Raw genomic sequence first — 54,779 nt, 5'->3', positions numbered from 1 at the left:
GGCGCGCGTCACCGCCTAAAATCGCGGGATGAGCGCATCCACCTCCCCGGGCCAAGAGGCCGTCGCGGCCACGCCCGCCCCCAAGATCGGCTTCGTCAGCCTCGGCTGCCCCAAGGCCCTGACCGACTCCGAACTCATCCTCACCCAGCTGCGGGCCGAGGGCTATGACACCTCCAAGACCTTTGCCGGGGCGGACCTGGTGATCGTCAACACCTGCGGCTTCATCGACGATGCCGTCAAGGAAAGCCTGGACACCATCGGCGAGGCCCTGGCCGAGAACGGCAAGGTGATCGTCACCGGCTGCCTGGGCGCCAAGAGCGGGGCCAACACCGACAACCTGGTGCGCGAGGTGCACCCCAGCGTGCTGGCCGTCACCGGCCCGCACGCCACGCAGGAGGTGATGGACGCCGTGCACCAGCACGTGCCCAAGCCCCACGATCCCTTCGTGGACCTGGTGCCGGCCCAGGGCATCAAGCTCACGCCCAAGCACTACGCCTACCTGAAGATCAGCGAGGGCTGCAACCACCGCTGCTCCTTCTGCATCATCCCCAGCATGCGCGGCGACCTGGTCTCGCGCCCCATCGGCGACGTGCTCAACGAGGCCCGCGCCCTGTTCGAGGCCGGCGTCAAGGAGCTGCTGGTCATCAGTCAGGACACCAGCGCCTATGGCGTGGACGTCAAGTACCGCACCGGCTTCTGGGACGGCAAGCCCGTCAAGACCCGCATGTTCGACCTGGTCGCGCAGCTGGGTGAGCTGGCGAAGCAGCATGGCGCCTGGGTGCGCCTGCACTACGTCTACCCCTATCCGCATGTGGACGAGGTGCTGCCGCTGATGGCCGAAGGCCTGATCCTGCCCTACCTCGACGTGCCGATGCAGCACGCTCACCCGGACGTGCTCAAGCGCATGAAGCGCCCGGCCAATGGCGAGCGCAACCTGGAGCGCATCCAGGCCTGGCGCGCCGTGTGCCCGGACATCGTCATCCGCTCCACCTTCATCGCCGGCTTCCCCGGCGAGACGGAAGCCGAGTTCCAGTACCTGCTGGACTTCATGAAGGAAGCCCGCATTGACCGCGCCGGCTGCTTCGCCTACTCGCCCGTGTCCGGCGCCTCGGCCAACGAGCTGCCGGGTGCGCTGCCCGACGAGGTGCGCAACGAGCGCCAGGCGCGCTTCATGGAGGTGGCCGAGGCCGTGTCCATTGACAAGCTGCGCAGCCGTATCGGTGCGACCATGCAGGTGCTGGTCGACTCCGCCCCGGCCCTGGGCCGCAAGGGCGGCGTGGGCCGCAGCTACGCCGACGCGCCCGAGATCGACGGCACCGTGCGCCTGCTGCCGCCCGAGAAGGCCAGCAAGACGCTCAAGGTGGGCGAGTTCACCCGCGCCCGCATCGTGGCCGCCGAAGGCCATGACTTGATCGGCCTGCCGATCTGAACCCGACGCCCTGACCGGTGCCGGCCCGCGGCCGGCACCTCTCACCAGGGCCGGCGCCCGGCACATCCGGGCGGGCCCGCCACCCACGCCTCCCGCCCATGAAGCCCAAGCGCGCCATCGCCACCGAGCAGATCCACCATCCCTACCAGCCGCCCGAAGGCTGGGCCGCCATGCCGGTGGGCGTCTTCAAGGCCTCCACCGTGCTGTTCAAGGACACGGCGGACCTGCACACCTACCGCCCCCGCGACGGCAAGAGCTACCGCTACGGTCTGCACGGCACGCCCACCTCCTACACGCTGGCCGCGCGCCTGGCCACGCTTGAGGGGGCCGAGCACTGCCTGCTGACGCCCAGCGGCCTGTCCGCCATCACCGTGGTGAGCCTGGGCCTGCTGCAGCCGGGCGACGAAGTGCTGATCCCCGACAACGTCTACGGACAGAACCGCCATCTCTGCACGGGGTTCCTGCCGCGTCTGGGTGTCACGCACAAGGTCTACGACCCGCTGGATGTGCCGGCCTTCGAGGCCCTGCTGAGCGAGAAGACGCGCCTCGTGTGGCTGGAGGCCGCCGGCTCCATCACGCTGGAGTTCCCTGATCTCATCGGCCTGATCCGCGCCTGCAAGGCCCGCGGGATCACCACCGCGCTGGACAACACCTGGGGCGCTGGCGTCGCCTTCAAGCCCTTCGACCTGCTGCCGGAGCGCGAGCCGGGCTTCGGCGTGGACATCTCCATGCAGGCCCTGACCAAGTACCCCTCCGGCGGTGCCGACGTGCTGATGGGCGCGGTCTACACCCGCGACCAGGCCCTGCACGACCGCCTCAACGACTGCCACGAGCACCTGGGCTACGGCCTCGGCCAGAACGATGTGGAGCTGGTGCTGCGTGGCCTGCCGACGCTGGAGCTGCGCTACCGCGCCCAGGATGCCAGCACCCGCCAGCTGGCCCGCTGGATGCAGGCCCAGCCGCAGGTGGCACGCGTGCTGCACCCGGCGCTGCCGGGGTCGCCCGGCCATGCGCACTGGTGCGAGCTGAGCGCCGGCGGCGCGGCCTGCCTGTTCTCGGCCGTGTTCCAGCCGCAGTACAGCGCCGCCCAGGTGGATGCCTTCGTGGACGCGCTGGAGCTCTTCGGCATCGGCTACTCCTGGGCCGGCCCGATGAGCCTGGCCGTGCCCTACAACATGAGCCGCAGCCGATCGCTGGCGCTGCCCTACGAGGCCGGGCACATCGTCCGCTTCGCCCTCGGCCTGGAGGCGGCGGACGATCTGCAGGCCGACCTGGCGCAGGCGCTCAGGCGTCTGGGCTGAGGTCCGCGGGGGCGTCCGGGTCAAAGCCCGGATCGAAGCCGGCCGCGGCGAAATCCCGTGCGAGCCGGGCGCGCCAGGCGATCTTGTCGGTATCCGGCGCGAAGCTGGCCGCCAGGCTGTTGTCCAGCAGGCGGTGCCATTCGGCCAGGCCCAGCTGCGGCATCGCGCGGGCGCAGGCCTCGATGTTGTCCATCAGGTAGCCGCCGAAGTAGGCGGGGTCGTCCGCATTGATCATCGCGCACAGGCCCTCGGCCAGCAGCTGCGGCAGGGCATGGTCCTCCAGGCGCTGCACCACGCGCAGCCTGACGTTGGACAGCGGGCAGACGGTCAGCGGCGTGCCGGCCTGGCGCAGATGGGCCACCAGCGCGGCGTCCTCCAGGCAGCGAACGCCGTGGTCGATGCGCTCGGCATGCAGGCTGCGCAGGGCATCCCAGATGTAGGCGGGCGGGCCTTCCTCGCCGGCATGGGCCACGCGGTGCAGGCCCAGGGCGCCCGCGGCGGCGAAGACCATGGCGAACTGCTCGGGTGGATGGCCCAGCTCGCTGCTGTCCAGGCCGACGCCCAGCAGGTCCTCGCGGTAGGGCTTGAGGGCTTCCAGCGTGTCCAGGGCGGCCTCCTCGCTGAGGTGGCGCAGGAAGCAGGGAATGAGCCCGACGCTGAGCCCCAGCTCGCGCCGGGCGCGCGCGATGGCGGTGTTGAGGCCCTGCATCACGAGGGCCAACGGCACGCCGCGGTCGGTGTGGGTCTGCGGGTCGAAGAAGATCTCGCAGCGCACGCAGCCATCGGCCCGGGCGCGCTGGAAATAGGCCCAGGCCAGGTCCTCGAAGTCGCGGGCCTGCAGCAGCACGCTGGCCCCGGCGTAGTAGAGGTCCAGGAAGCTTTGCAGGTTCTGGAAGTCGTAGGCCCGGCGCAGCGTGGCGACGTCGGGGTAGGGCAGGGTGATGCCGTTGCGCTGCGCCAGCGCGAACATCATCTCGGGCTCCAGGGTGCCTTCGATGTGCAGGTGCAGCTCGGCCTTGGGCGCATGACGCAGCAGGGCCAGCAGGGTGTCCGTGGGGAGGCTGGGGTGGGGCATGGCTGTCCTCCAGGAGGGATGGGGACAGTATGGGCCGGATGCGGCGCCGCGGGTGTGTCCGTTGGCTTCAGTCCTTGGCGGGGCCGCCGACCTTGTGGCGCATCAGGCGGCCCTTTTCACGCTCCCAGTCCCGCTTCTTCTCGGTCTCGCGCTTGTCATGCTGGGCCTTGCCCTTGGCCAGCGCGATCTCGACCTTCACCCGCCCGTCCTTGTAGTGCAGGTTCAGCGGCACGATGGTGAAGCCGCGCTGTTCCACCTTGCCGATGAGGCGGCGGATCTGCTCCTTCTTCATCAGCAGCTTGCGCGTGCGGTCGGCCAGCGGGTTGACGTGGGTGGAGGCGGTGCGCAGCGGGTTGATGCGGCAGCCGATGAGGTAGAGCTCGCCGTCCTTGATCACCACGTAGCCATCGGGCAACTGCACCTGGCCTTCGCGGATGGCCTTGACCTCCCAGCCCTCCAGCACGATGCCGGCTTCGTACTGCTCTTCGATGTGGTACTCAAATCGGGCGCGGCGGTTTTCAGCGATGGACATGGAGGCTCATTCGGGCCGCGTGCGGCCAATACAATCCCGGCATTGTATGAAGCATGTGAAGAAGTCCGTTCTGCTCTGGTACACGCCCCAGGAAATGCATGACCTGGTGACGGCCATTCCCCGCTATCCCGAGTTCCTGCCCTGGTGCGACCGTGCCGAGGTGCTGGAGACGCACGAGGACGGCGTCACGGCGCGCGTGGGCCTGTCCATCGCCGGGGTGCGCCAGTCCTTCTCGACGCGCAACACCCACGAGGGGCATGAGCGCGTGGCCATGCGGCTGGTCGATGGCCCCTTCTCCACGCTGGAGGGGGACTGGACCTTCCTCCCGCTGAGCGCCGGGCCGGGTCAGGCCCCGCAGGCCTGCAAGGTCGAGTTCGAACTGCACTACGCCTTCTCCAGCGCAGCCCTCGAGGCGGTGGTGAGCCCGGTCTTCGACCGCATCGCTGCGACCTTCGTGGATTCCTTCGTCAAGCGGGCCGAGGTGGTCTATGGCCCCCGCTGAGTCGGCAGCGATCCGCATCGAGCTGGTCTGGAGCCCGCGGCCGGGCTGCGTGCAGGCTGAGCCGCTGCTGCTCGCGGCTGGCAGCACGGTGTCGCAGGCTCTGTCGGCCTCGCCACGCTTCGCGCAGGACCGCGCGGGCCTGGAGGCGGGCGGGCCGCTCTGCGTGGGGGTGTGGGGCCGTCAGCAGACCCTGGAGACGGTGCTGAGGGACCGCGACCGGGTGGAGGTCTACCGGCCGCTCAGCGTGGACCCCAAAGAGGCCCGGCGCCTGCGCTATCGGGCCACCGGCCGGCGGATCGTCTCGCGGCACCGGCCGCTGTCAGGGAAGACGGGCGGCTGAGGGGCGCCGCCGCGGCCTGCTCAGCGGCAGTCCTTGTTGACGATGGCCTGCACGCGCTCGCGTTCGGCGGCGCGCTGTTTGTCGTCCATGAAGACCGTTTCGCCGGCGGAGTTGAGGGTCGAGACCCGCAGGCCGGTGTCCAGCAGCACCAGGTTCTGGCGGGCGCGCTGGCAGTTCTCGGCGCGGGCGGCGGCGAGCTTCTTGGCTTCCTCGGCCTGACGAGCCTGTGCCTGCTCGGCCTCCTTCTTGGCCTGGCCTTGCTGGTCGGCGTCCTTCTTCGCGGCAGCCTGGGCTGCGGCGTTGGCGGAGGCTGCCGCGGCGGCGCTGGCTGCCGCTGCCTGGGCCGAGCCATAAGGCACGACGGTGGCCCGGGTGCCGGGGGGGCGCAGCAGGATGTCCTTGTCCGCCACGCTGGGGGGCGGGGGCATGTCGCTGTACTGGATCTTGCCGTTGGCGTCCTTCCATTTCCACTGGGCCTCGGCCGCGGGGCCGAACAGCAGCAATGCGCTCAAGGACAGCAGTTGAAGGCAGGGAGAGAGGCGCAACGACATGTCAGTTCTTTTCCGAGTCAATCCAGCAAAGTGTAGGGCGGCCCCGACGGCTTCAAGCCGGTGCCTGCGCCTGCAGTTGTCAGTGAATGTGAAACTGCCTTGACGCTAGTGTCCGCCTGTGCTGAAGCCAAGGCCATAGTTCACGACTTGCCCGGCTTCCCCCTTGCGCGCCGGGCCTGGCGACCGGTTTTCACAGCCGGCAGGGCAGGGCTCGCCCGACTTCCCTATAATGCCGCTTTGCGTCTGGAGCCACCCTCATGCGCCTTCTTGGAAAAGCGCTCACCTTCGACGATGTGTTGTTGGTGCCTGCGTTCTCCCAGGTGTTGCCCCGCGACACCAGCCTCGCCACCCAGCTGACCCGCAATATCCGGATCAACCTGCCCCTGGTGTCCGCCGCCATGGACACGGTCACGGAATCCCGCCTTGCCATCGCCATGGCACAGGAAGGCGGCATGGGCATCGTCCACAAGAACCTCACGCCGCAGCAGCAGGCCGCCGAAGTGGCCCGCGTCAAGCGCTATGAGTCCGGCGTGCTGCGCGACCCCATCACGATCACGCCCGACACGACGGTCCGCCAGGTCAAGGCGCTGTCCGAGCACCACGGCATCTCGGGCTTCCCGGTGCTGGAAGGCAGCAAGGTGGTCGGCATCGTGACCGGCCGCGACCTGCGCTTCGAGACCCGCATGGACGCCTCGGTGCGCGAGATCATGACCCCGGCCGAACGCCTGATCACGGTCAAGGAAGGCGCCTCGCTGGCCGAGGCCAAGGCGCTGATGCACACGCACAAGCTCGAGCGCGTGCTGGTCATCAACGATGCCTTCGAGCTGCGCGGCCTGATGACGGTCAAGGACATCACCAAGCAGACCAACTTCCCCAATGCCGCTCGCGATGCCCAGGGCAAGCTGCGCGTCGGCGCGGCGGTGGGCGTGGGTGAGGGCACGGAAGAGCGCGTCGAGCTGCTGGTGAAGGCCGGCGTCGATGCCATCGTGGTCGACACGGCCCACGGCCATAGCGCCGGCGTCATCGAGCGCGTGCGCTGGGTGAAGAAGAACTTCCCGCAGGTCGACGTCATCGGCGGCAACATCGCCACCGGTGCAGCGGCCCTGGCCCTGGTCGAGGCGGGTGCTGACGGCGTCAAGGTCGGCATCGGCCCCGGCTCCATCTGCACCACCCGCATCGTGGCCGGCGTGGGCGTGCCCCAGATCACCGCCATCGACTACGTCGCCACCGCGCTCAAGGGCACGGGCGTGCCGCTGATCGCCGACGGCGGCATCCGCTACTCGGGCGACATCGCCAAGGCCATCGCCGCCGGCGCCAGCGCCGTGATGATGGGCGGCATGTTCGCCGGTACCGAGGAAGCGCCGGGCGAGGTCATCCTCTTCCAGGGCCGCTCCTACAAGAGCTATCGCGGCATGGGCTCCATCGGCGCGATGAAGGCTGGTTCGGCCGACCGCTACTTCCAGGAAAACGACGAGACCACCAATCCCAACGCGGACAAGCTGGTGCCCGAGGGCATCGAAGGCCGCGTGCCCTACAAGGGGTCCATGGTCGCCATCGTCTTCCAGATGGCCGGTGGCGTGCGTGCCTCCATGGGCTACTGCGGTTGCGCCACCATCGCCGAGATGCACGAGCGCGCCGAGTTCGTCGAGATCACCGCCGCGGGCATTCGCGAAAGCCATGTCCACGATGTGCAGATCACCAAAGAGGCGCCGAACTACCGATCGGAGTAAGCCGGCAGGTGCAAAGCAGGGGCGACGCAGGTCGCCCCTGCTTTCATTCCGGCCCGCAGCAGCCATGAGCACAAGCAATGACCGTGTCTGAAAATCCGGCCCCCGCTCCCAAGACCGGGCGCCAGGCCGGGATGCTCTTCATCATGATTGCCGTGCTGATCGACATGATCAGCATCGGCCTCATCATCCCTGTGCTGCCACCGCTGGTAGGCACCTTCGCCCGCACGCCGGCCGAGCACAACCTGGCGTATCTGGCGGTGGCCTTTGCCTTTGGTATCGCCAACTTCTTCGGCTCGCCCATCCTGGGCTCCCTGTCCGACCGCTACGGCCGCCGGCCGGTGATGCTGATCGGCTTCTGCGGCCTGGCGCTGAGCTTCTTCGTCACCGCCACCGCCACCGCCTTGTGGATGCTGGTGGCCGTGCGCCTGGTCAGCGGTGCGATGCAGGCCAATGCCGCCGTCGCCAATGCCTACGTGGCCGACATCAGCGCGCCGGAAGAGCGCGCCAAGCGCTTCGGCATGCTGGGCGCGGCCTTCGGCATGGGCTTCATCCTCGGGCCGGCCATGGGCGGCATCCTGGGTGACATCAACCTGCACCTGCCCTTCTTCGTGGCCGGCTCGCTGGCTCTGGTGAACTGGCTGTACGGCTTCTTCGTGCTGCCCGAGTCCCTCAAGCCCGAGAACCGCCGCCCCTTCGAGTGGCGCAAGGCCAACCCGGTCAGCGCGCTCGGTCGCCTGGGCAAGCTCAAGGGCGTGGGCGGACTGGTCTTCGTGCTCGGGCTGAGCGGCCTGGCGCAGCTGATCCTGCACAGCAGCTGGGTGCTCTACACGGCGCACAAGTTCGGCTGGGGTCCCAAGGCCAACGGCCTGTCGCTGTTCGCGGTGGGCGTGATGTCGGTCATCGTGCAGGGCTTCCTGATGCCTCGCCTGCTGAAGGCCTTCGCGGCGCACAAGCTGGTGATGTGGGGCCTGGCGTCCTCGGTGCTCACCAATGCCTTCTGGGGGTGGGCGACCGAGGGCTGGATGATGTTCGTGCCCATCGTCGTCAACGTACTGGGCTTCGCCGCCGGCACGGCGCTGCAGAGCCTGATCTCCAACGCGGCGGACGCCCGCACCCAGGGCGAGACCATGGGCGCCGTCTCCTCGCTCAACAGCGTGATGGCCGTGCTGGCGCCGGTGATCGGCCCGGGCCTGATGTACCTCGTCTCGGATGTGCCGCCCACGAACTGGCTGGCCGGCGCGCCCTTCTACTTCTGTGCCCTGCTGCAGGCACTGTCCCTGTTCTTCGCCTGGCGCCATTTCGCGCGGGCCACCCCTTCGGCCAGCGCTGCCCCGGCGCCGGCCGGCCATTGAGTGAGCACCACCATGCATGACAAAGTCCTGATCCTCGACTTCGGCTCCCAGGTCACCCAGCTGATCGCCCGCCGTGTCCGTGAGGCCCATGTCTACTGCGAGATCCATCCGAACGATGTCTCGGACGACTTCATCCGCAGCTTCGCGCCCAAGGCCATCATTCTGTCCGGCAGCCATGCGTCGACTTACGAGGACCACGAGCTGCGCGCGCCGCAGGCCGTGTGGGATCTGGGCGTTCCCGTGCTGGGCATCTGCTACGGCATGTTCACGATGACCGTGCAGCTGGGCGGCCAGGTGGAGGCAAGCGAGCACCGCGAGTTCGGCTACGCCGAGGTCCGGGCCCACGGCCACACGAAGCTGCTGGACGGCCTGCAGGACTTCGCCACGCCGGAAGGCCACGGCATGCTCAAGGTCTGGATGAGCCACGGCGACAAGGTCACCGCGCTGCCCCCGGGCTTCACGCTGATGGCCTCCACGCCCAGCTGCCCCATCGCCGGCATGGCCAATGAAGCCAAGGGCTACTACGCCGTGCAGTTCCACCCGGAAGTGACCCACACCGTGCAGGGCCATGCGCTGCTGACGCGCTTCGTGCGGGACATCGCCGGCTGCAAGGGCGACTGGGTCATGGGCAACTACATCGAGGAAGCCGTGCAGAAGATCCGCGAGCAGGTGGGTGACGAGGAGGTGATCCTCGGCCTGTCCGGCGGCGTGGACTCCAGCGTGGCCGCGGCCCTGATCCACCGCGCCATCGGCGACCAGCTCACCTGCGTCTTCGTGGACCACGGCCTGCTGCGCCTCAACGAGGGCGACATGGTCATGGACATGTTCGAAGGCAAGCTGCACGCCCGCGTGATCCGCGTGGATGCCAGCGAGCTCTTCCTGGGCCAGCTGGCCGGCGTCACGGATCCGGAGAAGAAGCGCAAGATCATCGGCGGTCTCTTCGTGGATGTGTTCAAGGCCGAGGCCGAGAAGCTCAAGGCCAGCGGCCAGGGGCACAAGGGCGCGACCTTCCTGGCTCAGGGCACGATCTACCCCGACGTGGTGGAAAGCGGCGGCACCAAGACCAAGAAGGCCACCACCATCAAGAGCCACCACAACGTGGGCGGCCTGCCGGAGCAACTGGGCCTGAAGCTGCTGGAGCCGCTGCGCGAGCTGTTCAAGGACGAGGTTCGCGAGCTGGGCGTGGCACTGGGCCTGCCGCCCGAGATGGTCTACCGCCACCCCTTCCCGGGCCCGGGCCTGGGCGTGCGCATCCTGGGCGAGGTGAAGAAGGACTACGCTGACCTGCTGCGCCGTGCCGACGCGATCTTCATCGAGGAGCTGCGCCACTGGAAGGACGAGGCCACGGGCAAGACCTGGTACGACCTCACCAGCCAGGCCTTCACCGTCTTCCTGCCGGTGAAGAGCGTGGGCGTGATGGGAGACGGCCGCACCTACGACTACGTGGTGGCCCTGCGCGCCGTGCAGACCAGCGACTTCATGACCGCCGACTGGGCCGAGCTGCCCTACGGCCTGCTGAAGAAGGTGTCGGGGCGCATCATCAACGAGGTGCGCGGCATCAACCGCGTGACCTACGACGTCTCGAGCAAGCCGCCTGCGACCATTGAATGGGAGTAATGGGGACACACAACAGTCCTGAGGACTGTTGTGTGCCTCATTACTCCGAGGCGCTTGCAAGCGCCGAGGTGGGTGGAGGCAGTCAGCCGGACGATGTGCCGAATGACTCCGAGGCGCTTGCAAGCGCCGAGGTGGGTGGAGGCAGTCAGCCCGACGATGTGCCGAATGACTCCGAGGCGCTTGCAAGCGCCGAGGTCACGCGCAGCACCCCGCTGCAACGCAAAGGAGAGCTTCGGCTCTCCTTTTTTTTCGCGCTTTCCCCGGGTTCCTGCCTTGCCGCTGCGCCTGGCACGGACGCGCGGGCTTGTCAGCTGTCAACAGGCACAGCGCCGCCCGGCGCCGGCTTCACGCCTCGCTGCCCACAATGAGCCCGCGGGCTGTCAGGGGTAACTACCTAGGCTTCTTCAGTGGACATGGTTTTATTGAATTTATTATATTTATCATCATAAATTGACGCAGGAGGTCCTCCATGTGCTCACGCCGCGGCGGCAGGCCCAAGCCCTGCCCATGCACCTTGCTCGAGGGGTGCCGCCATGCTTGAGATCGTCCTGTTCACGCTCAGCCGCGGTGCGATCTACGCCCTGGTCGCCGTGGGCTTCGTGCTGGTGTTCTCGGTGGGTGGCGTGCTCAACCTGGCCCATGGCACGCTGTTCATGCTGGGGGGCTACTTCACCTACCTGTTCTACGGGCCGCTGTTCGGCGGACGCTGGCTGCTGCTGGCCATCGCGCTGGCGGTGCTGTCGACCTGCGTCGTGGCGGCCCTGCTCCACGCGGTGCTGCTGCGCAGGCGCCTGCAGTCGCCGTCCTATGTCATGGTCATGTCGCTGGCTGTGGCCCTGTTCGTCGAGCAATGCCTGCGGGCGGGCTTTGGCGCCACCAGCACCAGCGTTCCGGGCTTGCTGGCCGGCAGCCAGACGCTGATGGGCGTGAGGCTGCTCCAGCTGGAGTTGCTGCTGTTCCCGTTGGCGCTGGTGCTGCTGCTGGTGCTGTGGGCCTTTCTGCGGCATACGGCGCAAGGGCGCTCCGTCATCGCGGTAGCCCAGAATCGGCAGGGGGCCTTGCTGGTGGGCATGGATGCCTCGCGCATCGTGGCGGGCACCCTGGTGCTGTCTGCAGCCCTGGCCGCCCTGGCCGGTGCGCTGGTGGCGCCCACCATCACCCTGGTGCCGTCGATCTGGGCCTACTGGCTGGTGAAGGCCTTCGCGATCGCCATTCTGGGCGGCCTGGGCAGTCTGCCCGGTGCCGTGGTGGCGGCCTTCGTGCTGAGCTTCGCCGAGGTCGTGACCACCTTCACGCTGTCGGACCAGTTCGCCGACCTCGTGGCCCTGCTGGTGATCGTGCTGGTGCTCATCCTCCGCCCCACGGGCCTCTTCGCCACGAGAAGCCTATGAGCCCGCTCGATGTCCTTCGCAGCGTGCCGCCCCTGGGTGCCGTGCTGGTGCTGGCTGCCGCGGCGGCAGCCCTGCTCATCGATGCGCCCTATGTGCACGAGCTCCTCATCCTGGCCGTCGTCTATGCGCAGTTCGCCGCCAGCTGGGACCTGCTCTGCGGTCCCACCGGGCTCGACAACTTCGGGCATGCCGTGTTCATCGGCGGTGCGGGCTACGGTTCCGCCCTGCTGGGCCGGCACCTGGGGCTGGACCCCCTGTTCTCGGTGCCCCTGGCCGCGGTGGCGGCCGGCACGCTGGGGGCGCTGCTGGGGTCGCTGACGCTCCGACTGCGAGGCCCCTACTTTTCACTGGCCACCATCGCCGTGGCGGCCATGGGCTACAAGCTGAGCTTCATCCTCTCGCGCTACACCGGCGGGGAGGAGGGCCTGTCCGGCCTGCGGCCCTTCACCAGCAGCGTGGGGGCGGACCTGCTCGTGTGCCTGGCCCTGCTGTCCCTCTCCTGCCTGGCCATGCAGGCCTTCATGCGATCGCGTCTCGGCCTGGTGCTGCGTGCGAGCAGCCATCATGAGGACGCCGTGATGGCCAGCGGCTACGACACCGCCGCCTACAAAATCCTGGCCTTCACGCTCAGCGGCACCCTGGCCGGCCTGGGCGGCGCCATGTACGGCCACACGCAGATGCAGGTGAACCCGGACCTGCTCTCTGGCGGCCTGTCGGTGATGATCGTGCTGCTGGCCACCGTGGGTGGGCGCGGCCGGCCGTTCGGACCAGCGCTGGCCGCGGCGCTGCTGATCCTGCTGAGCGAGGGCCTGCGCGTGTTCGAGCAGTACCGCGCCGTGATCTTCACCGGCCTTCTGATCCTGCTGGTCTACCTCCATCCCGAGGGCCTGGCCGGCAGCGCCTGGGTCCGGCGCCGCTCTGCCAGGCGGCACCTGGCCGCGCCGCGGCAAGCCGGGGAGGGCCGTCCATGAAGCTGCTCGTCGTCTCCGGTCTGAGCAAGCACTTCGGCGGGCTGTGCGCCGTCAGGGATCTCGGCTTCGAGGTCGCCGCTGGCAGCATCCACGCCATCATCGGTCCCAACGGTGCAGGCAAGACCAGCCTGTTCAACCTGCTGACCGGCTTCCTGCCAGCTGACAGCGGCTCCGTGCGCCTGGCGGGCACCGAGCTGCTGGGCCGCCGTCCGCATGCGATCGCCCGCCTTGGCCTGGCGCGGAGCTTTCAGCTGGCTCGGCCCTTCGTCGGGCTGACGGCGCTGGAGTCGCTGATGCTGCCCCTGGGCCTGCCCGGCCGCTGCGCCGGTGTGGCGCAGCAGCGGGCGCGGGCCGGTGAGTGGCTGGACACCCTGGGCCTGTCCCACAAGGCCGATGCGCCGAGCGAATCCCTCAACCAGGGTGAGCTGCGCCTGCTGGACATCGGCCGGGCCCTGGCCGCGGCCCCCCGGCTTCTGCTGCTGGACGAGCCCTTCTCGGGGCTGGGGGCGCAGGCCGTGCGCCGCGTGGCCCAGTGCCTGCGTGATCGCCGCGAGGCAGGGCACACCACGCTGATCATCGAGCACCGCCTGCGTGAGCTGATGCCCCTGATCGACCGCGCCCTGGTGCTGAACTTCGGCGCCCGCCTGGCCGAAGGGACGCCCCAGGCCATCGCCGCCAATTTGCAGGTCATCGAGGCCTATCTCGGCCGGCAGGGGACGCTGGCATGAGCGAGCCCCTGCATCAGCGTCCCGCCAACGGCCAGCATGCCGCACGCGAATCACGCGAGGGTTGGCCCGATACCGAATGCGACAGCCGGTCGCTCGGCACCGGCGCGCCGGATGGCGAGGAGACCCCGGCATGTGGCAGCCAGTCGGCACCGGGGCGCGGCGCCCTGGTGGTCGAGCGGCTCAGTGCAGGCTATGGCGGCCTGGCCGTGCTCCATGAGGTCTCCCTGTGCGTGAAGCCCGGCGAGCTGGTGGCGCTGATCGGCCCCAACGGCGCCGGCAAGACCACGCTGCTGCGCGCGCTCTCGGGCCTGCTGCCCTGCACGGGCCGCATCCAGCTGGGTCAGCAGGCCCTGCAGGGGCGCTCGCCGCGCCAGATCGTGCAGGCGGGCGTGATCCATTGCCCCGAAGGCCGGCAGCTCTTCCCCGACCTCAGCGTCGAGGACAACCTCCGCCTGGGCGCGCATCTGCGCCGCGATCGAGAAGCGGTGGAGGCCGATGTCGAACTCGTCTGCGAGCTGTTCCCGGTGCTGAAGCTGCGTCTGCGCCAGCGCGCGGCATCGCTCAGCGGAGGCGAACAGCAGATGCTGGCCATCGCACGCTCCCTGATGGGGCGCCCGGCCGTGCTGCTGCTGGACGAGCCGTCCTTCGGCATTGCGCCCCTGATCGTGGGGCAGCTTTTCGACGTGCTTCGCGAGCTCAATGTCCAGGGGCTGACCGCCCTGGTGGTGGAGCAGAACGCGCAGCTCGCGCTGGCGGCCTCGCAACGCGCCTACGTGCTCGAGGAAGGCCGCATCGCCTTGCACGGGCCCAGCGCCGAGCTGGCGCACCACGAGGGCGTGCGCGCCGCCTATCTGGGCCTTTGAGGCCCGCACCACCGACCGCCATCCCCGCCATCAAGGAGACCCCCCGTGAACACCGTGCTGGACCCGCAGACCATTGCACCGCCCTACCGCCGTCGCTACTCGCATGCCTTCGTCGTGCCGCCCCAGTCGCGCCTGCTCTTCAGCTCGGGCACCGTGGGCGTGGACCCGGCCGGCGAGGTGCCGGCGGACTTCGGCCGCCAGGTCGAGCTGGTCATGGACAACCTGAGCGAGATCCTGCGAGAGGCCCGCATGAACTGGGACGACGTCGTCAAGTTCACCGGCTACCTGAAGCCCCAGTGCGACATGGCGACCTTCGCCGAGATCCGCCACCGCTACTTCGGCGCGCTCAAGCCGGCGATGACGCTGGTGTGGGTCTCCGGCCTGGTGGATGCCCGCTGGATGCTCGAGGTGGAGATCGTGGCGGCCCGCGCCGCCGATTGAGGGAGGGCCGGCAGCGCCCGGGCACACCGCCCTGCAAGCCTGCATGCATCGAAGGAGGATGGACATGAATTGCCTGAAGACCCTGACACCCGCCGCGCGCACGCGCTCTGGCGGCACACGGCGGCACTGGATGGGCAGCTGCGCGGCCCTCGCGCTGGCTGCCGGTGGTGTGCTGCCTGCCCATGCCGAAGACACCGTGAAGATCGGCGTGATCGCGCCCTTCAACACCCCGCCCGGCGACGGGCTGGTCAATGCAGCGCGCCTGGCGGCCGAGGACATCAACGCGGCCGGCGGCATCGGCGGCCGCAAGCTCGAGCTCGTGATTGCCAATGACGAATACAAGCCCGAGGGCGCGGTGAACGCCTACAAGAAGCTGGCGCTCTCCGACAAGGTCGTGGCCGTCGTCGGGACGGCCTCCAGCGGCGCGGCGATGGCCGTCCTGGACCAGATGGTGCGTTACAAGGTGCCCTTCGTCTCGACCGGCGCGGCCACGCTGCAGCTGTCCGAGCGCGTGTCGCAGGACTACGCGCGGCACAAGTACTGGTTTCGCGTCATGCACACGACTCAGGAGATGGCTGATGCGCTGAGCGACTTCGCCGTGCGCTGCCTGCTCAAGGAGAAGGGCTACGACCGCGCCGCCATCCTGGCCGAGAACGCGGTCTGGGCCAAGGGCCTGCTGCCGACCCTGAAGCAGAACCTGGTCCAGGCCGGCGTGAAGATCGTGGCCGACGAAGCCTTCGATGTCGACACCAAGGACTTCAAGCCCCTGCTGAGCAAGATCATGCGGGCCGAGCCGCAGTACATCATCGACCTCTCCTCGCACGTCGACGGCGCGATCTACGTCAAGCAATGGGGCGAGCTGCAGGGGCCGCCGATGTTCGGCGTCAACGCCTCGGGCGCTTCCACGCGCTTCTGGAAGGACACCGAGGGCCGCGCCGTCAGCCACATGAACCTGATGACCGGCAGCCAGCGCGTGGCCATCACGCCCAAGACCATCCCCTGGTACGACCGCTACGTCGCGCGCTACAAGGTCTCGCCCGACTACACCAGCGGCTACACATACGACGCCCTGTTCCTGCTCAAGCAGGCCATCGAGAAGGGCGGCACCGAGCCCGACAAGCTCGTGGCCGCGCTGGAGGGGGCCGATATGGTCGGGGTGGTCGCGCGCTGGGCCTTCGAGAAGCACCACAACGCCCGCTTCGGCACGGGCTTCCGTGCCATCGGCGTCAACCAGTGGCGGCCGGACGGCGAGCGCAGCGTGGTCTGGCCGGCCGAGATCCGTACCGAGCCGGTGGCCCCGCCACCCTGGAAGCGCTGAAGCGAGCAAGGAGTCTCCATGTATCTGGCCAAAGCCTTTGCAGCCCAGCGCCGCGGCGAGCCGCTGACCGCCTGGCAGGTGCAACGCCGGGCCCTGCGCCCCCGCGACGTGCTGATCGAGATCGACTTCTGCGGCGTCTGCCACTCCGACCTGCACCAGGCGCGCGGCGAGTGGGGGCGCCAGCTCTTCCCCATGGTGCCGGGGCATGAGATCGTGGGCCACGTGCAGCGCGTCGGGCCAGCCGTGAGCCGCCGGCAGGTGGGGGACCGGGTGGGCGTGGGCTGCTTCGTGGACTCTTGCCGGCGCTGCGCATCCTGCCTCGAAGGGCTGGAGCCCTACTGCGAGCAAGGCATGACGGCGACCTACAACAGCCTGGAGCGCGACGGCCTCACCCGCAGCTACGGTGGCTATGCGACGGCCATTGTCGTGGACGAGGCCTACACCGTGGCCATCCCCGAGGCGCTGCCATCAGACGCGGCGGCGCCGCTGCTGTGCGCCGGCATCACCGTGTACTCGCCCCTGCGGCACTGGCGGGCGGGGCCGGGCACGCGGGTGGCGGTGCTGGGGCTCGGCGGCCTGGGTCATGTGGCGGTGAAGATCGCGCGGGCCCTGGGCGCCGAGGTCAGCGTCCTGAGCCATTCCGCACGCAAGGAGCAGGACGCGTTCCGGCTGGGCGCCCACGCCTTCCACTGCGCCACCGACTTCGCCACCCAGACCCATCTGCGTGGCGCCTTCGACCTGATCCTCCACACGGTGTCCAGCCGCGTGGACCTGGACGCCCTGGCCGGTTTGCTGCGGCGCGATGGCACGCTGGTCATGCTGGGCATCTCGCCGGAGCCCCAGGGCATCCGCGCCTTCAGCCTGATCAGCCAGCGTCGCAGCCTGGCTGGTTCCACCATGGGCGGCATTGCCCAGACGCAGGAGATGCTGGACTTCTGTGCGCAGCATGGCATCTGCTGCGACATCGAACGCATCCGCATGCAGGACATCAACGAGGCCTTCGAGCGCCTGCAAGGCGGTGATGTGCGCTACCGCTTTGTGATCGACATGGCCTCGCTGCGCGCCTGAGCAGGTTTCCCGAGCCGCAGGTCCGCGGCCGGGCGCAGCGATTGCCGAGGGAGTCTCGTGAACATGCAGCCAGCCCATCCCTCCCAGAGGGTGCTCAAGCGCGGCGACCTGGTCGTGGAGCAGATCAAGCGCTGGATCACCGAGCGCAATCTGCGGCCTGGCGCCCGCCTGCCCAAGGAGGTCGAGCTGCAGGCGCATTTCGGGGTCAGCCGCGGCACCATGCGCGAGGCGCTCAAGGCCCTGGAGGTGCAGGGCCTGATCCGCCTGTCCACCGGGCCGGGGGGCGGCGCGACCATCGAGGCGGTCTCGCTGGACCGCACCTTCCAGTTCCTGCAGAACTACCTGTTCTTCCAGGACATCGACGTCCATGACATCTATGCCGTCCGGCGTCTCCTGGAGCCCGCGCTTGCCGCTGCGGCGGTGCCTCACCTGGGCGAGGAGCATTTCCAGGCCCTGGAACGCAGCATTGCGTGCTGCGAGCCTATGGCCGGCACCGCTGAGGCGCTGCGCCAGCGCACCGAGGACCTGCACTTCCACGACATCCTCGCCGAGGCCTGCCCCAATGCCTTCCTGCGCTTCCATTGCCGGCTGATCAATGCCCTGCTGCAGACCCTGGTCGTGGGCTCGGTCCATGTGTCCGAGGCCGCCTACCAGGCCCTGGGCTGTGCGGCCGTCGTGCATCACCGCAAGATCCTGGCCGCGGCCCGCAAGCAGGACGCCGCGCGCGTCGCGCGCCTGATGCTCGCCCACATCGCGGACACCGAGCAGCACCTCGAGGCCGTGCAGGCCGAGCTGCGCAGCAAGCTGCTGCTGGACTCCGAGATGAAGCTGCGCCCCGCCATGATCCTGCCGGCGCCGCCCGCGCCGTGAGGGGCAGGACGGCCCATGCGAAGATGCCCGTGGAGAGCATCCTCACCGTTCAAGGGAGTCCACCATGCGTGCTGCGTTCGGCCTTGTCGGCCTGCTTCTGGTGCTGGGCATCGTCCTGTTCAATGCCCGGCAGTCGGCGCGGCAGTTGCAGGCCGCGTCTCCGCCCTCCGCGGGGGCCGCGGACCGTGCCTCGAGCAGCCCGGACGCCGTCGGTCCCAGGGCGCGAACCGAAGCCGTGCGCGAGCAGATCCAGGGCGCGATGGACCAGGCCGCCCAGCGTGCCTCGGAGGCCGCGGCACCGTGATGCAGTCCGTGCTCAGCCTGGTGCCGGTTCGGGGCTGCCCACGATGGCCTGGGCCAGCGCCTCAGCCGAACGAGGGGCGCATCCCTCAGCGTGATTGCTGATGCCGACATAGACCGGCAGTCCCGCCGCCGCGGTGGCCCGGGCCACGCGGGCCAGCGCCGAGCGGGTGGCTGGATCGGGGGCCAGCAGCTGGGAGTAGTCGCCATAGCGCTTCTCGGCTTCTTCGTAGCCGAAGGGGCCGTGAGCGCGGTGCAGATTCCACCGGCACACCAGGGGCGAGGGCCAGAGGCGACGCAGGATCCACAGCTGCTCCTCGATCGGCGGAAGCTTGGGATGCAGGCCCAGGCAATACCTGACCCCATGCCGCCGCAGGATCTCGACGAAGGCCGGGGTCAGCCACTGGGCGTCGCGGACTTCGACGGCGAACTGCCCATCCGGGCTGCAGTCCTGCAGCGAGGGCAGGGCGGCCAGCAGGGCGTCCAGCTTCGCCAGGCAGTCTTCCATGCGGGGCAGCCATTGAGGTGGCAGGGGGCTCAGCTGGAAGACCAGGGCTCCCAGGCGGCGCCCCAGCCCCTCCATGGCGGGCTGCACGAACTCCTGCAGGGCCAGGCGCGGGTCGAGAAAGGCGGGGTTGATCTGGCGGCCTCGCCCGTCCTCGTCACGGACCTGGGCATCACAGACCAGGGCCGGGGCCTTCACGATGAAGCGGAAATCCTCTCCGACCTGCTGCGCCAGCTGCTCGTACTGGCTGGCGCTGAGCGAGCGGTAGAAGCTGCGGTCGACACAGACGCAGCGCAGCAGGGGATGGCGGCTGTAGGCCTGCAGCCCACGCCGGGCCAGCTGCGATTCGGAGTAGGGACGGTCCCAGACCAGGCCGGCCCAGCCCGGGTAGCTCCAGGTCGACCCTCCCAGCCGGACCTGGGGCGGCAGTGCCCGGGCCAGGGCGGCCAGCGAGGGGTCCGCAGGAGCGGGCATCACGCCGCGGCGGGAGGAGGCAGCCTCGGGTGCCTGGGGCGCCCGAGATGGGATCGCTGCGGCGGCCTGGGGCTCCCGGGCCGGCACATCCGGCGGGTCCTCCGGGAAGAGACGTTCCTGCATGACGTCAGCATAAGGGCAGGGCAGTGCCCCTGTGCGTCCGGGGGGTGCTTGCTACACTGTCGCGCTCCATGACCGATTCATCGCCCGTCCCGCCGTCTCCCGCCCTCGCCGCTGCCGGCCCGGTGGTGGCGCCGGCTTCGCCTGCCGATGAATACGCCATGCGCCTGGCCCTCGATCAGGCACACAACGCGTGGCTGGTGGGCGAGGTGCCGGTGGGGGCGGTGCTGATGCGCCAGGGCCAGGTGATTGCCACAGGCTACAACCGGCCCATCACCACGCACGACCCGACCGCCCATGCCGAGATCGTGGCCCTGCGCCATGCGGCTCAGCTGCTGGGCAACTACCGGCTGCCGGAGTGCGAGCTCTTCGTCACCCTGGAACCCTGCGCGATGTGCGCGATGGCCATGATGCATGCGCGGCTCAAGCGTGTGGTCTTTGCCGCCCCCGACCCCAAGACCGGCGTGGCGGGCTCCGTGCTGAACCTGTTTGGCGAGCGGCAGCTGAACCACCACACCTGCATCCAGGGCGGCGTCCTGGCCGAACCTGCCGCGCGGCTGCTGCGCCAGTTCTTCGCCGAGCGGCGCGAGGCCGCACGCCAGCGTCGCGAACAGCGGCGGGCCGCCGCAACGCGCCCCGACGAATCGAGCATCCCGGTGGGCGACGCCAGCCCGCTGGACTATTCACCCAAGGATTTCCCAAGCCTATGAGCAGCAGCCTGACCCTTTACACCCCCGCCGGCGTCCTGCCTGTGGCCCAGCCCCTGCGGCGCGCCGCCAAGCGCCTGGCTGCCCTGGGCTTCGAGGTCAGCATCGACGAGGCGGCCCTGGCCCGCTGTCAGCGCTTTGCCGGCGACGACGACACGCGCCTGGCCGCCCTGCATCGTGTGGCAAAGGCCGCACCTTCGGTGGCCATGGCCACGCGAGGGGGCTACGGCATGTCGCGGCTGCTGGACCGCATCGACTGGAAGCTGCTGGCACGCAGCGTCGAGAAGGGCACGCGCTGGGTGGGCCTGAGCGACCTCACCAGCCTGCACCTCGGCCTGCTGAGCCATGCCAAAGCGGTGACTTGGGCCGGCCCGATGGCCTGCGAGGACTTCGGCCGGACCGAAGAGGAGGGCGGTGTCGACGACGTCACCCAGGACTGCTTCCTGGAGGCCATGCATGGCGAACTCGAGGCCATCGGCTTCCGCACGGAGGCCGGTTTCGACGGCCTCGAAGCCCGCGGCACGCTGTGGGGCGGCAATCTGAGCATCGTCAATTCGCTGCTGGGCACCCCGCACTTCCCCAAGGTCAAGGGCGGCATCCTCTTCCTGGAAGACATCAACGAGCATCCCTACCGTGTCGAGCGCAACCTGCTGCAGCTGTTGCAGGCCGGGGTGCTGGACCAGCAGAAGGCGGTGATCCTGGGTGATTTCGGAGGCTGGAAGAAGTCCCCGCTGGACCGTGGCTACACCCTGCGCTCGGCAGTGGAGGCGCTGCGCCAGCGCACGCGGACGCCCATCCTGACGGGCCTGCCCTTTGGCCATGTTCCGACCAAGGTCTGCCTGCCGGTGGGGCACCGCGTGGATCTCGTGGTGCAGGGGCGGGACGTCATCGCCGCGTGGGGTCATTGACGCCTCAGTGCAAACCCTGAAGAAGCCGCCCTCCGGGGCGGTTTTTTGCATTCTGGCCCTTCAAAAGACGCCGGTGTGGCGCACTGATGACAAAAGTAACAGCCTGTCGCACTGCAATTTCGCGCCAAGTCAAGGGCTTCGACCCCAGTTTTTAGGCCAGCCGTTGCGGCCAAGCTTCGGGGGATGCCCCGCATTCATGTTCGAGCAACGCTTCTTGACAATGCCTTCGCTAGCGCCCTGAGCGTGAGTTTTGGCATCGGGCAAAAGCCACGTGCCGTTACCCGTTTCAATTCATCGATTGAAGGAGAGATTTCCAATGACGAACAAACAGTACCGTACCGTGGGGCGCCTGAGCCTCATGGCTCTGGCAGTCGGCATGGCCATGGGCACTGTCCAAGTGCACGCCCAATCGAACGCCAGCGGCCAAGTCTATGGTGAACTGAGCCAATACCAGGGCGCCACCGTTCTGCTCGAAAACCTCGCCACCGGTGCCAAGCGTACCCTGGTGCCGGGTTCTGATGGCCGCGTCGTCGCCACCAACCTGCCCGTCGGTACTTATCGTGCCACCCTGATCCAGGGCGGCAAGACCGTGTCCGTGCTGGACAACGTCGAAGTCCGTATCGGTCAAGGTACCGCTCTGGCCTTCGGTACCCGCATGGAAACCGTGACCGTGACCGGCAGCCGCAAGGTGGTTGACACCTCGACCGCCGACGTCGGTACCAGCTTCAATGCACAGCAGCTGGCTGCCCTGCCGGTTGCCCGCAACCTGAACTCCATCATCCTGCTGGCTCCTGGCACCGCCGAGGCCGACTCGCGCTACGCCGGTGGTATCAGCATCGGTGGCGGCGCCCCGTCTGAGAACGCCTTCTACATCAACGGCTTCCCCGCAACCAACCCCCTGACCCAGCTGGGCAGCGCTGAACTGCCTTTCGGCGCCATCGCTGACGCCCAGGTGCTGGCTGGTGGCTTCGGTGCCCAGTACGGCCGTTCGATCGGCGGCGTGATGAACATCATCACCAAGTCCGGTACCAACAACTGGGAAGCTGGCGCCACCTACTCGGTGATGCCCAACACCTTCCGCAACGCCGCCGTTGACCTGTACTACGAGAACACCGGCGCCAACCCCAGCACCGACGGCAAGCTGCGCCTGCGTCGCAGCACCAACGCCCGTACCGAGTACACCTATGGTGGCTATGTCGGCGGTCCCCTGATCAAGGACAAGCTGTTCATGTTCGCCGCTGTCGAAAAGCGCGAAATCCGCTCGGAGAACGTCAACGTCACGACGCAAGCCAGCCCTGACCTGGTCGGCTACGCCCGCAACCAGTCGTCCACGCTGCGTGCCCTGGGCAAGTTCGACTTCAACATCACCGACGAACACCGCGTCGACGTGACGCTGATCCGCGACAAGCCCGAGATCACCACCGACTTCTACAGCTACAACTACGGCACCGGCGCCGTCGGCGAGAAGAAGAACTTCTCGGCTGTCTACACCAACGTGGACAACCAGACCGCCCAGGGTGCCGACATGGGCATCATCCGCTACACCGGCGAGCTGACCAACGACCTGTCGGTGGTGGCCCTGATGGGTCAGAGCAAGACCAAGCACATCAACACCTTCGTGGGTGGTGGTACCGACGTCAAGGGCGTGGTCTTCAGCCCCAACAAGACGTCCGCAACGCCCTCCGGCCTCGTGATTCCCGAAATGAATCCGATCGCCAACCAGCAGGTGCTGAGCCCGAACTCGGAAGACACCGTCAAGAGCTTCCGCCTGGATCTGGAATACCGCTGGGGCAAGCACACCATCAAGGCTGGCGTCGACAACAACAAGCTGACCTCGAAGAACGCCGGTGTGCAGCTGGCTGCCGGTTCGACCATCCGCTACGTGAAGACCTCGGCCACCAACGCCAACAACAAGAACTTCCAGCCGCTGGGTGGTTCGTCCGACAAGATCTGGCTGGCTGATCCTTCGCACGGCCCGCTGGCCGCGCAGGGCTTCTACGGCCGTGAAGAAATCTTCACCACTGTCACCGACGCCTACTCCAACCAGTCGGCTCAGTACATCGAAGACACCTACCAGTTCAGCAAGGGCCTGTCGGCCACGCTGGGTCTGCGTCGCGAGTCCTACGAGAACCTGAACGGCGACAAGGAAAAGTTCCTGGAAATGAAGAACCAGACGAATCCTCGTCTGTCCATCGTCTGGGATCCGGTTGGTGATGCTTCGACCAAGGTCTACGGTAGCGCTGGCCGTTACTCGATCCAGATCCCGACGCACATCGCCGTGCGTGGCGCCAGCCGCTCGACCTTCACCCGTACGCTGTTCACGTACACCGGCGTGGATGCCAACGGCATGCCCACCGGCCGCATGGACATCGCTCGTCCCTACTCGGCCAACAACGAGTACGGCCAGGCGAAGGACAACAAGGTCGTGTCCGCCATCAACATGAAGCCGTCCTACCAGGACGAACTGACCCTGGGCTTCGAGAAGGCACTGGCCACCGACTACCGCGGCAGCGTGAAGTACACCCACCGCGAACTGAAGAGCACGATCGACGACACCTGCGATCCGCGTCCGTTCGACAAGTGGGCTGCTGACCACAAGGTTGATACCTCCAACTGGGGTGGCTTCGGCTGCGCATCGTTCAATCCGGGCGCGACGAACACCTTCCTGGTGGACTTCAACGACCACGATCCGGCCAAGGCTCGCCAGCAGTACACCGCTGTGACCCTGACCGCTGCGGACTTCAACCTGGACAAGCCCAAGCGTACCTATGACGCTCTGGACTTCACCCTGGAGCACCCGTTCCGCAATGGCTGGTATGGCCGCGTGACCTACACGCTGTCCAAGGCCAAGGGCAACACCGAAGGTCAGACCCTGTCCGACGTGGCTCAGACCGACGTGGCTGCCACCCAGACCTGGGATGCATGGGAGCTGATGAAGCTGGCTGATGGCTATCTGCCCAGCGATCGTCGCCACATGCTGCGTGCCAACGGCTACGTCCAGCTGAGCCCGTCTTGGGAAGTCGGCGCCACGGTGTCCATCCAGTCGGGCCGTCCCCGTAACTGCCTGGGCTACTACGGCGAAGGCGACGACACCGACCCGGTCGGCTACGGCTCTTCCTACCACTACTGCGATGGCAAGCCCTCGCCCCGTGGCACCGCTGGCCGCCTGCCCTGGAACCAGCGTCTGGACCTGCGCGTGACCCACAAGCCGCGTTGGGCTGAAGGCCTGGAGCTGTCCATGGACATCTTCAACGTGACCAACCAGCAAGTCACGCAGAACATCATCGAAACCTACAACGGTGCCGATGCGTCCACGAAGAGCCCGGACTACGGTCGTACCGTCAGCACGACCACGCCGCGTCGCTTCCAGTTCACGGCGACCTACAACAAGAAGTTCTGATCGACTTCTTGACTCCCATGACGGCCCGCGAGGGCCGTGCGTGAGCCGGCCCCCTGCCTGTCAGGGGGCCTTTTTTTTGCCTGGGCGATCAGCGAAGCGCACATGCCGCCTTTCTGGCTTGGGTGCTGTAAGTTTCATGTGGCATTTGTATCTGAATGCTAAATTTTCTGGCTTTATGAATCGCCGAATCCGGTGCCCTATTCAGAGACCAGTAAAATACCAGTCATGCTGTGACGGTAAGCAGATGTGGGAATTCGCCTAGCAGTGCACAGGCGCTTGCAAGCTCCGGGTAAGCCCGAACCAGCCTAGAGAGGGCTCTCGCGTATCATTTCGCCTCTTTCGCATGTCCGCGGCGCACTTTGCGCGCGTGTGCCGGGAGTTGCGGTAACCAGCTTGAGACATGGTCCGAGCTGCTTGCTGGTACATTGCCGGTCCTGCGTTGAGTGTGGCGGCAGGTGCTTTGGAGACTGGGTGCCTGCCGTTGGAGTGGGGGTCCGAAAGGGCTTTCCTGTGTGGCGTCGCTGAGCGGCGCGTGTTGCAGAGTGTTACGAAGTCTTTTGAAGGAGCGCGCATGAACTTTGCGCAGGAGAACAACAGTTCGTCTCGGCTGACGGGCTTCGGTGTCGTGGTGCTGATCCACGTGCTGATGGCCTATGCCTTGGCGAGCGGGTTGGCGAAGAAGGTGGTCCAGGCCATCGCGCCAATCGAGACCAAGGTCATTGAAGAGGTGAAGAAGCCGCCGCCTCCCGTCGAGAAGGTGGTTCCGCCGCCTCCTGACATGAAGGCTCCGCCGCCCCCGTTCATTCCGCCTCCTGAAGTCCAGGTGACGGCACCGGCCCCGGCCCCGACGATCTCGACCCAGTCGCAGACGCCCCCGCCCAAGACCGATGTGCACCCGGCTCCGCCGCCCGCCCCGGTCGCCGCTCCGGCTCCTGCGCCTCGCGTGGGCCCCAAGACGGCAGCCATGGTCTGCACCAAGATGGGCAAGCCGGAAGTGCCGTCCGTGAACTGGTCGGGCCGTGCCGAGTTCAAGGCCACCGCGACCGTCAAGGCCGGCCGCGTGGTCAGCGTCGAACTGGCCGTGATCCGTGGCGCCAGCGACCGCAAGGCGCAACGCGCCATGCAGAACGCCATCTCCCAGGCACTGGCAGATACCTACGAGTGCCCCGGCGATCACGTGTTCGAACAGGACTTCGTGTTCAACATCGAATGACGAACGCGGGTCATGCGCCCGGTTCTCGACACAAGAGGGGCTGGCACCTGGCCCCGATTTCTCAACTGAATATCAGTTTTCTTTGCGTAGGAGTTGACTCCATGATCTCTCGTATCTCCGCCATGATCGCGGCAATCGCAGTTGCTGCGACCCTGGCCGTGTCGCCGATGGTTGCCCGCGCCCAGGACCAGAAGCCTGCCGAGCAAACCGCAGCTCCTGCTGAAACCGCCGCTCCTGCTCCTGCCGCCGCTCCCGTGACTGAGAAGTCCACCGAGAACCCCTACAGCCTGGGCAACATCGTCGCCCACGGCAACGTGGTGGACCAGATGGTCCTGGCCATCCTGGCCGTGATGTCCATGGGTTCCTGGTACATCCTCTTCACCAAGCTGTGGGACACCACCAAGCTGGCGAAGGAAGCCAAGGAAGCCCGCGCCACCTTCTTCAAGAAGGCCAGCCTGCAAGACGGCATCAAGACCCTGAGCGAAACCGGCGCCATGCGCTACATCGCCCAGAGCGCCGTGGAAGCCTCTGATCACCACGAAGGTGCCCTGACCGAGAACATCGATCACAACACCTGGGTGACCATGAACGTCGACCGCGCTGTTGGCGAAGTCAACACCCGTCTGCAAGGCGGCCTGGGCTTCCTGGCCACCGTGGGCTCGACCTCTCCCTTCATCGGCCTGTTCGGTACCGTGTGGGGCATTCTGCAAGCCCTGACCCAGATCGGCGTGGCTGGCCAGGCTTCGATCGACAAGGTCGCCGGCCCCGTGGGCGCCGCACTGATCATGACCGCCATCGGTCTGGCCGTCGCTGTGCCTGCTGTGCTGGGCTACAACTGGCTGGTGAACCGCAACAAGGCCGTGATGGCCCAAGTGCGCGCCTTCGCTGCCGACCTGCATGGCGTCCTGATGGGCAGCCGTCAAGTCAAGCGCTAATCCAATTCATCCCGGAGTTCCATCATGGGAATGAACGTCGGATCCTCTTCCGGCGATGATGAAGTTGTCTCGACCATCAACACCACGCCCCTCGTGGACGTGATGTTGGTGCTCTTGATCATCTTTCTGATCACCGTTCCGGTGGTGACGCAATCGGTCAATCTTTCCTTGCCCAAGGAAACGAACCTGGTCCGCGTCACCAAGCCGGAGAATATCGAGATTGCGATCACCAAGGATGGCGACATCTACTGGGCGACCGCCAACGTGCCCGACACGGACGCGCTGTTTGATCGCCTGAAGAAGGTGGCCGTGCTGAATCCTCAGCCTGAGGTGCACATCCGTGGCGACGAAAAAGCGCGCTACGAGTCCGTCGGCAAGGTGATCTACACCTGCCAGCGTGCCGGCATCCTGAAGATCAGCTTCATCACCGAGCCGCCTGCGCGCGGTGGTTGAGGCAGGAGCACAGCATGGGAATGAATGTTGGTAGTTCGTCCGGTGGGGACGAAGCCGATGTGATGATGGATGTCAACACCACGCCTCTGATTGACGTGATGTTGGTGCTGCTGGTGATGCTGATCATCACCATCCCTATCCAGTTGCACTCGGTGAACATGAACATGCCGAACGGCGCACCGCCTCCGACCGAGGTGAAGGAGCCGGTGGTTGTCGAGATCTTCATCGACTTCGACGGCACGGTGCTGTGGAACAACGAGCAGGTCGACAAGAACCAGCTGGAGGCCCGATTGATCGAAGCCGCCAAGCCGGGTCCCGACCAGCCCGAAGTCCATATCAAGCCGAACAAGCTGGTGGACTATGGCCGCGTAGCCATGGTGCTGGCAGCCGCTCAACGCCTCGGTGTGACCAAGATGGGCATCGTCGGCAACGAGCAGTTCGTCAAGTAAAACTTGCGTAGACTTCATGGACGCGCTGTCCGCAAGGGCCGCGCGTCTTTTCACGTCAGGAGATGAAACAATGAAAATCAAGGCACTGGCCACGGCCGCCGTCGGCGCCATGGCACTGGTTCTGGGTGCCGGCCCCCAGGGAGAGATCGGTTTCTCGCAAGCGAGCGCGCAGTCCGAGGGTGTTCGTCCTGAGATCGGCAAGCACCTGAAGGATGCGGGCGCGCTGATCAAGGCCGGCAAGTACAAGGAAGCGCTGGCCAAGGTGAAGGATGCCGAAGGCGTCGCTGGCCGCACCGCCAATGAAAACTACCAGCTGGAATACATGCGCGTGGCTGCCGCCTCGGGCGCCTCGGACACCGATTCCATGGTCAAGGGCTTCGAAGCCCTGAAGGCCAGCGGCAAGCTCGGCGCCCAGGATCAGCTGCGCATGATCGAATCGATCGCCGGCACCTACCTGCGCAACCGCGACCATGCCAAGGCACTGACCTGGGCCCAGCGCTACTTCAAGGAAGGCGGCAACAGTGCCACGATGAAGGAAGTGCTGTCGCAGGCGCAGTACCTGTCTGGCGACATGGCCTCCATCATCAAGGAGACCAGCGAGGAAGTCGCAGCGGACGAAAAGGCCGGCCGCACGCCTTCGCAGAACAAGCTGAACCTGCTGCTGAACGCCGCCATGAAGGCCAAGGACAGCAACACCGAGGCCTCGGCCCTGGAAAAGCTGCTGACCTACTATCCCCGCAAGGAGCTGTGGGCTGACGTCCTGAGCCGTGTGCAGCAGAAGCCCAGCTTCTCCGACCGCTTCTCCCTGGACATCTACCGCCTGAAGCTGGCCACCGGCAACTTCAAGGATGCCACCGACTATATGGAGTCCGCGCAGCTGGCCGTGCAGGCCGGTTTCCCCGACGAAGGCAAGCTGATCGTCGACAAGGGCTTCGCCGCCGGCGTGCTGGGTCAAGGCGCCGACGGTGCGCGTCACAAGCGTCTGCAGGACCTGATCGTCAAGAAGGTGGCCGAGGCCAAGGCGGCGGCCGCGACGGCCGAGAAGGACGCGCAGGACGCCAAGGACGGCAACGCCCTGGTGACCCTGGGCCTGGCCTATGCCTTCCGTGGCGAAGCTGCCAAGGGTGCCAAGCTGGTCGAGCAGGGCATCGCCAAGGGGGGCCTGAAGCGCCCCGAGGACGCCAAGCTGTATCAGGGCCTGGCCTACTTCCAGGGTGGCGAAATGAGCAAGGCGCAAGCCGCCTGGCGCTCTGTGAAGGGCACGGACGGCGTGCAGGACATGGCGCGTCTGTGGAGCGTCTACGCTCGCAGCGCCAAGCGCTGATCCCAGGGCATTGACCCCTAAGACAAAGCGGCCCCTTGGGGCCGCTTTTTTTTGTCCGCCTGAGGCGCTCCGAGGGGCGAGATCAGGGCCGGTGTGGCCGGCGGCGCCTGTCGTGCGCCGGCCGCCGGCCGCGGCCCTGCGGCTCAGCGCGGAGCGAGACGGATGGCGCCGTCCAGGCGAATCACCTCGCCGTTGAGCATGTCATTGGTGATGATCTGGTGAACCAGCTTGGCATAGTCTTCCGGGCGGCCCAGGCGCGAGGGGAAGGGCACGCTGGCGGCCAGGGCGTCCTGCACTTCCTGGGGCATGCCGAAGAGCATGGGCGTGCCGAAGATGCCGGGGGCGATGGTCATGTTGCGGATGCCGTTTCGGGCCAGGTCGCGAGCGATGGGCAGGGTCATGCCGACCACGCCGCCCTTGGAGGCCGCATAGGCCGCCTGGCCGATCTGGCCGTCATAGGCGGCCACCGAGGCGGTGGAGATCATCACGCCGCGCTCGCCGGTGGCTTCCGGCTCGTTCTTGCACATGGCTTCCGAGGCCAGGCGGATCATGTTGAAGCTGCCCACCAGGTTCACGTTGATGACCTTCTGGAACAGGGACAGGGCATGGGCGCCGTCCTTGCCGACCGTCTTGGCGGCCGGGGCGATGCCGGCGCAGTTCACCAGACCCATCAGCTTGCCCAGGCTCAGGGCCTTGGCCACGATGGCCTGGGCGTCAGCTTCCTGGCTCACATCGGCCTTCACGAAGGCGCCGCCCAGCTCGGCGGCCAGCGCCTCGCCCTTCTCGACGTTCAGATCGGCGATGACGACCTTGCCGCCTTCACGGGCCAGCATGCGGGCCGTGCCTTCGCCCAGGCCGGAAGCGCCGCCGGTGACGATGAAAACCTTGTTTGCGATGTCCATGCTTGTTGTCTCCTGAACAACTGACGTTAACGTAAACGTCAATTCTCCCGCAAAAGAAAAGCCGCTGAACAGCGGCTTGCGGGGATTTTTGTGAGCCGGATCAGGCCGACAGCGCGGCCATGGCGCGGGCGGTGATCTCGTCCACCGTGCCCATGCCCTCGATGCGGCGGTACTTGGGGGCCTGGGCGTCACCCTGGGCGGCCCAGCTGGAGTAGTAGTCCACCAGAGGGCGGGTCTGGGCCGAGTAGACCTCCAGGCGCTTCTTGACGGTCTCTTCCTTGTCGTCGTCGCGCTGGATCAGCTCTTCGCCGGTGGCGTCATCCTTGCCGTCGACCTTGGGCGGGTTGAACTTGACGTGGTAGGTGCGGCCGGAGGCCACATGCACGCGGCGGCCGCTCATGCGCTCGATGATGGCCTCGAAGGGCACGTCGATCTCCAGCACGTAGTCCAGCTTCACGCCGGCGGCCTTCATGGCGTCGGCCTGCGGAATGGTGCGGGGGAAGCCGTCAAAGAGGAAGCCCTTGGCGCAATCCGGCTGGGCGATGCGTTCCTTGACGAGGCCGATGATGATGTCGTCACTGACCAGTCCGCCGGCGTCCATGACCTTCTTGGCAGCCAGGCCCATCTCGGTGCCAGCCTTGATGGCGGCGCGCAGCATGTCCCCGGTGGAGATCTGGGGAATGCCGAATTTCTGGCAGATGAAGGCGGCTTGGGTGCCTTTGCCAGCGCCAGGGGCGCCGAGAAGAATCAGTCGCATGGGGGTCCTCAATACTCAAGGGGGCGCACCTGCCCGGTGCTCCGTCAAACTGCCGGGGAGAATATCACGCGCCAGCCTTCGCCTGGCTGACGGGGTCCGGGCTGATCATGCGGTGTAACCCGAGGTTTCCGGCAAGTCTGGCTTGCCATTTGACAGGGGCGCTGGTTCAGGCGGCGCTCACCAGGCGCCGGACCCGGTCCAGATCCTCGGGAGTGTCCACCCCCGGGCCAGGCCGGGTGTCGCTGACATGCACCGCAATGCGCTCGCCGTGCCACAGCACCCGCAGCTGCTCCAGGGCTTCGATCTGCTCCAGGGGGCTCTGCACCAGCTGAGGGAAGCGGCGGAGGAAGCCGGCCCGGTAGCCGTACAGGCCCACGTGCCGCAACACCGCGCCGGGATGTGGCTGTGCGCTGCCTGCCGGGGCGTCACGCCACCAGGGTATGGGGGCGCGCGAGAAGTAGAGCGCATGCCCTGCCGCATCGCAGACCAGCTTCACCACATTGGGATTGGCGAACTCCTCGGCGCTGTCGATGCCATGTGCCACGGTGCTCATGGCGCAGTGGGGGCGGCTCAGCAGCAGCTCGGCGCAGGCGCGGATCATGGCGGGGTCGATCAGGGGCTCGTCGCCCTGCACATTGAGCACGACGGCGTCGTCAGCCAGGCCCAGCTGTTCCACGGCCTCCGCCAGGCGGTCGCTGCCGCTGGGGTGGTCCGTGCGCGTGAGCAGGGCGCGAATGCCGTGGGCCTCGCAGGCCGCGAGCACTTCGGGCGCATCGGTCGCCACCACCACCTGGGCCGCGCCTGCAAGGGCGGCCCGCTGCGCCACCCGCACGATCATGGGCAGGCCGGCGATGTCCGCCAGCGGCTTGTTGGGTAGGCGCGTGGAGGCCAGGCGGGCGGGGATGACGATGTGGAAGCTCATGCCGGGTCTGCGGCCTGCGGCTTGTCGGCAGGCGGCGCGTCCAGGGCGCGGGCCTCGTTCTCCAGCATCACCGGGATGCCGTCACGGATGGGGAAGGCCAGGCGGTCGGCATGGCAGACCAGCTCGCGCCGGCTGTCCTCTCGCAGGTGTTCCAGGGGGCCCTTGCAGATCGGGCAGACCAGCATTTCCAGCAGTCGCGTGTCCATGTTCAGCGGAGCAGGGCCTGCACGCGGTCGCGCAGGGCCTGCTCGAAAGCAAATTCGGGCCTGAAGTCTAGCGCCACCACCCACACCCGGGTTTGACCCGCACGGGAGGGAGGGAGCTTGACGGCGTCCTTTTCCGTCAGCAGCAGCTCGGGGCAGTCGGCGGGCCAGGGCAGCTCGGCGAAGTCGTGGTGATCCGGCAGTGGCAGGAGGCGGATGTCCAGCCCCTGGGCGCGCAGCATGTCGAAGAAGGCCTGAGGGCGTGCCAGGCCGGCTACCGCCAGCACCGGACGGCCCTTCAAGGCCTGCAGCGCCTCTGGGCTGGCCGGCCTGCCCTGCCACCAGTCTTCCAGCCGAACGGCACCGGCCAGGCGGCGCGTACCCACATAGCCGGGCAGGGACGTGCTGGCCCGGCCGCCGCTGTACAGCAGCAGGGTGTCGTCCCGGCTGCCCGGCGGCGCCGGAAGCGGGCCGGCCTGGCGCAGCGGACCGGCCGGGAGCAGGCGGCCGTTGCCCAGGCCGCGGTCGTCGATCACCACGATGCTCAGCTGCCGGGGCAGGCGCCAGTGCTGCAGGCCGTCGTCGGCGACGATGAGCTGCAGGTCGGGGTGGGCCGCCAGCAAGGCCTGGGCGGCGGCGATGCGGTCACGCCCCACGGCCACCGGGCGGCGGCTGCGCAGGTGGATCAGCAGGGGTTCGTCCCCCACGTCGCCCGCCTTGCTGTCGGCCTGGACCAGCAGCGTCCGGCTGTCGTCATGCCGGCCATAGCCGCGGGAGACCACGCCCGCGCGCCAGCCCTGACGCTCAAGAAGGTCCAGCAGGGCCAGCGTGGCCGGTGTCTTGCCCGCGCCGCCGACGATCCAGTTGCCGACGACGATGACGGGACGAGGCAGCGGCACGCTCTTCTTCAGGCCGGCACGGTAGGCCCAGACGCGCAGGCGCAGCAGGGCCGCGTGAAGGGCGCCCAAGGGGCGCAGGGCCTGCGCCAGCGCGTCATTGCTCGCCCAGGCGCGCTGCAGACGGTCCTGCCAGCTCATGACGAGCCCGGCGCGCTGGGGAGGTTCATGGGGCCATCAAGGGCTGCCGGGGCCCTGGGCGGCAAAGGTCAGGCGGGCCAGGCCCACCCGCCGGGCGGCGTCCATCACGTTCATCACCGACTGGTGGGCCGCGGCGGCATCGGCCGACACGGTGACCGTGGTCTCGGGATCGATGCCCTCGCTGCCCTGCGCCGCCTGCGCCAGGGCAGCGGCCAGCATCTCCACCGAGCGGCCTTCCACCACCTGGCGGTTGACGGCGTAGCGGCCATCGGCGGAGACGGCCACGATGATCTCCTTGGGCCGGTCCTTCAGCTGGTCGGCGCTGGCCGTGGGCAGGGTGATCTGCAGCTCGGTGAACTTCGAGTAGCTGGTGGACAGCATCAGGAAGATCAGGATCACCAGCAGCACATCGATGAAGGGGATCAGGTTGATCTCGGGCTCTTCGCCCTGACGCTGGCGGAATTTCATCGCGAGCCGCCCTGAGAGAGGCGCATCAGGTGACTCAGCAGCGCGTCACAGGACTCCTCCATCTCCAGCACATAGGCCTCGATGCGACCGCGGAAGTAGCGGTAGAACATCAGCGCGGGGATGGCGATGATCAGGCCGAAGGCCGTGTTGTACAGCGCGATGGAGATGCCGTGCGCCAGCTGGGCCGGGTTGTTGCCGCTGGGGCCCTGGCTGCCGAAGATCTCGATCATGCCCACGACGGTACCCAGCAGGCCCAGCAGCGGCGCCGCCGTGGCGATGGTGCCCAGGGTGTTGAGGTAGCGCTCCAGCTGGTGGATGGCGCCGCGGCCGGCCAGCTCGAAGGTCAGGCGCAGCTTGGATTCCGGGATCCGGGGCTCCAGCACATTGGCGCGCAGGCCGGTGGCCAGCACCTGGCCCAGCAGGGAGCTCTCGGCCAGCTTGTTGACGACGTCAGCCGGCGGGATCTGCTGCTGGGTGACGGCGATCACTTCCTCGACCAGCTTGGGCGGGGCGATGCGCTGCGGGCGCAGGCTGGCCAGGCGCTCGATGATCAGGGCCATGGCGATGATGGAACACAGAAGCAAGGGCCAGATCGGCCAGCCAGCGGCTTGTATGATCGAAAACAAAGGCTACCCCTCGACGGTTTCGCAGGTCTGCAGCTGCGAGGCTGCGCGCGGGATTATGGCGCGAAGCCACCCCGCCCGGACCCAGGTTTGCAAGTAGACGTGAGTCCTTCGCACAGCAGGGCCCGCGTGGCAGCGGGGCCGGACCGGGGGCGCCAAGTCATCCACCGAGCCTGTGGATAACTTTGTGGGCAAGCTGTCACCCGAGGTCGGCAGGGCCCGTCAAATCGAGGTTTGGCTCAGATTGCCGCAATTTTGGGCAGGAAAAAGGTCTTGAAAAACAAGCGTTTATGTGTCTGTGACGCAGACATGACAGGGCGAATGGTCCGCAAAGCCTTGATTGGCGCGGCTGTGGAGTTCTGGACCCGCATGGATACTGGGCTGGCGCATGGATGAGGGCTTCAAACCCGCATCGGCACGGCTCACCTGGACGGTGGGCGGCCTCGTGCGGGCCATCGCCGACAGCCTCGCCAGCCGCTTCGCCAGTGTCACCGTGGAGGGCGAGCTGTCGGGCTTCACCCGCGCCGCCAGCGGCCACTGCTACTTCAGCCTCAAGGATGCCGACGGCGGCAATGCGCTGCTGCGCTGCGCGCTGTTCCGCCGCACGGCAGCCATGCTGGACTTCCAGCCGGCCGACGGCCAGCGGGTGCAGATCCGCGGCCGCGTCGCCCTCTACGAGCCGCGTGGTGACCTGCAGTTCGTGGCCGAGGCCATGCGCCGGGCAGGGGCGGGAGCCTTGTATGAGCAGTTCCTGCGGCTCAAGGCCCGCCTCGAAGGCGAGGGCCTGTTCGACGCCGATCGCAAGCGGGAGCTGCCGGCCTATCCGCGGCGCATCGGCGTGATCACCTCGACTGCTGGCGCCGCCCTGCATGACGTGCTGACCGCCCTGGCGCGGCGGGCACCGCAGGTGGAAGTCTTCGTCTACCCCAGCCTGGTCCAAGGGGCCGACGCGCCGTCCAGCGTGATGGCGGCCCTGGCCCAGGCCAATGCCCGGCGGGACGCCGAGCTGCTGATCCTGTGCCGCGGCGGGGGCTCCCTGGAGGACCTCTGGGCCTTCAACGACGAGCGCCTGGTGCGGGCCATCGTGGCCAGCGAGCTGCCGGTCATTGCGGGCATCGGCCATGAGACGGACATCACCCTGGCCGATCTGGCCGCCGACCTGCGAGCGCCCACACCGACCGCCGCGGCCGAGCTCGCGGCACCCTCGCGCCAGGAGTGCCTGGGGCAGCTGGCGCACCTGGAGCAGGTGCTGCAGCGCCGTGTCCGGCGGGAGCTGGACACAGCGGCCCAGCGCCTGGACCGCGTCGCCCTGAGGCTGGCACGCCCCGCCGAGGGCCTGGCCCGCCAGCGCCGCCGGGTGGCCCTGCTGGCGCAGCGATGGGGTCAGGTCTTGCCTCGCTGGGAGGGCCTGCAGTCGCAGCGCCTCGCCCACCTGGCCCAGCGCCATCGCTTGGCCGCGCCCCAGCTGCTGCGCAATGGGCAGCAGCGGCTGGACGGCCTGGCGGCTCGCCTGGCGGCGCTGGATCCCAAGCAGGTGCTGGCCCGCGGCTATGCCTGGCTGGACGACGGCCAGGGCAGGGCGCTCAGCTCCATCGGCCAGCTGGAGGCCGGCCAGCAGCTGCGGGCCGTGCTGGCGGACGGCGAGGCGGCGCTGCAGGTGCTGTCCCTGAAGAGGAGCGGCGATGGCAGCGGACCGCCCCCGCCTGTCAAGCGCCGTCGCAAAGCCACCAAAGACTGAGGCAGATCAAAGCGCCTGGATTGCCGAGGGTCTTGCAGGCTCTGCCTACAATGCTCCGGCACCGCAAGAGGCCCTGCGCCCTTGCCCTCATTCAGCGGGCCCTGGCTCCCCGGCGGACCTCGGCTCCTTCCTTCACCGACAACGAGAGGACTCACCATGGAACACACCCTGCCCGCCTTGCCCTATGCCAAGGATGCCCTGGCACCGCACTACAGCGCCGAGACGCTGGAGTTCCACCATGGCAAGCACCACAACGCCTACGTGGTGAACCTGAACAACCTGCAGAAGGGCACCGAGTTCGAGAACAAGACGCTGGAAGAGATCGTCAAGACCTCCAGCGGCGGCATCTACAACAACGCCGCCCAGATCTGGAACCACACCTTCTTCTGGAACTGCATGAAGCCCAATGGCGGCGGCACTCCCACCGGCGCGCTGGCGGATGCCATCAATGCCAAGTGGGGCAGCTATGACGCCTTCAAGGAAGCCTTCGTGAAGAGCGCCGTGGGCAACTTCGGCTCCGGCTGGACCTGGCTGGTGAAGAAGGCCGATGGCAGCGTGGACATCGTCAACACCGGCGCCGCCGGCACCCCGCTGACCACCGCCGACAAGGCCCTGCTGACCGTCGACGTGTGGGAGCACGCCTACTACATCGACTACCGCAACCTGCGCCAGAAGTTCGTGGAGACCTTCCTGTCCAACCTGGTCAACTGGGAATTCGCTCAGGCCAACTTCGCCTGAGCCCGGACGGCGGTAACGCCGTCTCAGTGAAAGACCGGCCCTTGCGCCGGTCTTTTTTTGTGCCGGCACGCGGCACAATCCAGGGCTCCCTCCTGCAGTAAGTGGTGTGCGATGCGAGTGCTCCTGGTCGAAGACGATGCCGCCCTGGGCCTGGGCGTGGCCCGTGCCCTGGAGCGCGAGGGCTGGCAGGTGGACCTGCTGCAGGACGGCCGGGCCGCGCTGGCACCGGGCCTGATGACTCAGTTCGACCTGGCCGTGCTGGACCTGGGCCTGCCAGGTGTCGACGGCATGAGCGTGCTGCGCGAGTGGCGCGCCCAGGGCCTGAAGCTGCCCGTGCTGCTGCTGACCGCGCGTGACGAGCTGGCGGACCGCGTCAGCGGCCTCAATGCCGGCGCGGACGACTACCTCGTCAAGCCCTTCGATCTCAGCGAGCTGGTGGCCCGGCTGCGTGCGCTCAAGCGCCGCGCCGAGGGGCGCACCAGCGACTGCCTGGTGCTGGGTGCCCTGAGTCTGGATCTGGCGCACAAGGAGCTGAGCCACAGGGGCGAGATCGTGCGCCTGAGCCCGCGCGAGTACGCCCTGACCGAGATGCTCATGCAGCGCCCCGGCCGCGTGGTCAGCAAGGACGCCATCGTGGCGCGGCTCTCCAGCTGGGAGGCCGACTTCAGCGAGAACTCGGTGGAGGTCTACGTCTGCCGCCTGCGCAAGCGTTTCGCGGAGCTGGGCGTGGTGATCCGCACCGTGCGCGGCTTCGGCTATGCCATGGACCAGGTGCAGCCGGGCGAGACGGTCGGTGTCGACGCCTGACAGCGCCACGCCGCCCGCCGGCCCCCGCCGCGCCCGCAGCCTCAGGGCCCAGCTGCTGCGGCCGCTGGCCTGGATCTGGTCCCTGGGCCTGGCCGTCGCGGCCTTCGGGGCCTACGAGCTGGCGGTGGTGGCCGGAGATGCCGCCTTCGACCGCGGCCTGCAGGACTCGGCGACCGCGCTGGCGGGCAAGGTGGTCTGGACGGACCGCGGCCCGCTGCTGGACGTCAGCCGCCAGTACTTCGAGCTGCTGACCTGGGACCAGACCGAACTCAGCAACTACGCCATGCTGGACGAGCAGGGCCAGGTGCTGGCCGGCGATGCCGCCGTGCCTGCGCCCCGGCAGCGCGTCTCGCGCCGCGCCTTCGAGCGCCCCCTGCTCTACAACGCCCGCATGGGCGAGGAGGCCGTGCGCGGGGCGTTGTTCTCCATCGCCTCGCCCATGCTGGATCGGCACGTCAGCATCATCGTGGTCGAGACCCTGCACAAGCGCCAGCGGCTGGTGCTGGACGTGCTGACGGTGATGGCTGTGCCGACCCTGGGTCTTGGCTTGCTCACGCTGTCCCTGCTGGCCTGGGGCATACGCCGTGGCGTGGCGCCCTTGCGCGCGGTGGCGGCGGAAGTGGCCAGCCGCGAGCCCAGCGACTGGCGGCCGCTGGCGGTGCAGGGTGTTCCTGCCGAGGTGCTGCCGCTCATCGAGCGCATCAACAGCCTGCTGGCCAATGTGGAGGAATCCGTGGCCCTGCAGCGCCGCTTCGTGGCCGATGCCGCCCACCAGCTGCGCACGCCGGTGGCCGGTCTGCGCGTGCTGAGCCAGGAGCTGGCCGCGGAGCTGGGCAGCCAGGGCGGCGCGCCAGCCGGCCGGACCGGCCCGCTGCTGGAGGGGCTGCAGCAGTCCAGCGAGCGCATGGGCAAGCTGATCGCCCAGCTGCTGACCCTGGCCCGCGCAGAGGCCGCGCTGATGCAGCTGCAGGGCGTGGAGCCCATGGCCCTGGGGCCGCTGATCCATGAAGCGGTGGAGCCCTTGGCGCTGGAGGCCGTGCGGCGCGGCAGCGAGATCCAGCTGCAACTGGACGAGCCGCCGGAGCGGCCGCTGGAGGCTCGGGCCCATGCCCTGTGGCTCAGCGAGGCCATCAGCAATGCGCTGGACAACGCCCTGCGCTACGGCGGACGCCACATCCGCGTGCACCTGCAGGCTGAGGACGGCTGGGCCTGCATCCGCATCAGCGACGACGGGCCCGGCGTCGCTGCAGCGGACCTGCCCCGCCTGGGCCAGGCCTTCTGGCGGGGCGAACGGGCCGACGTGCAGACCCAGGACGGCACGGGCCTGGGCCTGGCCATCGCCCACGACATCATCCGGCGCCTGGGCGGGCGCTGGGAGGTGCGCAGCCGGCCGGAGTTCCCGGGGCTGGAGCTGGTCTGGCGCCTGCCCCTGGTCTGATGGGTGACCAGGCTGGCTGTACGCAGGGCGGCCGGTCCCGGCAGGGCTGACTGTGGCGTTCGTGAGGAATACGTCGGTTGGCTTGATATAAGTCATGTCCACGCCGGTCGGTTTGGCTAGATTGGAGGCCTGACGGATTCCGCCGGAGTCCGTGCCCCACGAGCCAGAGCAGGACCTCCACCGCCCATGAGCGCCACGCTGAGCGCCAACGCAATGCCCTCGCCGGAAGGTGCTGCTGCTTCGGCACCCCTGGCACCGGCTGCTGCCTGCGACGACGCGGCGCAGCTGGACCGTTATACCGAGTGGCTGGACCAGGGCGGGCGCCGCCTGGGCCGCTCCCAGCTCCAGCTGGCGGGCATGCACTGCGCCGCCTGTGCCGGCATCATCGAACGCGCCCTGATGGCCGAAGCTGGCGTGCAGGAAGCACGCGTGAACAGCGCCGCCGAGCGCCTTCAGCTGACCTGGGATCCGGCCCGCACGCAGGTCTCGCGGTTGATCTCCGCCATCGAGCGCGCCGGCTATGGCGCCGTGCCGGACCTCGCCGCGCCCGCACGCCAGCTGCGCGAGAAGGAGCACCGCCAGGCCCTGTGGCGCCTCTTCGTGGCCAGCTTCCTGATGATGCAGGTGATGATGCTGGCCACACCCATCTACGTAGCCGGCCCGGGCGACATGGAGCCCGACCAGCGCAATCTGCTGCAGTGGGGCGAATGGGTGCTGAGCCTGCCGGTGATGCTGTTCTCGGCCGGCCCCTTCTTCAGCGCCGCCTGGCGCCAGCTGCGCAGCCGCAGCCTGGGCATGGATGTGCCGGTGGCCCTGGGCCTGCTGGTGACCTTCGTGGCCAGCAGCGGTGCGGTCTTCGACCCCGCAGGCATCTTCGGGCATGAGGTCTATTTCGATTCGCTGACCATGTTCATCAGCTTCCTGCTGGGCGGGCGCTACCTGGAGCTGCGCGCGCGGCACAAGGTGGCCCGTTCGCTGGAGCTGGCCGGCGAGCGCCTGCCCGAACTGGTGCAGCGCCAGCAACCGGACGGTCAGTTCCTGACGGTGGGCCTGTCCGAGCTGCGGGTGGGCGACCGGGTGCGCGTACTGGTGGGCCAGGCTTTCCCGGGCGACGGCGTGCTGCTGGAAGGCGCCACGGCGGCGGATGAATCCCTGCTGAGCGGCGAGTCCCTGCCGGTGGGCAAGGCCGCCGGCGATGCGCTTGTGGCAGGCAGCCTCAATCTGCAGGCACCTGTGCTGATGGAGCTGCGCGGGCTGGGGGCAGACACCCGCTATGAGTCCATCGTGCGGCTCATGCGCAGCGCCCTGACGCAGCGGCCGGCCCAGCTTCGCCTGGCCGATCGTGCCGCGGGGCCCTTCCTGTGGGGCGTGCTGCTTCTTGCGGCCGGTGCGGCCGTGGTCTGGAGCTGGATCGATCCCTCGCGTGCCGTGTGGGTGGCCGTGTCGGTGCTGATCGTCACCTGCCCCTGCGCCCTGTCGCTCGCCGCGCCCTCGGCCTGGCTGGCTGCGACGGGCCAGCTGGCGCGCCGCGGCGTGCTGCTGTCGCGCCTCGACCTGCTTGAGACGATGGCGCAGGTCGATACCGTGGTGCTGGACAAGACCGGCACGCTGACCGAGGACCGCATGCGCCTGGGCAAGACCTGGCCCCAGGCGCCGCAGGCCGGGTCGCTGCAGGTGGTGCAGGCCCTGGCACGCCAGTCCCTGCACCCCTATGCCAAGGCCGCGCTGGAGGCGCTGGTCTCCATCGAGCCGGCCCCCGGCTCAGCGGACTTGCGCGAGGTGCGCGAGGTGCGCGAGGTGCGCGAGGTGCGCGGGCAGGGCATGGAAGCCCTCGACGCGCTGGGCCGCCGCTGGCGCCTCGGCGCCGCCGGATGGGCCGCCCCGGTCTGTGCAGCGCTGCCTTCGGCGCAGCTCCTGCTGGGCTGCGAGGGCGAGGCTCGCCTGGCACTTCAGTTCGAGGAGAGCCTGAGGCCGGACGCCGTGGAGGCCGTGCAGTCGCTGCAGGCGCTGGGCCTGCAGGTGGAGCTGCTGTCGGGTGACAGGCCCGAACGCGTGGCTGCGGTTGCGCAGGCCGCCGGCATCAAGCAGGCCAGCGGCGGCGCCAGCCCGGAAGGCAAGCTGGCGCGGGTCGAGGCCCTGCAGGGCCAGGGCCGCAAAGTGCTGATGCTGGGGGACGGCATCAACGACGCACCGGTGCTGGCGCGAGCCGATGCCAGCGTGGCCATGGGGCAGGGCGCCCTGATCGCCCGCACGCAGGCTGATGCCGTGCTGCTCTCGGGCCGCTTGTCCGAGCTGGCCCGCATGCGAGCGCTGGCCCTCAAGACGCGCCGCGTGATCCGCCAGAACCTGGCCTGGTCCGCGCTCTACAACGCCGCCTGCATTCCGCTGGCCCTGACCGGCTGGCTGCCGCCCTGGGCCGCGGGCATCGGCATGGCCAGCAGCTCGCTGCTGGTGATCCTCAACGCCCTGCGCCTGGCGCGGGATAGCAAGACCTGACCCCGCGGGGCAGGGTGCATGACATGGACATTCTCTATCTGCTGATCCCGATGTCGGTGGTGCTCGTGCTGCTGATCGTCGCGGTGTTCGGCTGGGCCATCAACAGTGGCCAATTGGACGATCTGGAACGTGAAGGCGAACGCATTCTGGATGAGGAATCTCAGGGGGTTGATGGCGATCAAGCCATGAACAAAGTAATCCCCTAAAAATCCCGGGGTCAATCAAGTGTGAAGGAGCACGTCAATGGCAAGTGTCGCTCAGCCGGCCGGGCCGGTTTATGAGGACGGCGTCGTACGAGCGTTTGCGCTCGCAGCCGTCCTGTGGGGCATCGTGGGCATGTTGGTGGGGGTGGTCATCGCCGCCCAGCTGGCGTGGCCCGAGCTCAACCTCGGAATTCCCTGGCTCAGCTATGGCCGATTGCGGCCCCTGCACACCAACGCGGTGATCTTCGCGTTCGGTGGCTGCACGCTGTTCGCAACGGCCTACCACGTGGTGCAACGCACCGGCCAGACGCGCCTGTTCGCGCCCGGCCTGGCCTGGTTCACGTTCGTGGGCTGGCAGCTGGTGATCCTGGCCGCGGCGATCACGCTGCCGCTGGGCTTCACCTCCGGCAAGGAATACGCTGAGCTGGAGTGGCCCGTCGACATCCTGATCACGCTGGTGTGGGTGTCCTTCGCCATCGTGTTCTTCGGCTCCGTGGGCATCCGCAAGATCCGCCACATCTACGTGGCGAACTGGTTCTTCGGCGCCTTCATCATCGCCGTCGCCCTGCTGCATCTGGTGAACAGCGCCGCCATCCCGGTGAGCCTGTTCAAGAGCTACTCGGCCTACGCCGGCGTGCAGGACGCCATGGTGCAGTGGTGGTACGGCCATAACGCCGTGGGCTTCTTCCTGACTGCAGGCTTCCTCGGGATGATGTACTACTACATCCCCAAGCAGGCCGGCCGTCCGGTGTACAGCTATCGCCTGTCCATCGTGCACTTCTGGGCCCTGATCTTCACCTACATGTGGGCGGGCCCCCACCACCTGCACTACACCGCGCTGCCCGACTGGGCGCAGTCGGTGGGCATGCTGTTCTCGCTGGTGCTGCTGGCTCCCTCCTGGGGCGGCATGATCAACGGCATCATGACCCTCTCGGGTGCCTGGCACAAGCTGCGTGACGACCCGATCCTGAAGTTCCTGATCGTGTCCCTGTCCTTCTACGGCATGTCGACCTTCGAAGGTCCGATGATGTCGATCAAGACGGTGAACGCCCTGAGCCACTACACGGACTGGACCGTCGGCCACGTGCACTCCGGTGCCCTGGGCTGGGTGGGCCTGATCTCCATGGGCTCGCTGTACCACCTGATCCCGCGCATGTTCGGCCGCACCGAGATGTACTCCAAGCGCGCCATCGAGCTGCACTTCTGGGTCGCGACCCTGGGCATCGTGCTGTACATCGCCGCGATGTGGATCGCCGGCGTGATGCAGGGCCTGATGTGGCGTGCGGTCAATCCCGACGGCACCCTGGTCTACACCTTCGTCGAGAGCGTCAAGGCCACCTATCCCTTCTACGTCATTCGTCTGTGCGGCGGTCTGCTGTACCTCGGCGGCATGGTCATCATGGCCTGGAACGTGGTGAAGACGGTCGGCGTCGGCAAGGTGCAAGCGCAACCTGTCCCCGCTGTGGCGGCTCACGCCTGAGGCATGGGAGAACTCAACATGGCTAACAACAACCACGCCGTTTCCGGTCACGAGAAGATCGAGACCAGCAACTTCCTGATGATCGTGCTGGTGCTGCTGACGGTGGTCGTCGGCGGCATCGTGGAAATCGTGCCGCTGTTCTTCCAGCGCTCGACCACCCAGCCCGTCGAAGGCCTGAAGCCCTACACCGCGCTGCAACTGGCCGGTCGGGACGTCTACATCCGCGAGGGCTGCTACAACTGCCACTCGCAGATGATCCGCCCCTTCCGCGCCGAGACCCTGCGCTATGGCCACTACTCGGTGGCGGGCGAGTTCGTCTACGACCACCCCTTCCAGTGGGGCTCCAAGCGGACCGGTCCTGATCTGCACCGCGTGGGCGGCAAGTACAGCGACGAATGGCATCGCATCCACCTGAACAACCCGCGCGACCTGGTGCCCGAGTCCAATATGCCGGCCTATCCGTGGCTCACCAAGGCCATGGTCGACCCGGCTGACATGGCGCCCAGGATGAAGGCCCTGCGCGTGGTCGGCGTGCCCTACACCGATGACGAAATCGCCAAGGCTGGCGAGGAAGTCAAGGGCAAGACCGAGCTGGATGCCGTCGTCGCCTACCTGCAGGTGATGGGCACCGCCCTGAAGAAGTAAGGAGGCACCCCATGGACGTCAATGACATCCGCATCGCCTTCACGCTGTTCTCGATGGTGATCTTCCTGGGCATCGTGTCCTGGGCCTTCGCCAAGCGGAACAAGCAATCCTTTGACGAGCTGGGCGGTCTGCCCCTGATGGATGATCAGGCCCCCGGCGCACTCTCCTCGCAAGGAGGCCGCAATGAGTGACTTTTTCTCCAGCGGCTGGTCGACCTTCGTCGCAGCCGCCACCATCGCCGGGCTGGTCCTGTGCCTGGTGCTGCTGATCATCGCCAGCCGCCGCCGCGTGATGGCCGATGACAACACGACGGGCCACGTCTGGGACGTGGACCTGCGTGAGATGAACAACCCCCTGCCGCGCTGGTGGATGGGCCTGTTCGTGATCACCGTGGTGTTCTCCGGCATCTACCTGGCCATGTACCCGGGCCTGGGCAGCAGCGAAGGCAGCCTGAAGTGGACCAGCGTGGGTCAGTACGAGGCCGAGCAGGCCAAGGCCCGCGCGGCCCTGGAAGGCGTCTATGCCAAGTACAAGGCCATGGATGCCGCGGCCCTGTCCAAGGATCCGTCGGCCATGGCCATCGGCGAGCGCCTGTTCGCCAACAACTGCGCTGGCTGCCACGGCTCCGACGCCAAGGGTTCCAAGGGCTTCCCGAACCTGACCGACAACGACTGGCTGTACGGCGGCGCGCACGAGACCATCGTGCAGACCATCAGCGGCGGTCGCAATGGCGTGATGCCCCCGATGGCCGCGGCTGTCGGTGGCCCGGAGGACGTCAAGAACGTGGCGAACTACGTGCTGAGCCTCTCCGGCAGCCCGCACAACTCGATCGCTGCCCAGCTGGGCAAGGCCAAGTTCGGCGCCTGCGCGGCCTGCCACGGTCCGGACGGCAAGGGCAACCAGGCCATTGGCGCGCCCAACCTGACGGACAAGATCTGGCTGCACGGCTGGGGCGAGGACGCTGTCATTGCCATGATCAACAACGGCAAGAACAACGTCATGCCCGCCCACGCTTCGCGCCTGAGCGCCGAGCAGGTCCATGTGCTGGGTGCCTATGTGTGGAGCCTGTCGCAGGGCACCGCCGTCGCCGCCAAGTAAGTTCCGTCGCATCCAGGATTGATCCCCATGAGCAGTAGCAGCGATACCCCCTCGAATGCTTCGTCCCCCGCCCTGCCGGGCGAGGATGCCGCCCGCGAGATGGTGTCGCTCTACCAGGCTCAGAAGAAGATCTACCCCAAGGCCGTCAGCGGATGGTTCATCCGCTGGCGCTGGGCCCTGGTCTGGTTCACGCAGCTCCTGTTCTACGGGCTGCCCTGGCTGGAGTGGAACGCACGCCAGGCCGTCCTGTTCGACCTGGGCGCGCGCCGTTTCTACATCTTCGGCCTCGTCCTGTATCCGCAGGACTTCATCTACCTCACGGCGCTGCTGCTGATCTCGGCGTATGCGCTCTTTCTCTTCACCGCAGTCGCCGGTCGACTGTGGTGTGGCTATGCCTGCCCGCAGACGGTCTACACCGAGATCTTCATGTGGATCGAGCGCAAGTTCGAAGGTGACCGCGCCGCCCGCATGAAGCTGGACGCCGCGCCCTGGTCCCTGAACAAGCTCGGCCGCAAGGGCGGCAAGCAACTGGCCTGGATTGCGCTCGCGGTCTGGACCGGCTTCACCTTCGTTGGCTACTTCACGCCCGTCAAGGTCCTCGGGGCCGAGGTGGCGGCCCTGGGACTCGGGCCGTGGGAGCTGTTCTGGGTGCTCTTCTATGGCTTTGCCACCTACCTGTTCGCCGGTCACATGCGCGAGCAGGTCTGCAAGTACATGTGTCCGTACGCGCGATTCCAGAGCGCGATGTTCGACAAGGACACGCTGATCATCAGCTACGACGCCGAGCGCGGCGAGCCGCGTGGCTCGCGCGGGCGCAAGATCGACATCAAGGCCGCGGGTCTCGGGTCCTGCATCGACTGCAATCTGTGCGTGCACGTCTGCCCCACAGGCATCGACATCCGCAACGGCCTGCAGTACGAGTGCATCGGCTGCGCGGCCTGCATCGACGTCTGCAACGGCGTGATGGACAAGATGGGCTACCCGCGCGGCCTCGTCCGCTACGACACGCAGAACGGCCTCAGCGAGCACCTCAGCCGCGCGCAGCTGATCCGCCGCATGTTCCGCCCCCGCGTGCTGATCTATTCGAGCATTCTGGTGCTGATCTGCGTGGCCCTGTTCTGGCACATGCTGACCCGCACGCCCTTCAAGGTCGATGTGGTGCGGGACCGCGCCTCGCTGGCCCGCCTGGTGGACGATGGCTACATCGAGAACGTCTACCGCCTGCAGGTCATGAATGCGACCGAGGAGACGCAGGCCTACACCGTCACCGCCGAAGGCCTGCAGGGCCTGGCCCTGGTGCAGCCCCTGCACATGAGCGTGGGGCCGGCCGAGGCGCGCTGGGTGTCCGTCGCGCTGCGCCTGCCACCGCAGACGGCACAATCGGCGGGCGGTGGCGCCCATGAGATCCATTTCCGCATCGTTCGCGATGCCAGGGCCAGCGAGGTGCCAAGCCAGCTGGTCGAGAAATCCACCTTTGTGGTTCCCCGCTAGGAGCGAAACATGGCTGACATTCAATCTCCTTCGACCGCACCGCGCGCCTGGTGGCGTGAGCGCATGATGTGGCTGGTGGTGGGCGGGCCCGCCACCGTGGTGCTGGCCAGCTTCGTGACCCTGGGCGTGGCCCTCAAGCATCCCGATCCGGTGATCGAGACCCAGCAGCGTCTCTCCGCCGACAGCGCCGCGGACGGCCCCCAGTCCGCCGCACTGGCGCCCGCCATCGCGGCCCGCAACCATGCCGCCACCGGCGGCCCTGCGAGCGGCAAGTAAGTCCTCGCAGTCCATCGTGGAGGAGACCGGGATGGGACTGATTGGTGAAAAGCCGGGCCCGGCGCGATGGGCCATGCACATCCTCTGGCCGGCCTTTGTGATGGCCGGCGTGACCGAGGCACTGGTGTTCGCGCTGGTCGATCCCATGGACCTCAGCTGGTTCGGTCTGTCGCCGGTGCAACTGAGCCGCGAAGCCATCTACACCTTGAGCTTCCTGGCCTTCTGGCTGCTGATCAGCCTGGCCTCGGCCGTGACCATGCTGCTGGCGACCCTGCCCGCCGAGTCGGCACCTGGCCAGCCGCGGCGCTGGCCGCACTGAGGGTCAGGTCTTGCCTTTGCGCAGGCGCTGACCGTCCGCCGTCCGGCGCCTCTGGCCGCACTGCAAGCAAAAAGCCCGCTACGCAGCGGGCTTTGCCATCATCGAGCAGGCACGGGGCCGCTCAGGTGAAGTGCGCTCAGGTGCAGTGCGCGGTGTTCACCAGCTTCTGCAGGCCGTCCTGGTTCAGGATGCGGATCTGGCGTTGCTTGACCTCCAGCAGACCTTCGTCCTGGAACTTCGAGAAGGTGCGGCTCACCGTTTCCAGCTTGAGACCCAGATAGCTGCCGATCTCTTCGCGCGTCATGCGCAGCACCAGGGCCGAGGCGGAGAAGCCGCGGGCCTGCAGGCGCTGGGTGAGGTTCAGCAGGAAGGCGGCCAGGCGTTCCTCGGCGCGCATGGAGCCCAGCAGCAGCATCACGCCGTGATCGCGCACGATCTCGCGGCTCATGATCTTGTGGAACTGGTGCTGCAGGTCGGTGAACTCGCGGGAGAGTTCCTCGAGCTGGCTGTAGGGAATCACGCAGACCTGGCTGTCTTCCAGGGCGACGGCGTCGCAGGAATGGCGATCATTGCTGATGCCGTCCAGGCCCAGCAGCTCACCGGCCATCTGGAAACCGGTGACCTGGTCACGGCCGTCCTCCGAAGACACGCAGGTCTTGAAGAAGCCCGTGCGGACCGCGTACAGCGACTGGAAGGCATCGCCGGTGCGGAACAGGGTGTCCCCGCGGGAGACGTTGCGGCGCGTGGCCACGAGGCTGTCCAGCTGGTTCAGGTCCGACTCTGACAACCCGACGGGCAGGCACAGCTCGCGCAGATTGCAGCTGGAGCAGGCGACCTTGAAGGGCTCGATCTTGATCGGGGTCTGGGTATTCATAGGGCTCATTATGGGCTGGGACTGCCGGGGCGGCGAGGAGATGTCAATGGCCGTTTCTGCTGCAGGGCAAAGGACGGCCCTGACGCTCCTCAAGGCTGTAGCCATTGTTTACCCGCGCCAGTTGATCAAACTTGACACAGGTCAATCAGTGCTTGTGCAGGCTTGGCACAGTGGCGGCATGGAAACCATCAATACTGCCGCCCTGCCGGGCATCACCGAGGATGTGTTGCGCCGCTTCGATGTGTCCGGTCCGCGCTACACGTCCTACCCGACGGCCGACCGATTCGTCGAGGCCTTCACTGTCGAGCAGTACAAGCAGGCCCTGAACCAGCGGGCCGACGGCGGTGTGGTGGGCGGAGGCGCGCCCCTTTCCCTGTATATCCACATCCCCTTCTGCGAGTCGGTCTGCTACTACTGCGCCTGCAACAAGGTCATCACCAAGCACCATGAGCGCGCGGCGGAGTACCTGGCAGTGCTGGTCCAGGAAATGGACCTGACGGTGGCCGAGCTGCGCCGGCCGCAGTCCATTTCCCAGCTGCATTTCGGCGGCGGCTCCCCGACCTTCCTCAACGACGACGAGCTGACCGGGCTGATGGACGCCATCAAGCAGCGCTTCAAGCTTGCGCCGGGCGCCGAGGTGTCCATCGAGGTCGATCCGCGCACCGTCACCGAAGCCCGCCTGAAGCACCTGCGCCAGCTGGGCTTCAACCGCCTGAGCTTCGGCGTCCAGGACTTCGACCCGGAAGTGCAGAAGGCCGTTCATCGCGTGCAGAGCTACGAGATGGTCGAGAGCCTGATGCAGCAGGCCCGCGCCCTGGGCTTCGAGTCCACCAACGTGGACCTGATCTATGGGCTGCCGCAGCAGACGCCGGAGAGCTTCCAGCGCACCATCCAGCAGGTCGCGACGCTGCGTCCGGACCGCATCGCGCTGTACGGCTACGCTCACCTGCCCACGCGCTTCAAGCCGCAGCGCCGCATCGACGCCAGCCAGCTGCCGGTGGCCGCGTCCAAGCTGACCATGTTGTCTACCGCCCTGAGCGGTTTCGTGGGCCATGGCTATGCCTACATCGGCATGGACCACTTCGCGCTGCCCAATGATTCGCTGGCCGTGGCCAAGCGCCAGGGCCGCCTGCACCGCAATTTCCAGGGCTACAGCACGCAGCCGGACTGCGACCTGATCGGCCTGGGCGTCTCGGCCATCGGCCGCGTGGGCGCCACTTACAGCCAGAATGCCAAGACCCTGCCCGAGTACTACGACGCCATCCGCCAGGGCCAGCTGCCCATCCAGCGCGGTCTGGCCCTGAGCCGCGACGATCTGGTCCGCCGGGCCATGATCATGGCGCTGATGTGCCAGGGGCGGGTGGAGTTCGAGTCCATCGAGCTGGCCCACCTGATCAAGGTGCGCGAGTACTTCCGTGCCGAGCTGGAGCAGCTGCTGTCCATGCAGGAGACCGGCCTGGTCGTGGTGGAGCCCGAGGCCATCCAGGTGACACCGCTGGGCTGGTACTTCGTGCGTGCAGTGGCCATGGTCTTCGACCGCTACCTGCAGGCCGACCGCACCCGCGCGCAGTTCTCGCGCATCATCTGAGGCTACAGTCCTCCCCATGGAAGCAGCCCTCGTCGGTTCAGCCCTGCTGATGGGCTTGGCCGGCACCCCGCACTGTGCCGTGATGTGCGGCGCGCCCTGTGCCGCACTGAGCCAGGGATCGCCGCGCACGGCCGCGCATCTCGGCTTCCAGCTGGGTCGCCTGCTCAGCTATGGTGCGGCCGGTGCGGTGGCGGCGTCCAGTGTGTCGCTGATGGCGCGCTGGGGGCAGACGGTGGCCCTGCTGCGGCCCCTTTGGCTGCTGCTGCACCTGGGCGCCCTGGCGCTCGGGATCTACCTGCTGTGGAAGGCTCGGCAACCGGCCTGGCTGTCGGCCCTGGGCCGCGAAGGCAGCCGCGACGCTGCCATCCCGCTTGCGGCGCTGGCGGCAGGAGGTCCTTCTTTGAGCGCGCCGCAGCGTCCGCGCTGGCGTGCCGTGCTGGCGGGACTGGGCTGGGTGGCCTGGCCCTGCGGCCTGCTGCAATCGGCCCTGCTGCTGGCCGCCCTGGCCAATGGCGCGCTCGGCGGTGCCGCAGTGATGGGCGCCTTCGCCGTCAGCTCAGGCTTGGGCCTGGCCCTGGGGCCGGCCATCCTGTGGAAGCTGCTGGGCCTGGGGCAGGTGGAGGAGGGGCGCGGCATGCGCTGGGCCACGCGCCTGGGCGGCCTGGGCCTGGTACTCAGCGCGGGCTGGGCGCTGGGGCATGGGGTCTGGGCGCAGATCCAGGCCTACTGTGCCTGAATGCGGGCATGCGCATCAAACAAGGCGTATCTGCACTCATCTTGCGCGGAGGGCGGTCGATGGGGGCCTCGTGCAGCGCAGCTGCCGGCTTGCGCAGCGGCATCCAGCCTCACTGCGGGTGAAACCGCATTGAAACGCCAGACTGCAAGGCGTATCAGGCCCATGAAAGCTCTGCTGGCATAGAATCGATTTCTTTATGGCGGCACCCCGCCGCATCCAACCTCGCGACTAGCGGAGACGACTACACATGTACCAACACATCAAGGTGCCCGAAGGCGGGCAGAAGATCACGGTCAACGCCGACTTCTCCCTGAATGTGCCCGACCAGCCGATCATTCCCTACATCGAGGGTGACGGCACGGGGTTTGACATCACCCCGGTGATGATCAAGGTCGTCGACGCAGCCGTGGCCAAGGCCTACGGTGGCAAGAAGAAGATCCACTGGATGGAGATCTACGCCGGCGAGAAGTCGACCAAGGTCTACGGCCCGGACGTCTGGCTGCCCGAAGAGACCCTGCAGGTTCTGAAGGACTACGTGGTCTCCATCAAGGGCCCGCTGACCACCCCCGTCGGTGGTGGCATCCGCTCGCTGAACGTGGCCCTGCGCCAGGAGCTGGACCTCTACGTCTGCCTGCGCCCAGTGCGTTACTTCAAGGGCGTGCCTTCCCCCGTGAAGGAACCGCACAAGACCGACATGGTCATCTTCCGCGAGAACTCGGAAGACATCTATGCCGGCATCGAATTCGAAGCCCAGAGCGACAAGGCCAAGAAGCTGATCGCCTTCCTGCAGAACGAGTTCGGCGTCAAGAAGATCCGCTTCCCCGAGACCTCGGGCATCGGCATCAAGCCGGTCTCCAAGGAAGGCACGGAGCGTCTGGTCCGCAAGGCCATCCAGTACGCCATCGACAATGACAAGCCCAGCGTGACCATCGTCCACAAGGGCAACATCATGAAGTTCACCGAAGGCGGCTTCCGTGACTGGGCCTATGCCCTGGCACAGAAGGAATTCGGCGCCGAGCTGATCGACGGCGGCCCGTGGTGCAAGTTCAAGAACCCGAAGACCGGCAAGGACATCGTGGTGAAGGACTCCATCGCCGACGCCTTCCTGCAGCAGATCCTGCTGCGCCCCGCCGAGTACTCGGTGATCGCCACGCTGAACCTGAACGGCGATTACGTGTCTGACGCCCTGGCTGCGCAGGTCGGCGGCATCGGCATCGCCCCGGGTGCGAACCTGAGCGACTCCGTCGCCATGTTCGAAGCCACCCATGGCACCGCGCCCAAGTACGCCGGCAAGGACTATGTGAACCCCGGTTCCGAGATCCTGTCCGCTGAAATGATGCTGCGCCACATGGGCTGGCTGGAAGCCGCTGACCTGATCATCTCCTCGATGGAAAAGTCCATCCTGTCGAAGAAGGTCACCTATGACTTCGCCCGCCTGCTGGACGGCGCTACGCAAGTGTCGTGCTCCGGCTTTGGTCAAGTCATGATTGACCACATGTAAAGCTGATCCCTGACGTCTCATAACGTCTCGTAAGCCCTTGAATTTCCTAGGAAATTCGAGGGCTTTTTGTTTCCTGGCGTTTCACGGCTGATCGCGAAATCCCGCCCGTTTGGAGTCGGATTTGGAGGGACAGCGTCCATTTCCTACTCCAAATTACTCCATTTGGAGGAACTGGAAATCGACACCGTGAGGACGCCATGCGAGCACTGAAGTACACACTTTCGCCCACCCGAATCAACAATGCCAAGGCCAAGAGCAAAGCCTACAAGCTGAGCGATGGGGGAGGGCTCTATGTCGATATCAGCCCGGGAGGGGGTAAGACCTGGCGATTCCAATACCGACTCGATGGGCTGCGCCATACGGTCAGCATAGGGAAGTACCCTGAGATCGGTGTTGCGGATGCGCGAGATCGACACTTTGAGCTTCGGGTGCTCGTCGAACGTGGGATCAATCCGGCTGAGGTGCAACGGAAAGAGCAGGATGAGCGAAAGCTCCGTGCCGCTGCATCGAGGGCGCCGGAGAACGGATTTGAGGCCATGTCGCGACGCTGGTTGACCGAGCGCATGAGCTCAAAGTCGGAGACCTATCGCAATCAGATGCTGTCGCTGCTGGAGCGATTTGTCTGGCCAGAAATTGGCTCCAAGCAGCTATCAGAAGTGCGGCCAGCACACGTCCTGAAGATGGTGGAGGCTCGCCAAGCTACGCCACGGACTGCAGAGAACGTCCGCACCGTTATCCAGAAAGTCTTCGACTTTGCGATTCAGAAGCTCGAAGTCGAAACCAATCCAGCGCTACCGCTGCGGGGCGCAGTCGAGGTCCCCGCTGCCGTACATCACAGGCATTTGAACGAGCGCGAACTCGTTGCATTCTGGCGGTCCCTGGAGAAGCAAGGGGCCCACTTTGTGACGATAGCGGCGACCAAGATGCTTTTTTACACGATGCTGCGCAAGAACGAGGTGTTGAAGGCGAAGTGGTCGGAGATCGATCTCGATCGTGGCATATGGGACGTCCCTGGCGAGCGCATGAAAATGAAGAAGATCCACAGGGTCTTTCTATCAAGTCAGGCAAGTGAGCTGCTCAACCTGCTGCTCGTCACGGACGATCGCCGGGAGTATGTTTTCCCGTCTGTACTTCGGCCTGGTCTGCCGGTAGGAGAGGCTACGTTGAACCATTTGTTCTGGCGGATGGACTTCGGTGTGCCAGAGTTCGCGCCGCACGGGACGCGTGGCACTACGGCCACGCTGCTTCGTGAGCACGGGTTTTCTCGGGATGTCGTTGAATTGCTCCTGGCCCATGGTGAACGAGGCGTCGCCGCTTCTTACCATCACCATGAAATGGCGGAAGAAAGAAGGCGAGCATTGCAGTATCTGGCAGATGAGATAAATCGATTGGTCACTGGAGATCGTAAGGTTGGCTTCTCGGAGATAGGCACATCCTCCACACTCGTGAAAGAGGAGGGGTTCTCGGGAGCTGTCTAGCTACCTCTATTGATTTGGTTCGGTCGCGCTTGAGCATGAGTTCATTTTTAGGGTGCGATTGACGCGCTTGGGCCACTTTCCTACCACTTCGGTGAGCCAGTCAGAGGCTGCCTTGGGAAGGTTAATGCACCGCGAGCAGGATCGCGTTGCGTCCTCCGGTCAATGCTGCCCAAAGAAATTTGCCAAGGAAAGCGCCGGCTGGCGTATCGATAGGTCGATGAATCTGCGGCGGCCGGCCAACGGTTCTTCAGGCTATGAAGAGCCCGGGAGCAATCCGCCCTCGTTTCAGGACATGCCAAGACGGTCCGTTTTTTGCGGATAGTCCAGTCCTGACAACAGGTTAGCGTCTCATACGGTTTCGCACCGATTCACCCAAACCCGTCGATTCTGGCGGTATTGGGTGCGATATCAGGAGACCGGTCCTTGGATGACCTCTGTTGGTACCGTCAAATGGTTTGACGGTACCAATCGACGGACGAAGTCGGAGGATGCTCGTATCCATCAACGACTTGATGGGTACGTACGCACTATGGATCAAGCAGCGCCAGGCTGTCGCCGGCGAGTTCACAGCGCCGAGTTCAAGGCGCAGGCAGTGCGGGCCTTGCAGCAACCGGGCGTCTCGATGGCCGCTGTCGCAATGGCTCACGGCATCAACGCCAATCTGCTGCGGCGATGGGTCCATGAGTTCGCAAATAGCGGGGCAGTCGCTGGCGCAAGTTGTATCGCCTTAGCAAGTCGGATGACGTCCCGGAAGAACGGCGCTCTATCGACTCGCTGCGAATCCGTCGCCATCACCGAGGATCACCTGAGGAAGCCCGAGCTGGGCTGCTATCGAGCGCCGGTATCGCATCGCTGCTTGGTCGCATAGATTTAGCAACGCTTACCAAGTACGCACGGAGATCCTGCGATAGGCGAAGACGTTGGTATTGCTCAGCCGCGAGGAGAACAGTAGGGACTCCATCCAGCCCCGACGTTTCGAGCGCCCGCTGGATAGCGGGTATAGCGAGCTTGGGGGTGGCGAAAAGAGACGGGGACGGTATCTCTGGGCCCCATCGCTGGCGAACCCACTTCTCGACTGCGGCTCCAACCGGCTTCTTGAAACGGGACCTCAATGCGACCTCTAAGAAGCGAAGGGTGGCCTCGAACAGCTCCTCCGGCGTGAGCGTCGCGTTCACCGTCACGTTTCTAACCTGCGCCGCCGCAAAGTCCGGGAGCTCGGTAGCGCCGGGAATTGTTTGCGTGCCAAGCATCACATCCAGTAGCCGTTCCGCTTCCAAGAGGTGAAGACTCTTGGGGAGCTCCGTACGCAGGGTCGCGATGCGGTCGGCGTGACCGCAACACGCAGCCACTATGCAGAAGCCAAGGATGGAATGCTGCGTGTTTTCAAGGATGAACGTGGAAGCCAGTTGAGACTCTTGAGCAGCGGGAGCAACCCCGTAGACCGGATGAGCAACTGAACTCTGCGCCATTGCATCTCGATGGCTCTCCCAGTACACGAGGTGATCTATCCACAGCCTAAACAGCGAAACAAACTCGTTGGCGGCTTGGGAGCTGATAGCGCCTTCGACAAGCCGTTCGATGACCATTAGTTCCATGCTCGGAATCTGGCGTCCACGAAGTCGGCCCCGCAGCCTTTCGAGAGCCGCAGTCGGCGGCATCGTCTGACTCTCAACGATAGCGAAGAGGTACCAAGTCACATCGAGCGAGGCAAGCTCCTTCTCCCGAATCTGCTCGGGCGGATTCAGGTTGCTACACATGCCCGGCACCAAGGTCGTGAAGTCTTCTCCGGCCATGGAAGCTGGGTCTTCACCAGCGGCCTGTAGAAACAGCCAGAGCACACCGTGGCGGGCGACTCGACTGAGATAGATACTTCCCAGAGCATCCTGGCTGTCAATGCTAGGAAGCGCTTCGATGACGCCCTCGTATAGCTCAATCGCCCGGTGCTGGTCGCCGCCCTTGAAGTAGGCCAGGGCTGTTGGCGCCGACTGAAATTTGACCCACCCGTGAGGGCCCTGCCGATCCAAATTTGACCCAGGTGTTCAACCTACCCTGCCCGAGATATCCACAGCTGGGCGGGGGTGTGAGGAGTGATCA

55 protein-coding genes are annotated in these 54,779 nt (G+C 66.9%); 42 read left to right on the top strand and 13 right to left on the bottom strand.

The genetic code is table 11. The features are described from left to right. Positions 1–28: 28 nt before the first annotated feature. Positions 29–1,429, top strand: coding sequence for a 30S ribosomal protein S12 methylthiotransferase RimO (gene rimO, locus ABDJ40_RS18150; protein WP_347611771.1), 1,401 nt, complete (start codon positions 29–31; stop codon positions 1,427–1,429). A gap of 98 nt (positions 1,430–1,527) precedes the next feature. Continuing rightward, positions 1,528–2,730 carry a PLP-dependent transferase gene (locus ABDJ40_RS18145; protein WP_347611770.1) on the top strand — a complete coding sequence of 401 codons (1,203 nt, stop codon included), beginning with the start codon at positions 1,528–1,530 and terminating at the stop codon, positions 2,728–2,730. On the opposite strand, the gene ABDJ40_RS18140 is transcribed toward ABDJ40_RS18145, so the two are convergent. Continuing rightward, a complete protein-coding gene (locus ABDJ40_RS18140; RefSeq protein WP_347611769.1) occupies positions 2,714–3,805 on the bottom strand; it encodes an adenosine deaminase in 1,092 nt (363 codons plus the stop codon). The two genes, ABDJ40_RS18145 and ABDJ40_RS18140, sit on opposite strands and share 17 nt — an antisense overlap. Positions 3,806–3,872: 67 nt before the next feature. After that, positions 3,873–4,337 (bottom strand): SsrA-binding protein SmpB, encoded by a 465-nt coding sequence (gene smpB / locus ABDJ40_RS18135; protein ID WP_347611767.1) that lies wholly within the window; start codon positions 4,335–4,337, stop codon positions 3,873–3,875. 46 nt (positions 4,338–4,383) lie between these two features. Between smpB and ABDJ40_RS18130 the strand changes: the two genes are divergently transcribed. Together ABDJ40_RS18130 and ABDJ40_RS18125 are read left to right on the top strand one after the other, a co-directional pair. Next, on the top strand, positions 4,384–4,839 hold the full coding sequence (locus ABDJ40_RS18130) for a type II toxin-antitoxin system RatA family toxin (protein WP_269633972.1): 456 nt from the start codon (positions 4,384–4,386) through the stop codon (positions 4,837–4,839). Continuing rightward, positions 4,826–5,179 (top strand): RnfH family protein, encoded by a 354-nt coding sequence (locus ABDJ40_RS18125; RefSeq protein WP_347611766.1) that lies wholly within the window; start codon positions 4,826–4,828, stop codon positions 5,177–5,179. Before ABDJ40_RS18130 ends, ABDJ40_RS18125 begins: the two co-directional genes overlap by 14 nt. Positions 5,180–5,199: 20 nt before the next feature. On the opposite strand, the gene ABDJ40_RS18120 is transcribed toward ABDJ40_RS18125, so the two are convergent. After that, entirely contained in the window at positions 5,200–5,691 is a 492-nt protein-coding gene (locus ABDJ40_RS18120) for a DUF4124 domain-containing protein (RefSeq protein WP_347611765.1), read from the bottom strand. Positions 5,692–5,987: 296 nt separating this feature from the next. On the opposite strand from ABDJ40_RS18120, the gene guaB reads away from it, so the two are divergent. The 12 genes from guaB to ABDJ40_RS18060 all read left to right on the top strand — a co-directional run bounded on the left by guaB (position 5,988) and on the right by ABDJ40_RS18060 (position 18,383). Continuing rightward, entirely contained in the window at positions 5,988–7,460 is a 1,473-nt protein-coding gene (gene guaB, locus ABDJ40_RS18115) for an IMP dehydrogenase (protein WP_269633975.1), read from the top strand. Positions 7,461–7,537: 77 nt separating this feature from the next. Then, the gene (locus tag ABDJ40_RS18110; RefSeq protein ID WP_347611763.1) at positions 7,538–8,812 is read left to right on the top strand and encodes an MFS transporter; all 1,275 of its coding nucleotides are present in this window, start codon (positions 7,538–7,540) and stop codon (positions 8,810–8,812) included. A 12-nt stretch (positions 8,813–8,824) separates the two neighbouring features. Beyond that, entirely contained in the window at positions 8,825–10,429 is a 1,605-nt protein-coding gene (gene guaA / locus ABDJ40_RS18105) for a glutamine-hydrolyzing GMP synthase (RefSeq protein ID WP_347611762.1), read from the top strand. Between the two features lie 533 nt (positions 10,430–10,962). Next, on the top strand, positions 10,963–11,820 hold the full coding sequence (locus ABDJ40_RS18100; protein WP_347611761.1) for a branched-chain amino acid ABC transporter permease: 858 nt from the start codon (positions 10,963–10,965) through the stop codon (positions 11,818–11,820). Continuing rightward, on the top strand, positions 11,817–12,791 hold the full coding sequence (locus tag ABDJ40_RS18095; protein WP_347611760.1) for a branched-chain amino acid ABC transporter permease: 975 nt from the start codon (positions 11,817–11,819) through the stop codon (positions 12,789–12,791). The genes ABDJ40_RS18100 and ABDJ40_RS18095 overlap by 4 nt, the downstream gene beginning before the upstream one ends. After that, complete coding sequence (locus ABDJ40_RS18090) at positions 12,788–13,519, top strand: ABC transporter ATP-binding protein (RefSeq protein ID WP_347611759.1); 732 nt, start codon at positions 12,788–12,790, stop codon at positions 13,517–13,519. Before ABDJ40_RS18095 ends, ABDJ40_RS18090 begins: the two co-directional genes overlap by 4 nt. Further along, the gene (locus ABDJ40_RS18085) at positions 13,516–14,382 is read left to right on the top strand and encodes an ABC transporter ATP-binding protein (protein WP_347611758.1); all 867 of its coding nucleotides are present in this window, start codon (positions 13,516–13,518) and stop codon (positions 14,380–14,382) included. The genes ABDJ40_RS18090 and ABDJ40_RS18085 overlap by 4 nt, the downstream gene beginning before the upstream one ends. Positions 14,383–14,427: 45 nt before the next feature. Beyond that, positions 14,428–14,823 carry a RidA family protein gene (locus ABDJ40_RS18080; protein ID WP_269633264.1) on the top strand — a complete coding sequence of 132 codons (396 nt, stop codon included), beginning with the start codon at positions 14,428–14,430 and terminating at the stop codon, positions 14,821–14,823. 64 nt (positions 14,824–14,887) lie between these two features. Continuing rightward, a complete protein-coding gene (locus ABDJ40_RS18075; RefSeq protein WP_347611757.1) occupies positions 14,888–16,141 on the top strand; it encodes an ABC transporter substrate-binding protein in 1,254 nt (417 codons plus the stop codon). An 18-nt stretch (positions 16,142–16,159) separates the two neighbouring features. Then, complete coding sequence (locus ABDJ40_RS18070) at positions 16,160–17,209, top strand: NAD(P)-dependent alcohol dehydrogenase (protein WP_347611756.1); 1,050 nt, start codon at positions 16,160–16,162, stop codon at positions 17,207–17,209. A gap of 63 nt (positions 17,210–17,272) precedes the next feature. Next, the gene (locus tag ABDJ40_RS18065; RefSeq protein WP_347611755.1) at positions 17,273–18,079 is read left to right on the top strand and encodes a FadR/GntR family transcriptional regulator; all 807 of its coding nucleotides are present in this window, start codon (positions 17,273–17,275) and stop codon (positions 18,077–18,079) included. A 64-nt stretch (positions 18,080–18,143) separates the two neighbouring features. Continuing rightward, positions 18,144–18,383 (top strand): hypothetical protein, encoded by a 240-nt coding sequence (locus ABDJ40_RS18060; protein WP_347611754.1) that lies wholly within the window; start codon positions 18,144–18,146, stop codon positions 18,381–18,383. A 12-nt stretch (positions 18,384–18,395) separates the two neighbouring features. Here ABDJ40_RS18060 and ABDJ40_RS18055 read toward each other — a convergent pair whose 3' ends face one another. Further along, positions 18,396–19,481: a DUF72 domain-containing protein gene (locus ABDJ40_RS18055; protein WP_347611753.1), complete on the bottom strand. Its 1,086-nt coding sequence runs from the start codon at positions 19,479–19,481 to the stop codon at positions 18,396–18,398. Between the two features lie 68 nt (positions 19,482–19,549). Between ABDJ40_RS18055 and tadA the strand changes: the two genes are divergently transcribed. The 8 genes from tadA to ABDJ40_RS18015 all read left to right on the top strand — a co-directional run bounded on the left by tadA (position 19,550) and on the right by ABDJ40_RS18015 (position 28,867). Beyond that, positions 19,550–20,188 carry a tRNA adenosine(34) deaminase TadA gene (tadA, locus tag ABDJ40_RS18050; RefSeq protein WP_347611752.1) on the top strand — a complete coding sequence of 213 codons (639 nt, stop codon included), beginning with the start codon at positions 19,550–19,552 and terminating at the stop codon, positions 20,186–20,188. Then, positions 20,185–21,093, top strand: a complete 909-nt coding sequence (locus ABDJ40_RS18045) for an LD-carboxypeptidase (RefSeq protein ID WP_347611751.1) — start codon at positions 20,185–20,187, stop codon at positions 21,091–21,093. Before tadA ends, ABDJ40_RS18045 begins: the two co-directional genes overlap by 4 nt. Positions 21,094–21,409: 316 nt before the next feature. Next, complete coding sequence (locus tag ABDJ40_RS18040; protein ID WP_347611750.1) at positions 21,410–24,493, top strand: TonB-dependent receptor; 3,084 nt, start codon at positions 21,410–21,412, stop codon at positions 24,491–24,493. A 571-nt stretch (positions 24,494–25,064) separates the two neighbouring features. Beyond that, a complete protein-coding gene (locus ABDJ40_RS18035) occupies positions 25,065–25,706 on the top strand; it encodes an ABC transporter substrate-binding protein (protein ID WP_269633273.1) in 642 nt (213 codons plus the stop codon). A gap of 254 nt (positions 25,707–25,960) precedes the next feature. Then, the gene (locus ABDJ40_RS18030) at positions 25,961–26,641 is read left to right on the top strand and encodes a MotA/TolQ/ExbB proton channel family protein (RefSeq protein WP_332108760.1); all 681 of its coding nucleotides are present in this window, start codon (positions 25,961–25,963) and stop codon (positions 26,639–26,641) included. Positions 26,642–26,665: 24 nt separating this feature from the next. Further along, complete coding sequence (locus ABDJ40_RS18025; RefSeq protein ID WP_269633276.1) at positions 26,666–27,094, top strand: ExbD/TolR family protein; 429 nt, start codon at positions 26,666–26,668, stop codon at positions 27,092–27,094. A 14-nt stretch (positions 27,095–27,108) separates the two neighbouring features. Beyond that, positions 27,109–27,543, top strand: coding sequence for an ExbD/TolR family protein (locus tag ABDJ40_RS18020; RefSeq protein ID WP_269633277.1), 435 nt, complete (start codon positions 27,109–27,111; stop codon positions 27,541–27,543). Between the two features lie 70 nt (positions 27,544–27,613). Then, positions 27,614–28,867, top strand: a complete 1,254-nt coding sequence (locus ABDJ40_RS18015; protein WP_347611749.1) for a hypothetical protein — start codon at positions 27,614–27,616, stop codon at positions 28,865–28,867. Positions 28,868–29,010: 143 nt separating this feature from the next. On the opposite strand, the gene ABDJ40_RS18010 is transcribed toward ABDJ40_RS18015, so the two are convergent. The 7 genes from ABDJ40_RS18010 to ABDJ40_RS17980 form a co-directional block, all read right to left on the bottom strand. Further along, entirely contained in the window at positions 29,011–29,769 is a 759-nt protein-coding gene (locus ABDJ40_RS18010) for a 3-hydroxyacyl-CoA dehydrogenase (RefSeq protein WP_269633279.1), read from the bottom strand. 100 nt (positions 29,770–29,869) lie between these two features. Beyond that, positions 29,870–30,526: an adenylate kinase gene (adk, locus tag ABDJ40_RS18005; protein ID WP_269633280.1), complete on the bottom strand. Its 657-nt coding sequence runs from the start codon at positions 30,524–30,526 to the stop codon at positions 29,870–29,872. 166 nt (positions 30,527–30,692) lie between these two features. Continuing rightward, positions 30,693–31,448, bottom strand: a complete 756-nt coding sequence (gene kdsB / locus ABDJ40_RS18000) for a 3-deoxy-manno-octulosonate cytidylyltransferase (RefSeq protein ID WP_347611748.1) — start codon at positions 31,446–31,448, stop codon at positions 30,693–30,695. After that, the gene (locus ABDJ40_RS17995) at positions 31,445–31,654 is read right to left on the bottom strand and encodes a Trm112 family protein (protein ID WP_269633282.1); all 210 of its coding nucleotides are present in this window, start codon (positions 31,652–31,654) and stop codon (positions 31,445–31,447) included. The genes kdsB and ABDJ40_RS17995 overlap by 4 nt, the downstream gene beginning before the upstream one ends. A 2-nt stretch (positions 31,655–31,656) precedes the next feature. Further along, a complete protein-coding gene (gene lpxK, locus ABDJ40_RS17990; protein ID WP_347611746.1) occupies positions 31,657–32,688 on the bottom strand; it encodes a tetraacyldisaccharide 4'-kinase in 1,032 nt (343 codons plus the stop codon). 36 nt (positions 32,689–32,724) lie between these two features. After that, entirely contained in the window at positions 32,725–33,156 is a 432-nt protein-coding gene (locus ABDJ40_RS17985; RefSeq protein WP_347611745.1) for an ExbD/TolR family protein, read from the bottom strand. Beyond that, positions 33,153–33,782 carry a MotA/TolQ/ExbB proton channel family protein gene (locus ABDJ40_RS17980; RefSeq protein ID WP_269633287.1) on the bottom strand — a complete coding sequence of 210 codons (630 nt, stop codon included), beginning with the start codon at positions 33,780–33,782 and terminating at the stop codon, positions 33,153–33,155. Before ABDJ40_RS17980 ends, ABDJ40_RS17985 begins: the two co-directional genes overlap by 4 nt. 385 nt (positions 33,783–34,167) lie before the next feature. Here ABDJ40_RS17980 and xseA point away from each other — a divergent pair, with 385 nt between their 5' ends. The 13 genes from xseA (at position 34,168) to ABDJ40_RS17915 (ending at position 46,508) form a co-directional block, all read left to right on the top strand. After that, the gene (gene xseA / locus ABDJ40_RS17975) at positions 34,168–35,517 is read left to right on the top strand and encodes an exodeoxyribonuclease VII large subunit (RefSeq protein ID WP_347611743.1); all 1,350 of its coding nucleotides are present in this window, start codon (positions 34,168–34,170) and stop codon (positions 35,515–35,517) included. 156 nt (positions 35,518–35,673) lie between these two features. Then, positions 35,674–36,255, top strand: coding sequence for a superoxide dismutase (locus tag ABDJ40_RS17970; RefSeq protein ID WP_269633289.1), 582 nt, complete (start codon positions 35,674–35,676; stop codon positions 36,253–36,255). A 111-nt stretch (positions 36,256–36,366) separates the two neighbouring features. Beyond that, the gene (locus ABDJ40_RS17965; protein WP_269633290.1) at positions 36,367–37,062 is read left to right on the top strand and encodes a response regulator; all 696 of its coding nucleotides are present in this window, start codon (positions 36,367–36,369) and stop codon (positions 37,060–37,062) included. Then, a complete protein-coding gene (locus tag ABDJ40_RS17960) occupies positions 37,049–38,500 on the top strand; it encodes a sensor histidine kinase (protein WP_347611742.1) in 1,452 nt (483 codons plus the stop codon). The genes ABDJ40_RS17965 and ABDJ40_RS17960 overlap by 14 nt, the downstream gene beginning before the upstream one ends. A gap of 186 nt (positions 38,501–38,686) precedes the next feature. Beyond that, positions 38,687–40,996: a heavy metal translocating P-type ATPase gene (locus ABDJ40_RS17955; protein ID WP_347611741.1), complete on the top strand. Its 2,310-nt coding sequence runs from the start codon at positions 38,687–38,689 to the stop codon at positions 40,994–40,996. A 23-nt stretch (positions 40,997–41,019) separates the two neighbouring features. Continuing rightward, positions 41,020–41,202, top strand: coding sequence for a cbb3-type cytochrome oxidase assembly protein CcoS (gene ccoS, locus ABDJ40_RS17950; protein ID WP_269633293.1), 183 nt, complete (start codon positions 41,020–41,022; stop codon positions 41,200–41,202). A 37-nt stretch (positions 41,203–41,239) separates the two neighbouring features. Beyond that, entirely contained in the window at positions 41,240–42,679 is a 1,440-nt protein-coding gene (ccoN, locus tag ABDJ40_RS17945) for a cytochrome-c oxidase, cbb3-type subunit I (protein ID WP_347611740.1), read from the top strand. Between the two features lie 18 nt (positions 42,680–42,697). Beyond that, complete coding sequence (gene ccoO / locus ABDJ40_RS17940; RefSeq protein ID WP_347611739.1) at positions 42,698–43,324, top strand: cytochrome-c oxidase, cbb3-type subunit II; 627 nt, start codon at positions 42,698–42,700, stop codon at positions 43,322–43,324. An 11-nt stretch (positions 43,325–43,335) separates the two neighbouring features. Further along, on the top strand, positions 43,336–43,515 hold the full coding sequence (locus ABDJ40_RS17935) for a cbb3-type cytochrome oxidase subunit 3 (protein ID WP_347611738.1): 180 nt from the start codon (positions 43,336–43,338) through the stop codon (positions 43,513–43,515). Beyond that, positions 43,508–44,422, top strand: coding sequence for a cytochrome-c oxidase, cbb3-type subunit III (gene ccoP / locus ABDJ40_RS17930; RefSeq protein ID WP_347611737.1), 915 nt, complete (start codon positions 43,508–43,510; stop codon positions 44,420–44,422). The genes ABDJ40_RS17935 and ccoP overlap by 8 nt, the downstream gene beginning before the upstream one ends. Before the next feature lie 27 nt (positions 44,423–44,449). Then, positions 44,450–45,913 carry a cytochrome c oxidase accessory protein CcoG gene (ccoG, locus tag ABDJ40_RS17925; RefSeq protein WP_430765656.1) on the top strand — a complete coding sequence of 488 codons (1,464 nt, stop codon included), beginning with the start codon at positions 44,450–44,452 and terminating at the stop codon, positions 45,911–45,913. Positions 45,914–45,922: 9 nt separating this feature from the next. Beyond that, on the top strand, positions 45,923–46,189 hold the full coding sequence (locus tag ABDJ40_RS17920; RefSeq protein ID WP_269633300.1) for a hypothetical protein: 267 nt from the start codon (positions 45,923–45,925) through the stop codon (positions 46,187–46,189). 31 nt (positions 46,190–46,220) lie between these two features. Continuing rightward, positions 46,221–46,508 (top strand): hypothetical protein, encoded by a 288-nt coding sequence (locus ABDJ40_RS17915; RefSeq protein ID WP_347611736.1) that lies wholly within the window; start codon positions 46,221–46,223, stop codon positions 46,506–46,508. Between the two features lie 136 nt (positions 46,509–46,644). On the opposite strand, the gene fnr is transcribed toward ABDJ40_RS17915, so the two are convergent. Further along, positions 46,645–47,382: a fumarate/nitrate reduction transcriptional regulator Fnr gene (fnr, locus tag ABDJ40_RS17910; RefSeq protein ID WP_269633302.1), complete on the bottom strand. Its 738-nt coding sequence runs from the start codon at positions 47,380–47,382 to the stop codon at positions 46,645–46,647. Positions 47,383–47,560: 178 nt separating this feature from the next. Here fnr and hemN point away from each other — a divergent pair, with 178 nt between their 5' ends. The 5 genes from hemN to ABDJ40_RS17885 all read left to right on the top strand — a co-directional run bounded on the left by hemN (position 47,561) and on the right by ABDJ40_RS17885 (position 53,553). Next, complete coding sequence (gene hemN / locus ABDJ40_RS17905) at positions 47,561–48,970, top strand: oxygen-independent coproporphyrinogen III oxidase (RefSeq protein WP_347611735.1); 1,410 nt, start codon at positions 47,561–47,563, stop codon at positions 48,968–48,970. 16 nt (positions 48,971–48,986) lie between these two features. After that, positions 48,987–49,706: an urease accessory protein UreH domain-containing protein gene (locus ABDJ40_RS17900; RefSeq protein WP_347611734.1), complete on the top strand. Its 720-nt coding sequence runs from the start codon at positions 48,987–48,989 to the stop codon at positions 49,704–49,706. Positions 49,707–49,953: 247 nt separating this feature from the next. Then, the gene (gene icd, locus ABDJ40_RS17895) at positions 49,954–51,207 is read left to right on the top strand and encodes an NADP-dependent isocitrate dehydrogenase (protein ID WP_269633305.1); all 1,254 of its coding nucleotides are present in this window, start codon (positions 49,954–49,956) and stop codon (positions 51,205–51,207) included. Between the two features lie 197 nt (positions 51,208–51,404). Further along, entirely contained in the window at positions 51,405–52,685 is a 1,281-nt protein-coding gene (locus ABDJ40_RS17890) for a tyrosine-type recombinase/integrase (protein WP_347611733.1), read from the top strand. 427 nt (positions 52,686–53,112) lie between these two features. Further along, positions 53,113–53,553, top strand: coding sequence for a transposase (locus ABDJ40_RS17885; RefSeq protein WP_347611732.1), 441 nt, complete (start codon positions 53,113–53,115; stop codon positions 53,551–53,553). On the opposite strand, the gene ABDJ40_RS17880 is transcribed toward ABDJ40_RS17885, so the two are convergent. After that, positions 53,477–54,478 (bottom strand): hypothetical protein, encoded by a 1,002-nt coding sequence (locus tag ABDJ40_RS17880; protein ID WP_347611731.1) that lies wholly within the window; start codon positions 54,476–54,478, stop codon positions 53,477–53,479. The genes ABDJ40_RS17885 and ABDJ40_RS17880 overlap by 77 nt on opposite strands. Between the last annotated feature and the right edge of the window lie 301 nt (positions 54,479–54,779).

It is taken from the genome of Roseateles flavus (assembly GCF_039872765.1).
Lineage (GTDB): Bacteria > Pseudomonadota > Gammaproteobacteria > Burkholderiales > Burkholderiaceae_C > Roseateles_B > Roseateles_B flavus.
The sequence above is the reverse complement of the archived record's forward strand: the minus strand, read 5'-3'. Positions and strand labels throughout refer to the sequence as shown.

Coding starts and splice junctions, on each gene's coding strand:
- rimO (WP_347611771.1), top strand. CDS start 29: ATGAGCGCATCCACCTCCCCGGGCCAAGAGGCCGTCGCGGCCACGCCC.
- ABDJ40_RS18145 (WP_347611770.1), top strand. CDS start 1,528: ATGAAGCCCAAGCGCGCCATCGCCACCGAGCAGATCCACCATCCCTAC.
- ABDJ40_RS18140 (WP_347611769.1), bottom strand. CDS start 3,805: ATGCCCCACCCCAGCCTCCCCACGGACACCCTGCTGGCCCTGCTGCGT.
- smpB (WP_347611767.1), bottom strand. CDS start 4,337: ATGTCCATCGCTGAAAACCGCCGCGCCCGATTTGAGTACCACATCGAA.
- ABDJ40_RS18130 (WP_269633972.1), top strand. CDS start 4,384: ATGAAGCATGTGAAGAAGTCCGTTCTGCTCTGGTACACGCCCCAGGAA.
- ABDJ40_RS18125 (WP_347611766.1), top strand. CDS start 4,826: ATGGCCCCCGCTGAGTCGGCAGCGATCCGCATCGAGCTGGTCTGGAGC.
- guaB (WP_269633975.1), top strand. CDS start 5,988: ATGCGCCTTCTTGGAAAAGCGCTCACCTTCGACGATGTGTTGTTGGTG.
- ABDJ40_RS18110 (WP_347611763.1), top strand. CDS start 7,538: ATGACCGTGTCTGAAAATCCGGCCCCCGCTCCCAAGACCGGGCGCCAG.
- guaA (WP_347611762.1), top strand. CDS start 8,825: ATGCATGACAAAGTCCTGATCCTCGACTTCGGCTCCCAGGTCACCCAG.
- ABDJ40_RS18100 (WP_347611761.1), top strand. CDS start 10,963: ATGCTTGAGATCGTCCTGTTCACGCTCAGCCGCGGTGCGATCTACGCC.
- ABDJ40_RS18095 (WP_347611760.1), top strand. CDS start 11,817: ATGAGCCCGCTCGATGTCCTTCGCAGCGTGCCGCCCCTGGGTGCCGTG.
- ABDJ40_RS18090 (WP_347611759.1), top strand. CDS start 12,788: ATGAAGCTGCTCGTCGTCTCCGGTCTGAGCAAGCACTTCGGCGGGCTG.
- ABDJ40_RS18085 (WP_347611758.1), top strand. CDS start 13,516: ATGAGCGAGCCCCTGCATCAGCGTCCCGCCAACGGCCAGCATGCCGCA.
- ABDJ40_RS18075 (WP_347611757.1), top strand. CDS start 14,888: ATGAATTGCCTGAAGACCCTGACACCCGCCGCGCGCACGCGCTCTGGC.
- ABDJ40_RS18070 (WP_347611756.1), top strand. CDS start 16,160: ATGTATCTGGCCAAAGCCTTTGCAGCCCAGCGCCGCGGCGAGCCGCTG.
- ABDJ40_RS18065 (WP_347611755.1), top strand. CDS start 17,273: ATGCAGCCAGCCCATCCCTCCCAGAGGGTGCTCAAGCGCGGCGACCTG.
- ABDJ40_RS18060 (WP_347611754.1), top strand. CDS start 18,144: ATGCGTGCTGCGTTCGGCCTTGTCGGCCTGCTTCTGGTGCTGGGCATC.
- ABDJ40_RS18055 (WP_347611753.1), bottom strand. CDS start 19,481: ATGCAGGAACGTCTCTTCCCGGAGGACCCGCCGGATGTGCCGGCCCGG.
- tadA (WP_347611752.1), top strand. CDS start 19,550: ATGACCGATTCATCGCCCGTCCCGCCGTCTCCCGCCCTCGCCGCTGCC.
- ABDJ40_RS18045 (WP_347611751.1), top strand. CDS start 20,185: ATGAGCAGCAGCCTGACCCTTTACACCCCCGCCGGCGTCCTGCCTGTG.
- ABDJ40_RS18040 (WP_347611750.1), top strand. CDS start 21,410: ATGACGAACAAACAGTACCGTACCGTGGGGCGCCTGAGCCTCATGGCT.
- ABDJ40_RS18035 (WP_269633273.1), top strand. CDS start 25,065: ATGAACTTTGCGCAGGAGAACAACAGTTCGTCTCGGCTGACGGGCTTC.
- ABDJ40_RS18025 (WP_269633276.1), top strand. CDS start 26,666: ATGGGAATGAACGTCGGATCCTCTTCCGGCGATGATGAAGTTGTCTCG.
- ABDJ40_RS18020 (WP_269633277.1), top strand. CDS start 27,109: ATGGGAATGAATGTTGGTAGTTCGTCCGGTGGGGACGAAGCCGATGTG.
- ABDJ40_RS18015 (WP_347611749.1), top strand. CDS start 27,614: ATGAAAATCAAGGCACTGGCCACGGCCGCCGTCGGCGCCATGGCACTG.
- ABDJ40_RS18010 (WP_269633279.1), bottom strand. CDS start 29,769: ATGGACATCGCAAACAAGGTTTTCATCGTCACCGGCGGCGCTTCCGGC.
- adk (WP_269633280.1), bottom strand. CDS start 30,526: ATGCGACTGATTCTTCTCGGCGCCCCTGGCGCTGGCAAAGGCACCCAA.
- kdsB (WP_347611748.1), bottom strand. CDS start 31,448: ATGAGCTTCCACATCGTCATCCCCGCCCGCCTGGCCTCCACGCGCCTA.
- ABDJ40_RS17995 (WP_269633282.1), bottom strand. CDS start 31,654: ATGGACACGCGACTGCTGGAAATGCTGGTCTGCCCGATCTGCAAGGGC.
- lpxK (WP_347611746.1), bottom strand. CDS start 32,688: ATGAGCTGGCAGGACCGTCTGCAGCGCGCCTGGGCGAGCAATGACGCG.
- ABDJ40_RS17985 (WP_347611745.1), bottom strand. CDS start 33,156: ATGAAATTCCGCCAGCGTCAGGGCGAAGAGCCCGAGATCAACCTGATC.
- xseA (WP_347611743.1), top strand. CDS start 34,168: ATGGATGAGGGCTTCAAACCCGCATCGGCACGGCTCACCTGGACGGTG.
- ABDJ40_RS17970 (WP_269633289.1), top strand. CDS start 35,674: ATGGAACACACCCTGCCCGCCTTGCCCTATGCCAAGGATGCCCTGGCA.
- ABDJ40_RS17965 (WP_269633290.1), top strand. CDS start 36,367: ATGCGAGTGCTCCTGGTCGAAGACGATGCCGCCCTGGGCCTGGGCGTG.
- ABDJ40_RS17955 (WP_347611741.1), top strand. CDS start 38,687: ATGAGCGCCACGCTGAGCGCCAACGCAATGCCCTCGCCGGAAGGTGCT.
- ccoS (WP_269633293.1), top strand. CDS start 41,020: ATGGACATTCTCTATCTGCTGATCCCGATGTCGGTGGTGCTCGTGCTG.
- ccoN (WP_347611740.1), top strand. CDS start 41,240: ATGGCAAGTGTCGCTCAGCCGGCCGGGCCGGTTTATGAGGACGGCGTC.
- ccoO (WP_347611739.1), top strand. CDS start 42,698: ATGGCTAACAACAACCACGCCGTTTCCGGTCACGAGAAGATCGAGACC.
- ABDJ40_RS17935 (WP_347611738.1), top strand. CDS start 43,336: ATGGACGTCAATGACATCCGCATCGCCTTCACGCTGTTCTCGATGGTG.
- ccoP (WP_347611737.1), top strand. CDS start 43,508: ATGAGTGACTTTTTCTCCAGCGGCTGGTCGACCTTCGTCGCAGCCGCC.
- ccoG (WP_430765656.1), top strand. CDS start 44,450: ATGAGCAGTAGCAGCGATACCCCCTCGAATGCTTCGTCCCCCGCCCTG.
- ABDJ40_RS17920 (WP_269633300.1), top strand. CDS start 45,923: ATGGCTGACATTCAATCTCCTTCGACCGCACCGCGCGCCTGGTGGCGT.
- ABDJ40_RS17915 (WP_347611736.1), top strand. CDS start 46,221: ATGGGACTGATTGGTGAAAAGCCGGGCCCGGCGCGATGGGCCATGCAC.
- fnr (WP_269633302.1), bottom strand. CDS start 47,382: ATGAATACCCAGACCCCGATCAAGATCGAGCCCTTCAAGGTCGCCTGC.
- hemN (WP_347611735.1), top strand. CDS start 47,561: ATGGAAACCATCAATACTGCCGCCCTGCCGGGCATCACCGAGGATGTG.
- ABDJ40_RS17900 (WP_347611734.1), top strand. CDS start 48,987: ATGGAAGCAGCCCTCGTCGGTTCAGCCCTGCTGATGGGCTTGGCCGGC.
- icd (WP_269633305.1), top strand. CDS start 49,954: ATGTACCAACACATCAAGGTGCCCGAAGGCGGGCAGAAGATCACGGTC.
- ABDJ40_RS17890 (WP_347611733.1), top strand. CDS start 51,405: ATGCGAGCACTGAAGTACACACTTTCGCCCACCCGAATCAACAATGCC.
- ABDJ40_RS17885 (WP_347611732.1), top strand. CDS start 53,113: ATGACCTCTGTTGGTACCGTCAAATGGTTTGACGGTACCAATCGACGG.
- ABDJ40_RS17880 (WP_347611731.1), bottom strand. CDS start 54,478: ATGGCCGGAGAAGACTTCACGACCTTGGTGCCGGGCATGTGTAGCAAC.